Annotated in this window: 50 protein-coding genes (1 of these 50 only partly in view); 10 read left to right on the forward strand and 40 right to left on the reverse strand. The window is 69.8% G+C overall.

The window, feature by feature from the left end; all coding sequences use genetic code 11:
• The 12 genes from E1161_RS11200 to dop form a co-directional block, all read right to left on the reverse strand.
• Positions 1 to 2,201: the 5' portion of a DEAD/DEAH box helicase gene (locus tag E1161_RS11200; RefSeq protein ID WP_132622371.1), read on the reverse strand. 610 nt of this gene lie to the left of the window's left edge; only the first 2,201 of its 2,811 coding nucleotides appear in the window; its start codon is at positions 2,199 to 2,201; its stop codon lies beyond the left edge, outside the window.
• Positions 2,202 to 2,423: 222 nt separating this feature from the next.
• On the reverse strand, positions 2,424 to 3,317 hold the full coding sequence (locus E1161_RS11205) for a diacylglycerol/lipid kinase family protein (protein ID WP_132622373.1): 894 nt from the start codon (positions 3,315 to 3,317) through the stop codon (positions 2,424 to 2,426).
• A gap of 59 nt (positions 3,318 to 3,376) precedes the next feature.
• Positions 3,377 to 4,246, reverse strand: coding sequence for a twin-arginine translocase subunit TatC (gene tatC / locus E1161_RS11210; RefSeq protein ID WP_132622375.1), 870 nt, complete (start codon positions 4,244 to 4,246; stop codon positions 3,377 to 3,379).
• A gap of 104 nt (positions 4,247 to 4,350) precedes the next feature.
• On the reverse strand, positions 4,351 to 4,623 hold the full coding sequence (gene tatA, locus E1161_RS11215; RefSeq protein WP_093417273.1) for a Sec-independent protein translocase subunit TatA: 273 nt from the start codon (positions 4,621 to 4,623) through the stop codon (positions 4,351 to 4,353).
• An 86-nt stretch (positions 4,624 to 4,709) separates the two neighbouring features.
• A complete protein-coding gene (locus E1161_RS11220; protein ID WP_132622377.1) occupies positions 4,710 to 4,910 on the reverse strand; it encodes a bacteriophage holin in 201 nt (66 codons plus the stop codon).
• A gap of 19 nt (positions 4,911 to 4,929) precedes the next feature.
• Positions 4,930 to 5,898, reverse strand: a complete 969-nt coding sequence (locus tag E1161_RS11225) for a helix-turn-helix transcriptional regulator (protein ID WP_132622379.1) — start codon at positions 5,896 to 5,898, stop codon at positions 4,930 to 4,932.
• Positions 5,895 to 6,872 carry a helix-turn-helix transcriptional regulator gene (locus tag E1161_RS11230; protein WP_132622381.1) on the reverse strand — a complete coding sequence of 326 codons (978 nt, stop codon included), beginning with the start codon at positions 6,870 to 6,872 and terminating at the stop codon, positions 5,895 to 5,897. The genes E1161_RS11225 and E1161_RS11230 overlap by 4 nt, the downstream gene beginning before the upstream one ends.
• A gap of 466 nt (positions 6,873 to 7,338) precedes the next feature.
• Positions 7,339 to 8,697 (reverse strand): Pup--protein ligase, encoded by a 1,359-nt coding sequence (gene pafA, locus E1161_RS11235; protein ID WP_132622383.1) that lies wholly within the window; start codon positions 8,695 to 8,697, stop codon positions 7,339 to 7,341.
• Between the two features lie 241 nt (positions 8,698 to 8,938).
• Entirely contained in the window at positions 8,939 to 9,685 is a 747-nt protein-coding gene (gene prcA / locus E1161_RS11240) for a proteasome subunit alpha (protein WP_132622385.1), read from the reverse strand.
• 58 nt (positions 9,686 to 9,743) lie between these two features.
• Entirely contained in the window at positions 9,744 to 10,589 is an 846-nt protein-coding gene (prcB, locus tag E1161_RS11245; protein WP_132622387.1) for a proteasome subunit beta, read from the reverse strand.
• Positions 10,590 to 10,742: 153 nt separating this feature from the next.
• Positions 10,743 to 10,934: a ubiquitin-like protein Pup gene (locus E1161_RS11250; RefSeq protein WP_132622389.1), complete on the reverse strand. Its 192-nt coding sequence runs from the start codon at positions 10,932 to 10,934 to the stop codon at positions 10,743 to 10,745.
• A gap of 157 nt (positions 10,935 to 11,091) precedes the next feature.
• On the reverse strand, positions 11,092 to 12,591 hold the full coding sequence (dop, locus tag E1161_RS11255) for a depupylase/deamidase Dop (RefSeq protein ID WP_132622391.1): 1,500 nt from the start codon (positions 12,589 to 12,591) through the stop codon (positions 11,092 to 11,094).
• Between the two features lie 111 nt (positions 12,592 to 12,702).
• Here dop and E1161_RS11260 point away from each other — a divergent pair, with 111 nt between their 5' ends.
• Positions 12,703 to 13,215 carry an NUDIX hydrolase gene (locus tag E1161_RS11260; RefSeq protein ID WP_132622393.1) on the forward strand — a complete coding sequence of 171 codons (513 nt, stop codon included), beginning with the start codon at positions 12,703 to 12,705 and terminating at the stop codon, positions 13,213 to 13,215.
• Between the two features lie 7 nt (positions 13,216 to 13,222).
• Here the strand turns inward: E1161_RS11260 and E1161_RS11265 are convergent, their stop codons facing one another.
• Entirely contained in the window at positions 13,223 to 14,173 is a 951-nt protein-coding gene (locus E1161_RS11265; RefSeq protein WP_132622395.1) for an aldo/keto reductase, read from the reverse strand.
• A gap of 134 nt (positions 14,174 to 14,307) precedes the next feature.
• The gene (gene arc, locus E1161_RS11270) at positions 14,308 to 16,098 is read right to left on the reverse strand and encodes a proteasome ATPase (protein ID WP_132622397.1); all 1,791 of its coding nucleotides are present in this window, start codon (positions 16,096 to 16,098) and stop codon (positions 14,308 to 14,310) included.
• Positions 16,099 to 16,619: 521 nt separating this feature from the next.
• Between arc and E1161_RS11275 the strand changes: the two genes are divergently transcribed.
• Together E1161_RS11275 and E1161_RS27120 are read left to right on the forward strand one after the other, a co-directional pair.
• Positions 16,620 to 17,318, forward strand: coding sequence for an Rv0361 family membrane protein (locus E1161_RS11275; protein WP_132622399.1), 699 nt, complete (start codon positions 16,620 to 16,622; stop codon positions 17,316 to 17,318).
• A 46-nt stretch (positions 17,319 to 17,364) separates the two neighbouring features.
• Entirely contained in the window at positions 17,365 to 18,084 is a 720-nt protein-coding gene (locus E1161_RS27120; RefSeq protein WP_165939755.1) for a hypothetical protein, read from the forward strand.
• Between the two features lie 62 nt (positions 18,085 to 18,146).
• On the opposite strand, the gene E1161_RS11285 is transcribed toward E1161_RS27120, so the two are convergent.
• Together E1161_RS11285 and E1161_RS11290 are read right to left on the reverse strand one after the other, a co-directional pair.
• Positions 18,147 to 18,980, reverse strand: coding sequence for a tRNA (adenine-N1)-methyltransferase (locus E1161_RS11285; RefSeq protein ID WP_207920185.1), 834 nt, complete (start codon positions 18,978 to 18,980; stop codon positions 18,147 to 18,149).
• Positions 18,981 to 19,054: 74 nt separating this feature from the next.
• Positions 19,055 to 20,194: a site-2 protease family protein gene (locus tag E1161_RS11290; RefSeq protein WP_132622403.1), complete on the reverse strand. Its 1,140-nt coding sequence runs from the start codon at positions 20,192 to 20,194 to the stop codon at positions 19,055 to 19,057.
• 133 nt (positions 20,195 to 20,327) lie between these two features.
• Between E1161_RS11290 and E1161_RS11295 the strand changes: the two genes are divergently transcribed.
• Complete coding sequence (locus E1161_RS11295; RefSeq protein ID WP_132622405.1) at positions 20,328 to 21,209, forward strand: RecB family exonuclease; 882 nt, start codon at positions 20,328 to 20,330, stop codon at positions 21,207 to 21,209.
• A 207-nt stretch (positions 21,210 to 21,416) separates the two neighbouring features.
• On the opposite strand, the gene E1161_RS11300 is transcribed toward E1161_RS11295, so the two are convergent.
• From E1161_RS11300 to E1161_RS11325, 6 genes are all read right to left on the reverse strand, one after another.
• The gene (locus tag E1161_RS11300) at positions 21,417 to 22,067 is read right to left on the reverse strand and encodes a VOC family protein (protein WP_235874947.1); all 651 of its coding nucleotides are present in this window, start codon (positions 22,065 to 22,067) and stop codon (positions 21,417 to 21,419) included.
• 422 nt (positions 22,068 to 22,489) lie between these two features.
• The gene (gene hisG / locus E1161_RS11305) at positions 22,490 to 23,338 is read right to left on the reverse strand and encodes an ATP phosphoribosyltransferase (RefSeq protein ID WP_132622407.1); all 849 of its coding nucleotides are present in this window, start codon (positions 23,336 to 23,338) and stop codon (positions 22,490 to 22,492) included.
• Positions 23,339 to 23,369: 31 nt separating this feature from the next.
• The gene (locus E1161_RS11310) at positions 23,370 to 23,633 is read right to left on the reverse strand and encodes a phosphoribosyl-ATP diphosphatase (protein ID WP_132622409.1); all 264 of its coding nucleotides are present in this window, start codon (positions 23,631 to 23,633) and stop codon (positions 23,370 to 23,372) included.
• A 74-nt stretch (positions 23,634 to 23,707) separates the two neighbouring features.
• Positions 23,708 to 24,652, reverse strand: a complete 945-nt coding sequence (locus E1161_RS11315; RefSeq protein WP_132622411.1) for a homoserine dehydrogenase — start codon at positions 24,650 to 24,652, stop codon at positions 23,708 to 23,710.
• Complete coding sequence (locus E1161_RS11320) at positions 24,649 to 25,320, reverse strand: HAD family hydrolase (RefSeq protein WP_268951382.1); 672 nt, start codon at positions 25,318 to 25,320, stop codon at positions 24,649 to 24,651. The genes E1161_RS11315 and E1161_RS11320 overlap by 4 nt, the downstream gene beginning before the upstream one ends.
• 89 nt (positions 25,321 to 25,409) lie before the next feature.
• Positions 25,410 to 27,752 carry a lysylphosphatidylglycerol synthase domain-containing protein gene (locus E1161_RS11325; RefSeq protein ID WP_132622413.1) on the reverse strand — a complete coding sequence of 781 codons (2,343 nt, stop codon included), beginning with the start codon at positions 27,750 to 27,752 and terminating at the stop codon, positions 25,410 to 25,412.
• A 142-nt stretch (positions 27,753 to 27,894) separates the two neighbouring features.
• Here E1161_RS11325 and E1161_RS11330 point away from each other — a divergent pair, with 142 nt between their 5' ends.
• Entirely contained in the window at positions 27,895 to 28,794 is a 900-nt protein-coding gene (locus tag E1161_RS11330; RefSeq protein WP_132622415.1) for a PAC2 family protein, read from the forward strand.
• Positions 28,795 to 28,854: 60 nt separating this feature from the next.
• Here the strand turns inward: E1161_RS11330 and E1161_RS11335 are convergent, their stop codons facing one another.
• The 4 genes from E1161_RS11335 to E1161_RS11355 all read right to left on the reverse strand — a co-directional run bounded on the left by E1161_RS11335 (position 28,855) and on the right by E1161_RS11355 (position 36,120).
• The gene (locus E1161_RS11335) at positions 28,855 to 30,090 is read right to left on the reverse strand and encodes a styrene monooxygenase/indole monooxygenase family protein (RefSeq protein WP_132622417.1); all 1,236 of its coding nucleotides are present in this window, start codon (positions 30,088 to 30,090) and stop codon (positions 28,855 to 28,857) included.
• A 275-nt stretch (positions 30,091 to 30,365) separates the two neighbouring features.
• Positions 30,366 to 31,604, reverse strand: coding sequence for a cysteine--1-D-myo-inosityl 2-amino-2-deoxy-alpha-D-glucopyranoside ligase (gene mshC, locus E1161_RS11340; RefSeq protein WP_132622419.1), 1,239 nt, complete (start codon positions 31,602 to 31,604; stop codon positions 30,366 to 30,368).
• A gap of 1,163 nt (positions 31,605 to 32,767) precedes the next feature.
• The gene (locus tag E1161_RS11350; protein ID WP_132622421.1) at positions 32,768 to 34,720 is read right to left on the reverse strand and encodes a VWA domain-containing protein; all 1,953 of its coding nucleotides are present in this window, start codon (positions 34,718 to 34,720) and stop codon (positions 32,768 to 32,770) included.
• Positions 34,720 to 36,120, reverse strand: coding sequence for an ATP-binding protein (locus E1161_RS11355; RefSeq protein ID WP_132622423.1), 1,401 nt, complete (start codon positions 36,118 to 36,120; stop codon positions 34,720 to 34,722). The genes E1161_RS11350 and E1161_RS11355 overlap by 1 nt, the downstream gene beginning before the upstream one ends.
• 95 nt (positions 36,121 to 36,215) lie before the next feature.
• On the opposite strand from E1161_RS11355, the gene E1161_RS11360 reads away from it, so the two are divergent.
• Positions 36,216 to 37,481 (forward strand): serine hydrolase domain-containing protein, encoded by a 1,266-nt coding sequence (locus E1161_RS11360; protein ID WP_132622425.1) that lies wholly within the window; start codon positions 36,216 to 36,218, stop codon positions 37,479 to 37,481.
• 194 nt (positions 37,482 to 37,675) lie between these two features.
• On the opposite strand, the gene E1161_RS11365 is transcribed toward E1161_RS11360, so the two are convergent.
• Positions 37,676 to 38,476 (reverse strand): SCO1664 family protein, encoded by an 801-nt coding sequence (locus E1161_RS11365; RefSeq protein WP_132622427.1) that lies wholly within the window; start codon positions 38,474 to 38,476, stop codon positions 37,676 to 37,678.
• A 5-nt stretch (positions 38,477 to 38,481) separates the two neighbouring features.
• Positions 38,482 to 39,048: a DUF3090 domain-containing protein gene (locus E1161_RS11370; protein ID WP_132622429.1), complete on the reverse strand. Its 567-nt coding sequence runs from the start codon at positions 39,046 to 39,048 to the stop codon at positions 38,482 to 38,484.
• A 220-nt stretch (positions 39,049 to 39,268) separates the two neighbouring features.
• Here E1161_RS11370 and E1161_RS11375 point away from each other — a divergent pair, with 220 nt between their 5' ends.
• Together E1161_RS11375 and E1161_RS11380 are read left to right on the forward strand one after the other, a co-directional pair.
• Positions 39,269 to 40,201 carry a S66 peptidase family protein gene (locus E1161_RS11375; protein ID WP_132622431.1) on the forward strand — a complete coding sequence of 311 codons (933 nt, stop codon included), beginning with the start codon at positions 39,269 to 39,271 and terminating at the stop codon, positions 40,199 to 40,201.
• A gap of 36 nt (positions 40,202 to 40,237) precedes the next feature.
• On the forward strand, positions 40,238 to 40,867 hold the full coding sequence (locus tag E1161_RS11380; protein ID WP_132622433.1) for a nucleoside/nucleotide kinase family protein: 630 nt from the start codon (positions 40,238 to 40,240) through the stop codon (positions 40,865 to 40,867).
• Between the two features lie 71 nt (positions 40,868 to 40,938).
• Here the strand turns inward: E1161_RS11380 and nikE are convergent, their stop codons facing one another.
• The 11 genes from nikE to E1161_RS11435 all read right to left on the reverse strand — a co-directional run bounded on the left by nikE (position 40,939) and on the right by E1161_RS11435 (position 53,552).
• Complete coding sequence (gene nikE, locus E1161_RS11385) at positions 40,939 to 42,519, reverse strand: nickel ABC transporter ATP-binding protein NikE (RefSeq protein WP_132622435.1); 1,581 nt, start codon at positions 42,517 to 42,519, stop codon at positions 40,939 to 40,941.
• A complete protein-coding gene (locus E1161_RS11390) occupies positions 42,516 to 43,415 on the reverse strand; it encodes an ABC transporter permease (RefSeq protein WP_132622437.1) in 900 nt (299 codons plus the stop codon). The genes nikE and E1161_RS11390 overlap by 4 nt, the downstream gene beginning before the upstream one ends.
• Entirely contained in the window at positions 43,412 to 44,449 is a 1,038-nt protein-coding gene (locus E1161_RS11395) for an ABC transporter permease (protein ID WP_132622439.1), read from the reverse strand. Before E1161_RS11395 ends, E1161_RS11390 begins: the two co-directional genes overlap by 4 nt.
• Before the next feature lie 4 nt (positions 44,450 to 44,453).
• The gene (locus E1161_RS11400; RefSeq protein WP_132622441.1) at positions 44,454 to 46,247 is read right to left on the reverse strand and encodes an ABC transporter substrate-binding protein; all 1,794 of its coding nucleotides are present in this window, start codon (positions 46,245 to 46,247) and stop codon (positions 44,454 to 44,456) included.
• Between the two features lie 237 nt (positions 46,248 to 46,484).
• Positions 46,485 to 47,207 (reverse strand): Imm1 family immunity protein, encoded by a 723-nt coding sequence (locus E1161_RS11405; RefSeq protein WP_132622443.1) that lies wholly within the window; start codon positions 47,205 to 47,207, stop codon positions 46,485 to 46,487.
• A 125-nt stretch (positions 47,208 to 47,332) separates the two neighbouring features.
• Complete coding sequence (locus E1161_RS11410; protein WP_132622445.1) at positions 47,333 to 47,959, reverse strand: TetR/AcrR family transcriptional regulator; 627 nt, start codon at positions 47,957 to 47,959, stop codon at positions 47,333 to 47,335.
• Positions 47,960 to 48,083: 124 nt separating this feature from the next.
• Positions 48,084 to 48,896: an enoyl-CoA hydratase/isomerase family protein gene (locus E1161_RS11415; protein WP_132622447.1), complete on the reverse strand. Its 813-nt coding sequence runs from the start codon at positions 48,894 to 48,896 to the stop codon at positions 48,084 to 48,086.
• 49 nt (positions 48,897 to 48,945) lie between these two features.
• Positions 48,946 to 49,155: a helix-turn-helix domain-containing protein gene (locus E1161_RS11420; RefSeq protein WP_093260265.1), complete on the reverse strand. Its 210-nt coding sequence runs from the start codon at positions 49,153 to 49,155 to the stop codon at positions 48,946 to 48,948.
• Positions 49,156 to 49,343: 188 nt separating this feature from the next.
• On the reverse strand, positions 49,344 to 50,972 hold the full coding sequence (locus tag E1161_RS11425; RefSeq protein ID WP_132622449.1) for an ABC-F family ATP-binding cassette domain-containing protein: 1,629 nt from the start codon (positions 50,970 to 50,972) through the stop codon (positions 49,344 to 49,346).
• A gap of 185 nt (positions 50,973 to 51,157) precedes the next feature.
• The gene (locus E1161_RS11430; protein ID WP_207920186.1) at positions 51,158 to 51,832 is read right to left on the reverse strand and encodes an acVLRF1 family peptidyl-tRNA hydrolase; all 675 of its coding nucleotides are present in this window, start codon (positions 51,830 to 51,832) and stop codon (positions 51,158 to 51,160) included.
• A gap of 208 nt (positions 51,833 to 52,040) precedes the next feature.
• The gene (locus tag E1161_RS11435) at positions 52,041 to 53,552 is read right to left on the reverse strand and encodes a deoxyguanosinetriphosphate triphosphohydrolase family protein (protein ID WP_132622451.1); all 1,512 of its coding nucleotides are present in this window, start codon (positions 53,550 to 53,552) and stop codon (positions 52,041 to 52,043) included.
• 60 nt (positions 53,553 to 53,612) lie between these two features.
• On the opposite strand from E1161_RS11435, the gene E1161_RS11440 reads away from it, so the two are divergent.
• Both E1161_RS11440 and E1161_RS11445 read left to right on the forward strand, forming a co-directional pair.
• Positions 53,613 to 54,818, forward strand: a complete 1,206-nt coding sequence (locus E1161_RS11440; RefSeq protein ID WP_132622453.1) for a lycopene cyclase family protein — start codon at positions 53,613 to 53,615, stop codon at positions 54,816 to 54,818.
• Between the two features lie 334 nt (positions 54,819 to 55,152).
• The gene (locus E1161_RS11445) at positions 55,153 to 56,988 is read left to right on the forward strand and encodes a GGDEF domain-containing protein (RefSeq protein ID WP_132622455.1); all 1,836 of its coding nucleotides are present in this window, start codon (positions 55,153 to 55,155) and stop codon (positions 56,986 to 56,988) included.
• 150 nt (positions 56,989 to 57,138) lie between these two features.
• Here the strand turns inward: E1161_RS11445 and E1161_RS11450 are convergent, their stop codons facing one another.
• Entirely contained in the window at positions 57,139 to 57,543 is a 405-nt protein-coding gene (locus E1161_RS11450; RefSeq protein WP_132622457.1) for a metal-sulfur cluster assembly factor, read from the reverse strand.
• Positions 57,544 to 57,671 lie beyond the last annotated feature (128 nt).

Here is a 57,671-nt window from a genome sequence, read left to right on the forward strand (position 1 = left end):
CGGTCGAACGAGCGGGCCAGCGAGTGCGTGGTGCTGTTGACCTTGCGGCGCAGGTTCTCGTTCTCGCCGCGCAACCGCTCGTAGCGCTCGGCCCAGCGGGCGTGCGCCTCCCGTTCGTCGCAGCCGTGGCACGGGTGCGCCTTCAACGCCCGCCGCAAGCTCGCCAGCTCCGCGTCGTCGCTGGCGTCCGAACGCTTCCGCCCGCGACCGCCCGAGGAGCTCAACCCCGTGCTGCGCAGCGACGACGCCAGATCTCGACGGGACTTCGGCGATCGGGTGTCGACGTGCTTGGGCAGCTTGATCTTGCCCAGCGCCTCGACCGGCGAGGTGAAGTCGGCGACCGACAGCCGGCCCGACCAGCGGTCCTCGGTCACCACCAGCGGACGCGGCTCGCCCATCGGCTCCAGCCCGGGGTCGATCACCACCGCCAGCCCGGACCGGCGCCCGGCAGGCACCGAGATCACATCGCCCTTGCGCAACCTCTCCAGCGACTTGGCCGCCTCGGCGCGCCGCGACTGCCGGTTCTGCCTGGCCAGCGCCTTCTCCCGCTCCGAGATCCGGCGCCGCAGGTCGAAGTACTCGGCGAAATCGCCCAGGTGGCACTCCATCGCCTCGGTGTAGCCCGTCAGGGCCTCGGCGTTGCGATCGACCCGACGCGAGAGGCCCACCACCGACCGGTCGGCCTGGAACTGCGCGAACGACTGCTCCAGCAGGTCTCGCGCCGAGTCCTGGCCGACTCGCTGCACCAGGTTGACCGCCATGTTGTAGCCGGGGCGGAACGACGAGCGCAGCGGATACGTGCGCGTCGAGGCCAGCCCAGCGACCTGCTTGGGGTCCACGCCGGGCTGCCAGACCACCACCGCGTGGCCCTCGATGTCGATGCCGCGCCGCCCGGCACGGCCGGTGAGCTGCGTGTACTCCCCCGGGCTGAGGTCCACGTGCGACTCGCCGTTGAACTTCACGAGGCGTTCCAGCACGACCGTGCGAGCAGGCATGTTGATGCCCAGAGCCAGCGTCTCGGTCGCGAACACGGCCTTGACCAGGCCGCGCACGAACAGCTCCTCGACTGTCTCCTTGAACGCCGGCAGCAGCCCGGCGTGGTGCGCGGCCACGCCCCGCTCCAACGCCTCCCGCCACTCCCAGAAGCCCAGCACGCCCAGGTCGGCGTCGGGCAAGTTCGCGGTCCGCTCGTCGATGACCTCGCGGATCTCCTCGACCTCGGACTCGGACGTCAGGCGCAGCCCGGCCCGCACGCACTGCGCCACCGCCTGATCGCAGCCGTTGCGGCTGAAGATGAACACGATCGCCGGCAGCAGGCCCGCGGCGTCGAGGCTGGTCAGCATCTCCAGCCGGGACGGGGGTGAGAACCGGGGCGGACGCGGCCCCTTCCGCTTGTTCGGCGGGCCACCGCGACGGCCCCCGTAGGGCATGTGGGTGCGCGCCAGCTGCTGGGTGTGCCGCAGCAGCTGCGCGTTCATCGTCAACTCGTGGTCATCGGTCTCACCGCCGAACAGGTCGAACATCCGGGGCCCGACTTGCATGTGCTGCCACAGCGGCACCGGTCGGTGCTCGTCCACCACGACCGTGGTCTCACCGCGCACCTCCTGCAGCCACTCGCCGAACTCCTCTGCGTTGCTGACCGTTGCCGACAGGCTCGCGAGCTGCACGTAGTCCGGCAGGTGCAGGATCACTTCCTCCCACACCGCACCCCGGAACCGGTCGGCCAGGTAGTGGACCTCGTCCATCACCACGTAGCCGAGCTGGTCCAGCCCGCGCGAACCGGCGTAGAGCATGTTGCGCAGCACCTCGGTGGTCATCACGACCACCTGCGCGTCACCGTTGATCGAGGTGTCTCCGGTCAGCAGCCCCACCGCGTCGTTGCCGTACCGCTCGCACAGGTCGGCGAACTTCTGGTTGGACAACGCCTTGATCGGCGTGGTGTAGAAGCAGCGGCGCCCCTCCGACAGCGCCAGGTGCACGGCGAACTCGCCCACCACGGTCTTGCCCGCACCGGTCGGCGCGCACACCAGCACGCTCCTCCCGGCCTCCAGCGCCTGACATCCGGTGAGCTGGAAGGGGTCTAGTTCGAAGGACAGCTCCGCGACGAAATCGGCCAGTCTCGGATGGGCACTGCGGCGGGAATGCGCCGCGTACCCCTCGGCCGGCGAGAGCTTGGTCGGGTTGGAACGGCTGGCAGCCACGCACCAAGGTTTTCACATCACCCCGACCGGTGTCTCACAACGCTCACTTCGGGGGCTCGAACGAGCCGCGAGGCGCCGGGCCACCCTCGCCGCTCGCACCCGCGGGACTTCCGGTGCGCACCCCACCTGGCCGATGCGCCGCGAGGCCGCGACCGACGTGCTCGAGGCGTGGCGCCGAGGCCAAGCGGCCTCCCACCGGCACCGCCCGGCAAGAGCAGGTGTTCACACGTGCTTTGCGGCACACACCACGCTGAGCGCACCTGGCGTGCAGCGGATCGTCAGGGGCAACCGGGCCTGGGGTTCGCCGTCGGCGTACCCGAGCCAGCCGTTGTCACCGCCCAGGCGGAGCGACTTGGCGCGCAGCGTCGTCACCGCCGGGTGGTCGACGTGGCGTCCTGTGCGCAGCCTCGGCAGGATTCGCACGAGCTCCCGGCGCGGCACCCGCCCGACAACGGTCACGTCGAACAGGCCGTCGTCGTCCAGCGCGTCGGGGCAGATCGGGATGCCGCCGCCGTACCAGCCGGTGTTGCCCACCGCGATTAACGTGGCCTCGACGTCGAGCACTCCGCGCTCCGTCTCCAACCGCACCGGCCGGGCCCGCAGCCCCAGCAGCTCCCGCACCAGCGCGAGGTCGTAGCGGCGTTGCCCGCGCGGCCAGCGCATCCGGTTCGCCCTGGCGTTGACCTTCGCGTCGAAACCAGCGCACAGCACGGTCGCGAACCAGCCGGTGCCCGCGATCTTGCCGAGGTCGATGCGCCGCCGCGCACCAGCGGAGATGGCCTCGGCCGCAGCCCGCGCGGCCGCCACCGGCTCGCGCGGGATGCCCAGGCTCCGGGCTAGGTCGTTGCCGGTGCCCGCCGGGATGATCGCCAGCGAGGTCGACGACTCCGCGCACGCCTGCACGGCCAGGTGCGCGATGCCGTCACCGCCGACCACGGCCAGCACATCGGCCTTGTCCTCCACCGCGCGCCGCACGGCGGATGCGGTTCCCGACGTGTTGGTGGCGATGACGGTCCGCACCTCGCACGCAGCGCGAAGGTGGTCGGTGAGTTCACCGACCACCTTCGCGGGAAGACCACCACCGGCCGCGGGGTTGATCACCAGGACGCAACGCATGAGGATGCATCTAATCCCACCCGCGCCCCCGTTGGCCAGGGTTCGAGGGGTTGTGACCGTCAGGTGATGTCGTCGTGCTTCTGCGGTGCCGACGGTGTCGTGTCCAGCTTGGACGCGAACGGATCGACCTCGGACGCCTCGTCGAGGCCGACCCCGGTCAGGCCCTCGGCCTCCATCTTCTTGGCCTTGCGCCGGTCGTGCGAACGGCAGATCAGCGCAGCGAACAAGAACAGCAGCGACAGCGCCGCCGACAGCGCCAGCATCGAGAACGGGTCCTGCCCGGGCGTGGCGATCGCGGCGAACACGAACAGCGCGAACACCAGCCCCCGCCACCACCTGCGCAGCTTCTCGTAGGTGACGACACCCGCGCGGTTGAGCATCACCAGGATCAGCGGGAGCTCGAAGCTCACACCGAAGATCACCAGCAGCAGCAGCATGAAGTTGATGTACTTGCCACCGGTGAGCGCGGTGAAGAACGCCTCGCCACCGAAGCCCGCCATGAATCTCAGCGCCTCGGGAACGACGAAGTACGCCAGGACCGCACCCGCGACGAACAAGATCGTCGCGAAGAAGACGAAGGTCCGGGCGAACTTGCGCTCCTGGCTGTAGAGACCAGGCGTGATGAACGCCCACAGCTGGTACAGCCACACCGGGCTGAACAGGATCGCGCCGACCGACAGACCCACCTTCATGCGCAGCATGAAGATCTCGAACGGCTCCGTCTGCAACAGCTGGCAGGTCCCGTTCGGGCTCAGCCGCTGCTCCACGGGAAGTGCGCAGTACGGCCCGAGCAAGATGTCACCGAGCGTCGGCCAGCCGAACGGCGCGGTGGAAAACCAGATGAACCCGAGGATGGCTCCGATGACCACTGCCGTCATCGCCACCCCGAGCCGGTAACGCAGCTCGAAGAGGTGATCGATGATCGTCATGGTGCCGTCGGGGTTGTGCCTGCGTCCCCACCGACGGCGATCATTGCGGAACGGGTTCAGGCGACGCAGTGGACTGTCACCCACTTCGCTAGCCCCGTCCTCAGTCAGTTCTTCTGTTCGTTCTGCTGCTTGTCCTCGACCGGCGAGGTCGCCGGCGGAGTGCTCGGCTCACCGGCCGTCAGCTCCGGCTTCTGCTCCTTCTCCGACTGAGCCTTCTTCGCGGCCTCTTCGTCGGCCTTCATGCCGCGCGCCTCAGCCTTGAACACCCGAGCGGACTGCCCCAGAGAACGGGCCATCTGCGGGAGCTTGGTGGCGCCGAAGAGCAGCACCAGAACCAAGACGATGAGGACCAGCTCCCAGCCACCTGGCAAACCCATCCGTACACAACCTTTCGTGATGTCCCTGCTAGGCGCTAATGGTACGCGGGGCAGGGGTCGGCAAGTAGGGCCGCTTCTGCTTCTCGTCAACCGCGACGGCGCTGCGAGAGCACCACCTTGAGACCCGCTACCCGCGCTTTGACCATTCCGCTGCGGTCAGCGAGATCGTGGGTCGCCCCCCGCTGCACGCGCCGGAAGCGACGCACCTCCATCAATGTCCTGACCAGCAGGAACACCAGCAGGACGCAGCCTACGGCCAGCAGCACGAGAGTCCACACGAACGGCACGCTGTTCACCGTATCGGGCTCAGGTGGACGGAAGGTGACGGGTCCGCCTCAACGCGGCATGGGCTCGTTGACGCACGTCATCCCGCAGCTCCCCGGGACTGAGCACCGCGACCTGGCCGCCGAGGCCGAGCAACAGCCTGGTCATCCACGCGCTGTCGGCGTAGCGCATCCGCACCCGGGCCCGGCCGCCCGGGAGCTCTTCGACCTCGTCGACCTGGTAGTACTCGGCGACCCACCGGGCGTCCGGTTCCAGTTCGACCTCGGCGACCCGCTGGTCGGGCGCGGGTTGGAACAGACCTGCGGAAACGTCCGTCGGCTCGGCTTCGGACGGCGGCTCGGCGGGCTCGTCGAGCAGCTGGGCCGCATCGATGCGGTCCAGCCGGAACATCCTGACGCCGTGCGCGCTGCGGCACCAGGCCTCCAGGTAGCTGCGGCCGTCGACCAGCAGCAACCGCATCGGGTCGACCGTCCGCTCGCTGATCTCGTCGCGCGATGCCGTGTAGTAACGGATCCGCAACGCTTTGCCACCGGTGACGGCGGACTGGGCTGTTCGGCGCACCTCCGAGTCGACCGACTCCTCCGCGCCGAGACCGATCACCACCCCGGACGGGCGGGCCTGGCCGACCGCGTTCTCCACCTTCGCCAGCGTGCGCTGCACCGCGTCGGAGTCGGGAACCCCCGGAGTGTCGGCGAGCGCCCGCAGGGCCACCAGTAGCGACGTCGCCTCGGAGGCGGTCAGCCGCAGCGGTCGCCGCATGCCCGCGTCGTAGGTGACGGTGATCGAGTCGCTGTCGAAGGACAGGTCGATCAGGTCACCGGGCCCATATCCGGGCAGCCCGCACATCCACAGCAGCTCCAGGTCCTTGCGCAGCTGCTGCGGGGTGACGCCGAAGTCGGTGGCGGCGTCGGCGATGGGGATGCCGGGGCGGCTGAGCAGGTAGGGGACCAGGGCCAGCAGCCTGGGCAGGCGTTGCGTCGCGCTGGTCATCGCCGTCCCTCCCCCGCCGCGTCCAGGTGGATCTCGTTGACCGCCTTGCGCAGGGTGTCGGGTTGCAGGACGGCGACGTCGGGCCCGTACCCGGCGAGCCAGCTCGCCGCGGACTCCGGGTACTTCACGTCCAGCTCCAGCACCTCGCCGGGGTCGCCGTCGAGCTCCCTGCGCTCGACCGCCTTGCCCATGCGCCGCACGCCGTGCGCACGACCGTCGGCGACCCACACGCGGGACGGCGTCGGCGGCGGTGGCTCCCGCTGCTCGCCTGCGACCATCCGCAGCAGGTCGACCTCCTGCGGCCGCTGCACGACTCCGCTCTTGCCGACCGCGCTCACCTGTCCCCGGATGCGGGAGAGCCGGAAGCAGCGCGGCGCCTGCCGATCGCGGTCGTAGCCGACGACGTACCAGCGTCCGCGCCAGGACACCACTCCCCAAGGCTCGACGGTGCGGTGCCGGACCTCGGTGCTGCTGGGGCGTCGGTAGTCGAACTCCACGACGCGCCCGGACTGCACGGCCGAGTGCAGCGCGCCGAAGGCGGGTTCGCTGGTGCGCACCTTCGGTTCGACCGCGGCCGAGGCGCGTTCGTCCACGTCGACGCCAGCGGCGCGGAGCTTGAGCAGCGCGCCCTGGGCGGCGGAGGTGAACTCCGGGGAGTCCCACAGCCGGACGGCCAGCGCGACGGCGGCGGCTTCGTCGGGTTCGAGGTCGATGTCGCCGAGCTCGTAGTCGCGCCGTGCGATGCGGTACCCGTCGGCGCTGTCGAACGCCGAGTTGCGACCGGTCTCCAGCGGTATCCCCAGGTCTCGCAGCTCGGCCTTGTCCCGCTCGAAGGTCCGGAAGAACGCCTCGTCGGAGGGCGCGTCGGCGTACCCCGCGACGATATGACGGATCCGCTCTGCGGTGAGGTACTGACGGGTCGACAGCAGGCAGAGCACCAAGTTCACCAAGCGTTCAGCACGCACAGTGGCCACTCCGAAACTCTAGCGCCGAAGCATTCGATCATGAGTTCGGGTATCGGCGTGTCTTCGCAGAACACCCATTCGATCGACAACCGGTTTTGATCGCCACGCCGGTGCGGGACCCGCCCGGGCAGCCTCTACAGCGCAACCAAGTGGGCGGTCACCGGCATGGCGCAGAACAACGAGCGGAGTGCGCGTGGGCACGGGAGTCAGGGTCACCACCGTGCAACCGGGCATGCTCGAAACGGGCATGACCGCGGACCGAGCGGACGTCCCGCCAGCTGATCCCGGAGGACATCGTCAGGGGTGTCCTCCACACCCTGGCGCAACCGGCGACGGTCGACGTCAACGAACAGACGATCGCCCCCGATGGGCCAAGCAGCTGAGAGGCGGGAACGGCGCCGTGGCGAGCACGGGTCGACGCGGTGCTCGGCCACAGAGCCGTCCAGCCCCTGCGGAGGTCCCGAACCGAACGGCCCTACAGCGAGTTGATCAGCCGCTCGACCCGCTCATCGACCGCCCTGAACGGGTCCTTGCACAGCACGGTCCGCTGGGCCTGATCGTTGAGCTTGAGGTGCACCCAGTCGACGGTGAAGTCCCTCCCGGCGGCCTGAGCAGCGGCGATGAAGTCGCCGCGCAGCTTGGCCCGGGTGCTCTGCGGCGGGGTGTCCTTGGCGGCCTCGATCTCGCCGTCCTCGGTCGCCCGGTCCACCAGGTCCTTGCGCTGCAGCATGTCGAACAGCCCGCGTCCGCGCCGGATGTCGTGGTAGGCGAGGTCGAGCTGCGCGATGCGCGGGCTGGACAGCTCCAGACCGTGCTTGCTGCGGTAGCGCTCGAGCAGGCGGAGCTTGATCGCCCAGTCGACCTCGCGATCGACCAGCGAGTAGTCCTCCTGCTCGACGGCGTCGAGGGTGCGGCCCCACAGCTCCAGGATGCGCTCGGACATCGGGTCGGAGCCGCGCCGCGCGACGTGGTCGACGGCGCGGCTGTGGTACTCGCGCTGGATGTCCAGCGCCGAGGCTTCCCGGCCGCCCGCCAGCCGCACCGTGCGGCGCCCGGTGAGGTCGTGGCTGATCTCCCGGATCGCCCTGATCGGGTTGTCCAGACTGAAGTCCCGGAACTGCACGCCCTGCTCGACCATCTCCAGCACCAGGTTGGCCGCCCCGACCTTGAGCAGGGTGGTCACCTCGGACATGTTGGAATCGCCGACGATGACGTGCAGCCGCCGGTAGCGCTCGGCGTCGGCGTGCGGCTCGTCGCGGGTGTTGATGATCGGCCGGGACCGCGTGGTGGCGCTGGAGACGCCCTCCCAGATGTGCTCGGCCCGCTGGGAGAGGCAGTACACGGCCCCGCGCGGGGTCTGCAGCACCTTCCCGGCGCCGCAGATGAGCTGGCGCGTCACCAGGAACGGAAGCAGCACGTCGGCGATGCGGGAGAACTCGCCGGAGCGTCCGACCAGGTAGTTCTCGTGGCAGCCGTAGGAGTTGCCCGCTGAGTCGGTGTTGTTCTTGAACAGGAAGATGTCCCCGCCGATGCCCTCGTCGGAGAGCCGGCGTTCGGCATCGATGAGCAGGTCTTCGAGGATGCGCTCACCGGCTTTGTCGTGCGTGACCAGCTGGGTCAGGTCGTCGCACTCGGCCGTGGCGTACTCGGGGTGGGACCCCACGTCGAGGTAGAGGCGGGCACCGTTGCGCAGGAAGACGTTCGACGACCTCCCCCACGACACGACCCGCCGGAACAGGTACCTGGCCACCTCGTCCGGGGACAGTCTGCGCTGCCCGTGGAACGTGCAGGTGACCCCGAACTCGGTTTCGATGCCGAAGATCCGCCTCTGCATGTCTCCACACTAGGCGCAAAACCGCCCTCGCGGCGGTCCGCCGTTCGGGCAACTGTCGAAAAGAGTTCTGCTGATTTTGGTAGCAGGCCGTCACCCACCCAGTTGCGCACGCCACCGCACGGAGCAGCCGAAATCGCCGTACATCCGTACGATTTCCCGGGATGTGGGCGGCCCGTCCCACCGCGAACGACATCGCTCCCGCACCCGAGGCGGGTGCGGGAGCGATGGATCCTCGGCCGGGTCACTTGCCAGGCGGGGACACCTCGCCGCCGTCGGAGGACTCGACGGAGTCCTCAGTCGACGTCGGCAGCAGGGCCGTCAGCGCGGCGCCCTGGATGCGGCGGAACGTCCGGTTGGGACGGGCGCGGTCGAGGACCGCGACCTCCAAGGCCTTGGTGCCCAGTTCCCGCGCGGAGTCCCCACTGGACGAAAGTCCCTTGACGGCGACGCGGATGGCGTCGCCCAATTCCATTCCCTCGCTGAAGGAATCCTTCAACGAGCTGGTGATCGTGTCCGCTTGACCGCCCATCACCACGTACTGCGGTTCGTCCACGATGGACCCGTCGTAGGTGAGCCGGTACAGCTGGTCGGACTCGGCGGTCGCGCCCACCTCCGCCACGCAGATCTCGACCTCGAACGGCTTGATCTGCTCGGTGAAGATCGCGCCCAGGTGCTGGGCGTAGGTGTTGGCCAGCGACCGCCCCGTCACGTCACGCCGGTCGTAGGAGTAACCGCGCACGTCGGCGATGCGCACCCCGGCGACCCGCAGCGCCTCGAACTCGCTGTAGCGGCCCACCGCGGCGAAACCGATGCGGTCGTAGATCTCGGAGACCTTGTGCAAGGTCGGAGACGGGTTCTCGGCGACGAACAGCACCCCACCGGCGTACTTGAGCACCACCACGCTGCGGCCCCGGGCGATGCCCTTGCGGGCGAGCTCGGAACGCTCCCGCATCAACTGCTCGGGGGAGGTGTAGAACGGCATCGTCACGGCTTCTGCACTCCTGAATCTGCTCGCTGTGGCAGGCGGGATCGTGGGACGGCGCTGGTCAGCCGCCCGGGTTCTCCAGGCGTCCGTTGACCACGGCGGTGGCGATCTCGGAAGTCTGCTCCTCGGTCAGCCGCACCGCGCCCTCGGCCGCGGTGATGGTGATGACCGACGGGTAGATCCGCCGGGACACGTCCGGGCCACCCGTGGCGCTGTCGTCGTCCGCCGCGTCGTAGAGCGCCTCCACCGCGGCGCGCGCGGCGGTGTCCAGGTCGGCGTCCGGGTCGAAGCGCTTCTTCAGCGCCGACTTGGCGAACTGCGAGCCGGAACCGACCGCGTGGTAGCCGCCGGCCTCGTTGTAGCGACCGCCGACGACGTCGTAGGACACGATCCGGCCTGCGCGGTCGGGGTCGTCGGCGTCGGTGTCGTAACCGGCGAACAGCGGTACGACCGCCAGGCCCTGCATCGCCGCCGACAGGTTGCCGCGCAGCATCGTGGCCAGCTTGTTGGACTTGCCGTCCAGCGACAGCGAGATGCCTTCGAGCTTCTCGTAGTGCTCCAGCTCGACCGCGTAGAGCTTCACGAGTTCCTGCGCCACACCGGCCGTTCCGGCGATGCCCACCGCCGAGTAGGCGTCGGTGACGAAGAGCTTCTCCATGTCCCGCTGCGCGATGACGTTGCCCATCGTCGCCCGGCGGTCACCCGCCAGCAGCACGCCGCCGCGGAAGGTCACCGCGACGATGGTGGTGCCGTGCGGCGCCTGCACCGTGCCCTCGGGTGACTTGCGCCCGCCCGGCAGCAGTTCTGGTGCGGCGGCTTGGAGGAAGTCGGTGAACGACGAGGATCCGGGGGTCAAGTAGGCGGCGGGAAGCGCCTGCCCGGGGAACTGGGCCGAGCTCTGGTCCATCAGCGACATCGTCTCCGTTCTCACAGGACTCCTGCGACAGGATGCACTTTAGTCATGATCGAGTGCGCAGCGAGCGGCACCGGGCCGGTGCTACTCCGGCCCGGTGACCGGTTCTCGCAGGATCACCGCCTGGGCGCACCGGCGGCCGGGCGCCTACTGGCCGCCCTTCTGCACGTAGGCGCGCACGAAGTCCTCGGCGTTCTCCTCCAGGACGTCGTCGATCTCGTCCAGGATGGCGTCGACGTCCTCGCCGAGCTTTTCGCGACGTTCCTGACCGGCGGCCTCCGGTTCGTTCTCTTCTTCGCCGTCGCCGCCGCCCTGCCGCTGAGCCTTCTCCTGAGACATCTCGCCTCCCGGTGGTTTGAAGTCCAGAACTCCCCCGGGATCAGGGGCGTCCTGCCTTGAACACTACCTATCCGACCACTCGTTCGCCCACGCCCAGCCGGGCGTCTTTGACGATCTTTCCGACTACCTGACGTGCGCGGAACGTGGTCGTAGCGGGTCACCCCTTCGTCAGCGAGTCGACCAGTTCCTCGGCGCTGCTGCTGGCTTCGAGCAGGGCTCCGACGTGGGCCTTCGTGCCGCGCAGCGGTTCCAACGTCGGGATGCGCACCAGCGATTCCCGGCCGAGGTCGAAGATGACCGAGTCCCAGGACGCGGCGGCGACCTCCGACGGGTAGCGCTCCAGGCAGCGACCGCGGAAGTAGGCGCGGGTGTCCTCCGGCGGAGCGGCGACGGCTTCCTGCACCTCTTCCTCGCTGACCAGGCGTTTCATCGAACCCCGGGTGACCAGCCGGTTGTAGAGGCCTCTGTCCAGCCGCACGTCGGAGTATTGGAGGTCGATCATGTGCAGCCGGGGCGAGGCCCAGCCGAGGCCGTCGCGGCTGCGGTAGCTCTCCATCAGCTGCAGCTTGGCCGGCCAGTCGAGCCTGTCGGCGCAGGACATGGGGTCGGTGCCGAGCATGTCGAGCACCTCACCCCAGGTGTTGAGCACATCGCGCGAGGCCCGCTCGGCGCCGTGCGCGTCGAGGAACTCCGAGGCCCGCTCGTGGTAGGCGCGCTGGAGGTCCAATCCGGTGAACCGGCGACCGTCGGCGAGCTCCACGGACTGCTTGAGGGTGGGGTCGTGGCTGATCAGGTGCACCGCCTGCACCGGGTCGGCCAGCTTGAGATCCTCGAAACGCACCCCGCCCTCGATCATGTCCAGCACCAGCGCAGCGGTACCGAGCTTGAGGTAGGTCGAGGTCTCGGCGAGGTTGGCGTCGCCGATGATGACGTGCAGCCGCCGGTACTTGTCGGCGTCGGCGTGCGGTTCGTCGCGGGTGTTGATGATGCCGCGCTTGAGGGTGGTCTCCAGGCCGACCTCGACCTCGATGTAGTCGGAACGCTGGGAGAGCTGGAAGCCGGGCTTCTCACCCGACTGGCCGATGCCGACCCGGCCGGACCCGCACATCACCTGCCGGGAGGCGAAGAAGGGCGTCAGACCGCCGATCACCGAGGTGAACGGGGTGCTGCGGGCCATCAGGTAGTTCTCGTGGGTGCCGTAGCTGGCGCCCTTGCCGTCGACGTTGTTCTTGTAGAGCTGTATGGGGGCGGTGCCGGGCACGCTGGCCGCGCGCAACGCGGCCTCCTCCATCACGCGTTCGCCTGCCTTGTCCCAGATGACCGCATCCCGCGGATTGGTGACCTCGGGCGCGGAGTACTCGGGGTGCGCGTGGTCGACGTAGAGGCGCGCGCCGTTGGTGAGGATGACGTTGGCCGCGCCGAGGTCGTCGCCGTCCGAACCGTTGGACTGCTGCGCCGCCGAGCTCAGGTCGAACCCGCGCGCATCGCGCAGCGGCGACTCCACCTCGTAGTCCCAGCGAGCCCGTCTGGCCCTCGGGATCTCGGCCGCCGCCGCGTACGCAAGCACGATGTGGGTGGAGGTCAGCACCGGATTGGCGCTGGCATCGCCAGGTACGACGATGCCGTACTCCACCTCGGTTCCCATGATCCGCCGCATACCTCGCAGGGTACGGGGTATCGGCGGCGGAGCAGAGTGCTTGAAGCCACAGGTTCGCCGATCGTGCATTCCGGCGTTGCGCCAACCGGGTGGCACGATCGTGGTGTGGGCATGGGCGAGGAGCAGGTCGCGCTGTACGACGCGGCCGGGCGTGTCGTGGGCCGGGCGTCGAGGCGCGAGGTGCGCGAAAGGGGGTTGTGGCACGCGGCGACGGCCGTGCTGCTGCTCTCCGGCGATGAGCAGCGCATCTACCTGCACCGCCGCACCGACACCAAGGACGTCTACCCGGGCTTGCACGACTGCACCGCCGGAGGTGTGGTCGTCGCCGGCGAGGACCCGTTCGACGCCGCCCGCCGGGAGCTGGCCGAGGAGCTCGGCGTTCGCACCGAACCGGAGTTCCTGTTCCACGAGGTCTTCGAGCAGAACACCGTCCGCTACCACGGTTTCGTGTTCCAGGCGCGCTGGGACGGACCCGTGGTGCACCAGCCCGAGGAGGTCGCCGAGGGCTGGTGGATGCCCATCACCGAGCTGCCCGAGCGCATCGACGACCCGCTGTGGCCCTTCGTGCCCGACGGCCGTCAGTTCGCGCGGCGATGGCTGCAGGAGCGCGCCGCGCGCTCCTGAGCGCCCCTCAGTGCCACGGCAGCTGGGAGCGCTCGCCCCAGTAGGTCGCAGCGTCGGTGGCCAGTGACTTGAGGGTGGCCAGGTCCTGGTCGTCGAGTTCCACGCGCAGGGCCGCGAGGTTGGTCTCCAGCTGCTCGACGCTGGCCGGCCCGAGCAGCACCACGTCGGCCCACGGCTGGGCCAGGGCGTGGGCGACGGCGATGGCGTCCGGCCCGACGGCGTGGCGCGAGGCGATGGCGGCGAACTCGTCCGGCGGCTTCAGCGCCAGCCGGCCGTTGGCCATGGTCTCCTTGAGCAGCACCCGCCACCCGCCGGTGTGCACCTCGTTGAGGGTGCGGCCGACCGAGGGCTCGGCCGTGTTCCAGGTGGACTGCACGGCGCTGAACAGCTGCGTCCCGCCGATCTCCAGTTCCCACGCTCGTTCGATGGTCTCGGGCTGCGCGGCACCGCTGGTGGAGAAGCCGAGCCGCACTCCGGCGTCGCGGATGCGCGCCAGCTCGTGCTGCAGCTCCAGGTCCTCGAACAGCGGGCTGTCACCGGTCAGCGAGTGCACCTGGTAGAGGTCGATGCGGTCGCCCAGCAACGTGCGGGTCTCCGCCCACTGGGTGCTCAGCCGCTCCAGCGAGTGCTCCTTGATCTCGTGGACCTCGGTCTCGATGCGCCACTCGGCGACGTAGGCGTAGCCCCACTTGCTGGAGACGGTGACGTCTTCGTGGCCCCGCTCCCCCAGCCAGTCGGCCAGGAACTGCTCGGCGCTGCCGTAGGAGCGGGCGGTGTCGACCCATCGGATGCCGTGGGCGTAGGCGGCGTCCAGGACGGAGCGGGTGCGCTCCGCCATGGCCTCGGCCGTGCGCTGCTGGGGCAGCACGTCGGCCCGGCCGACGTTGATGTAAGCGGGCCTGCCCAGTGCGGCCAGCCCGAGTCCCAGCCGCTGCACCGGGTTCTGCGCGGGGATCATGTCCAGCAACGTATCCCGCCGCGAAGCCGCGCGCACGAGCTCGGGGCCGCCATCCCGGATGGAGGGATGGGCGGCCCCGAATCACCGTCGCCTCGACGACCGTTCGACCACGCGGAACGAGTCCAGCAGCTGGTCTACAGGTACTGGCCCGTGTTGGTGGCGGTGTCGATCGCTCGGCCGGATTCCTGGTTCTTCCCGCTGACCAGGGTGCGGATGTAGACGATCCGCTCGCCCTTCTTGCCGGAGATGCGGGCCCAGTCGTCCGGGTTCGTGGTGTTGGGCAGGTCCTCGTTCTCGGCGAACTCGTCGATGATGGCGTCCTGCAGGTGCTGCACCCGCAGGCCCGGCTGGTTGGTCTCCAGCACCGACTTGATCGCCGCCTTCTTGGCCCTGTCCACGATGTTCTGGATCATCGCGCCGGAGTTGAAGTCCTTGAAGTACAGGACTTCCTTGTCACCATTGGCGTAGGTGACCTCCAGGAACCGGTTCTCGTCGGTTTCGGCGTACATCCGCTCGACCGTGGCCTGGATCATCGCGTCCAGGCACGCGGCGTTGTCACCGCCGAACTCCTTGAGGTCCTCCTCGTGGATCGGCAGTTCGGTGGTGAGGTACTTGGAGAAGATGTCCTTGGCCGATTCGGCGTCCGGACGCTCGATCTTGATCTTCACGTCGAGCCGGCCGGGACGCAGGATCGCCGGGTCGATCATGTCCTCGCGGTTGGAGGCACCGATGACGATGACGTTCTCCAGGCCTTCCACACCGTCGATCTCGCTCAGCAGCTGCGGGACGATCGTGGTCTCCACGTCGGAGGACACACCGCTGCCGCGGGTCCGGAAGATCGAGTCCATCTCGTCGAAGAACACGATCACCGGCGTGCCCTCGGAGGCCTTCTCCCGAGCGCGCTGGAAGATCATCCGGATGTGCCGTTCGGTCTCGCCGACGAACTTGTTGAGCAGCTCGGGGCCCTTGATGTTCAGGAAGTAGGACTTCGCCTGACCATCGTCGTCACCACGTGCCGCGGCCACCTTCTTGGCCAGGGAGTTCGCCACCGCCTTGGCGATGAGCGTCTTCCCGCAGCCCGGCGGCCCGTAGAGCAGGACGCCCTTGGGCGGGCGCAGCTGGTACTGCACGTAGAGGTCGGAGTGCAGGAACGGCAGCTCCACGGCGTCGCGGATCTGCTCGATCTGCCCGGCCAGGCCACCGATGTCGCGGTAGCCGACGTCCGGCACCTCCTCGAGGGTGAGGTCCTCGACCTCGGCCTTGGGCACCACGTCGTAGGCGTAGCCGGCCTTGCTGTCGACCAGCAGCGAATCGCCGGCCTTCAGCCCCGAGTCGGCCAGGGGTTCGGTCAGCCACACGACGCGTTCCTCGTCGGTGTGCCCCATGACCAGCGCACGCGGGCTCTCGCCCTCGGCGTAGGACAGGACTTCCCGGAAGGTGCACACCTCACCGGTCTGCTCGAACGCACCCGCCTCGACCACCGTCAGGGCCTCGTTGAGGCGCACCGACTGCCCCAACCGCAGGTCCCCGGTCTCGACGTTCGGCGACACCGCCACCCGCATCTTGCGACCGGAGGTGAATACGTCGACCGTGCTGTCCTCGTAGGCGTGCAGGAACACGCCGTACCCGCTCGGGGGCTGGGCGAGACGGTCGACCTCCTCGCGCAGCGCCATCAGCTGGCCCCGCGCTTCCTTCAGGGTCTCGGTGAGTTTGGCGTTCCGTTCGGTGAGCTGGCTCACTCTCTCGGATGCCTCGGCCAGCCGCTTTTCCAGCAGGCGCGCCTGTTGAGGGGACTCGTTGAGCCTGCGGCGAAGCAGTGCGACCTCGTCTTCGAGAAGACGGATCTGGCTGCGGAGCTCCACGGAGCCCGCACCCTGCTCGCCGTCGCCCTCCTCAGGCCGGCTGCCGGGACGGTCGTGCTGCATATCGGCACCCTCCTCCCGTGCTCGTACCACCACGGTACCGGCGATCACCGACGACGGCGGCGTCGTGAAGTGTCCGCCGGATCGCCCAGCGTGCCACAGAAATCTCCGAATACACACGCTCTAAACATGGTCGTTCGCGGCGCGTTGCATCCTGGCTGGTCGGGGCGGATACGGTGGGTTGTCGATCATGGTCCGTTCGATACTCCCGGACAACTCCCCGACACCCCTGCGGAATCCCCGCGACCACGGGTTTTTCCGTTGCGCCACAGCGATCGTGTGCGCTCTGCGATCATCCGGGTTAACGACTCCGGCAACCGGGTGGCATTTCCAGCCGGAACCGTCGCACTTCTCCCATCATCTGGAACAACTTGACGCGTCCCGACATTCCGGACTCCGTCGTCGCGGTGCGGACGTTGTAATCCGGATACTCCGCACCCGCGGATCCTAGGGCTCTGGTCTACTTACCGCCGCTAGCGCAGAACCGGCGTCGAATGCCGCAAGAACACTCCTGGGAGGAGTCCATGACCTATCCGCCGCAGCAGCCTGGACAGGGCGGGTGGGCGCAGCAACCCACGGGGAACGAATTCCCCCCTCAGCCTTCCGGTCCCCCGCAGCAGCAGCCCAACTGGTACGGCAACCAGCACACCGGTTGGGGCCAGCAGGGCTCGGAGCAGGGACAACCTGGTCAGATGCACCCGGGTCAGCCGCAGCCCGCGCAGCCGCCGCAACCCGGTCAGCCGATGCCCCCGCAGTGGGGCAGCGAGTACGGCCCCGGTTCGTGGCTGAAGGAGCCCGGGGGCTTCGGCGACGTCGAACCGCCTGCACCGCAGAAGTCGAAGCTGCCGATGGTCCTGGGGCTCGTCGCGGCCGTGCTGGGGCTCGCCGGAGCGGGTGTCGGCGCCTACTTCTGGCTCGGCAGCGGTCCGGGCGAACCGCGTCCGGTGGCCCAGGAAGTCGTGGCCAAGGTCAACGCGGGTGACTTCGGCACCGTCGGCGAGCTGTTCTGCGAGTCCAACAAGACCCAGCTCGACACCGCCATCGGCCAGCTCAAGCAGTGGAAGTTCGATGTCCGGCTCGGCGAAGTCACCCGCAACGGTGACAAGGCATCGGCGGACCTGACCGGGACCTACGAGGCCGACGGGGCGTCCCAGCCAGTGGACCAGACCATGGGCCTGGTCGTCGAGGACGGCGAGTGGAAGGTCTGCGACCTCGGCCAGTAGCCGGGGCATCGAGGGGAACAACAGAAGAGATGCAGGGGGAACACCAGTGACGTACCCACCGCAGCAGCCGCCCGGCCAGGGCGGATGGGGGCAGCAGCCCGGTGGCCAGTACCCGCAGCAGCCCGGCGGGCAGTTCCCGCCGAGCGGCGGCCAGCAGTACCCGCAGCCCGGCGGTGCCTACCCGCCCAGCGGCGGCCAGCCGTACCCGCAACAGCCTCAGGGGGGCTACCAGCAGCCGCCGTACCCGAGCCCGTACGGCCAGCCCGGCTACGGCCAGCCGCCGAAGAAGAGCCCGTTGCCCTGGGTCCTGGGTGGTGTGGGCGGCCTGGTCGTCATCGGCCTGGTCATCGCGCTCGTCCTGGCCTTCACCGGCGGGCCCGGCGATCCTCGCCCGGTCGCGCAGCAGGCCGTGGACATGATGAACGCCAAGGACTTCGCCGGTCTGCAGGGCGTCAGCTGCAAGGAGGAGCGGGCGGGCTTGCAAGAGGTCATCGACACGATGGAGGGCAAGGGCGGCGACGTCGCTCAGCTCAAGGAGTTCGGGCTCACCGACGCCGACGTCAAGAAGTTCATCGATGGGATGACGTTCCAGGTGCGGCTCGGCGAGGTCGAGGACAACGGCGACAACACCGCGAGGGCGAAGATCTCCGGCGAGATGCGCTTGACCGGCCAGGTCATGGGCCGAGACCTCAGCGAGATGCCGCCGACCCCGCTGAACCAGGACTTCAAGATGGTCGTCGAAAGCGGTGACTGGAAGATCTGCTGACGCGCTGAACAGCTGGAACGGCCCGCTCCGGACTCATCCGGGGCGGGCCGTCCTGCGTCGTGTCAGCCCTTGCTGGGGCGGCGTTGGACGCGCGGTGGGGTGACGCCGTCGGCGAGGCGCCGGCTGGTGAGAAGGAACGCCGTGTGGGCGACCATGCGGTGTTCGGGGCGGACGGCCATCCCGACGACGTGCCAGGGGCGCAGCAGCGTCTCCCACGCCTGCGGCTCGGTCCAGTTCTGCTGCTCGCGGATCGCCTCGGTGACGCGGGAGAGCTGGGTGGTGGTGGCCACGTAGACGATCAGCACGCCGCCGGGGTTGAGCTTCTCCTTGACCAGCTCCAGCACGTCCCAGGGCGCCAGCATGTCCAGCACGATGCGGTCGACGGGCTCGCCGTCGTACTCCAGCAGGTCGCCGAGCCGCAGGTCCCAGTTCTCCGGGATCTCGCCGAAGAAGCGCTTGACGTTGCGCTCGGCGTGCTCGTGGTGGTCCTCGCGCACCTCGTAGGAGGTGACGCTGCCCTCCGGGCCGACCGCGCGCAGCAGTGAGCAGCTCAGCGCGCCGGACCCGGCACCGGCCTCCAGCACCTTCGCGCCCGGCCTGATGTCGCCCCACATCAGGATCTGTGCGGCGTCCTTCGGGTAGATGACCTGGGCGCCGCGCGGCATGGACAGCACGTAGTCGGCCAGCAGCGGGCGCAGCGCCAGGAACGAGGTGCCGCCCGCGGAGACCACCACCGAACCCTCCGGCTGCCCGATCAGGTCGTCGTGCGCGAGCGCGCCGCGGTGGGTGTGGTACTCCCCTCCCGCTTCCAGCACGACCGTGTACTTGCGCCCCTTGGGGTCGGTCAACTGGACCCTGTCGCCGGGCTGGAACTCACCGCTGACGGTGCTGCTCAACTGCTGCCTACCTTCTCCACGCTCGCCTGACGTGCTCGATGCACGGCGAACCATCGTCGCAGATGGGCGGGCCTCTACCCCCGGCGGGAGCGCAGCGCCGAGCGCAGGTCCTCGCGGCAGAGGACTCCGCTGGGCCTGCCCTCCTCGTCGATGACCAGGAACTGCCAGGCGAGCACCGTCTGGACCCGCTCCAGGACGGCGTCCGGGGATTCGCTGTCGAGGAGGATCGTGTCCGCCTCGACCGGCTCCGCGGCGCGTTCGGCGGGTTCGTTGGGGGCGTGGGTGGCCAGCCGCTCGGCGGCGGTCTGGTCGAGCAGGCCGACCGCGATGCCGTCGGCGCGGACCAGCACGACGCCGCGTCCTGCCGCAGCCATCAGCGCGTCGGCGACCGGGCTCTCGGCGGGCAGTTGCAGCACGGGGCGCACCAGGTCCGACAGCTCCAGGCCGCTGGGCCACCGGCGACGCTGCTCCGCCTGGTGCTCGGCGCTGGCCCCGGCCACGACGAACCAGGCCATGAGCACGCACACGCCTAGCCGCAGCCACTGGTCGTCCGCGCCGTTGAACAGCCCGATCAGCGCGTAGACCAGCAGTGCGACGGCGACAGCTCCAGCACCCACGACACCGGCGGTGGTGCCCGCGACGCGACGACCGGTGATCCGCCACAGCAGCGCGCGCAGCATCCGTCCGCCGTCCAGCGGCAGGCCAGGCAGCAGGTTGAACACGCCGACGGCCAGGTTCGCCACGCAGGTCTGGGCGACCAGCAGCCAGATCGCGCCGCCCGGCGTCATGGCGTACCAGGCGATCCCGGTAACGCCTGCCAGCAGCAGCGACACCGCCGGGCCGGCAGCGGCGATCAGCCCTTCCTGCGCAGGCTTGGGCGGCGTGCGGGAGATCTCGGAGAGGCCGCCGAGCAGGAACAGCCGCACGCGGCGCACCGGCAGTCCCATCCGCAGCGCGACGATGCAGTGGCCGAGTTCGTGCAGCAGCACCGAAGCCGCCAGCAGCACCGTGAACACCGCCGCGAGCACTGCGCTCTCCCACACCCCGGCGCCCGGGAGGATGCGACCCACCATCGGCGTGTAGAGCAGCACTATGAGCGCGGCGCCGAGCCACCACGAGACGGACAGCAGCACCGGAACTCCGGCCACCCGGCACAACAGCAGCCCCCCGTCGTTGAGCCTGGGCCGGACGGGCGAGGAAGCGGTCGGCGGCATGTGCGAAGGGTAGTAGGTCGGAAGTGAGAGAGCTGTTGCGCCCGGGTGGCGTGATCGGAGTTCCTGCGGATTTCGCCACCACGCCCATCCCGTGCCGATCTCCTGTCAGGGGGCTTCGTTAGGGTCAGTGCTCATGGCTGAGACCGCGCAGCAGGAACCCGAGCAGGCGACCCGCAGGCGTCCGGCGCTGTCGCCTTCGCGGGCCGGTGATTTCAAGCAGTGCCCGCTGCTCTACCGCTTCCGCGCGGTGGACCGGCTGCCGGAGAAGGCCACGCGCGCGCAGGTGCGCGGCACGGTGGTGCACTCGGTGCTCGAGCGGCTCTACGGCCTGCCCACCGAGCAGCGCGACAGGCAGAAGGCCGGGGACTTGCTGGCGCCGGCGTGGGAGGAGGTCCTCGCCGAGCAGCCGGAGCTGGCCGAGCTCTTCGAGGGCCCGGACGATCCGGAGCTGGCCAAGTGGCTGAAGTCCGCGAGCGGGCTGCTCGACGCCTACTTCGAGATGGAGGACCCGCAGCGGTTGCAGCCGGAGGCGTGCGAGCTTCGGGTGGAGACCGAGCTCCCCTCCGGGGTGCTGCTCCGCGGCTTCATCGACCGGGTGGACGTCGCGCCGACTGGTGAGATCCGCTTGGTGGACTACAAGACCGGCAACGCGCCGCGCGAGATCGGCGAAGCCAAGGCGATGTTCCAGATGAAGTTCTACGCCTTGGTGCTGTGGCGGTTGCGCGGCGAGATCCCCCGCCAGCTGCTGTTGATGTACCTGGCGAACAAGCAGAAGCTCGCCTACGCCCCCGACGAGGACGAATTGCGCCGCTTCGAGCGAACTCTCGAAGCGATCTGGCAGGCGATCCTGCGCGCGGGCAAGACCGGGGACTTCCGGCCGAATCCGAGCAAGCTCTGCGACTACTGCGACCACAAAGCACTCTGCCCGGCGTTCGGCGGAACCCCGCCGCCCTACCCGGGCTGGCCGGAAGACCCTGCGACGAGCGAAGAATCGCTCCTCGACCGCACCGACTGACGGCAACGGAGAAGCCCTGCAAGCCGCCGTCAGGCAAGCGTCGCAGGCGCCTCATCCGTGCCCTCGCACACCGCCGCGGGTTCTCAGACGCCTCCTCGGGAAGGCAGCCGCAGCGCCATGCATCGGCATGCACACGTCTCGGCTCCCGGAGCGAGAAGGCGTCCGAGCCCGCTTCTGGCACCGCCGAGCAGAACGATCACGGAGTGATCAGTCCTCGTACGGGTCGTAGTTGGCCGCCGTGCCGAAATCACCGGCCTGGCTCGGGTCGATGACCGCGAAACGAGCGCCGGTGGGGTCCCGGAGGACCGCCATGCGGCCGATGCTGGAGTCGTACGGATCGACGCGGACGCGACCGCCGTTGGCGATGGCGGTGCGGACCAGTTCGTCGGTGCCGATCTCGGCGTCCACGCCCAGGTACAGCAGCCAGTGCGGCTGCGTGGACTCGGTGATGAAGTCGCGGATCATGCTGACCCGCGCCAGCACCGATTCCTCGCCCAGGTACCAGACCGAGTAGTCCGAGCGGTTCTCGGTGCCGAACTGCTCCGCGGTGTAGCCGAAGAGCTCTTGGAAGAAGTTGTCGGCGGTCTGCGCCTTGATGGTGACCAGCTCGGCCCACATCAGGGTGCCCGGCAGACCGACGTCGAACTGCCAGGACTCCTCGGGCTCCAGCAGCCCGAACTCCGCATCGGAAGGACCGACCAGCACGGCCTTGCGTCCCACTCTGGGCACCGAGTTCAGCGGGACGGTCTGCACCGCGCCGTGCTCCTCGGCCTCGGCGACCTTCTCGGCGCAGTCGGCTGCCGCGAGGTAGATCCGCCACATCGACTGGTCACCGGCGGCGGCGCGCAGGCTGGCCACCGCGAACCCGTCGCGCAGCGCGATGACGTGCTCCCCGGAAGCGGGGTCGGAGTGGGTCTCGTACTCCCAGTCGAACAGGTTCGCGTAGAACTCTCGCCCTGTCCAGGTTGGTGGTGATCAGCTCGATCCAGCAGGGCATTCCTGCGTAGAGCTGCCACTGCGGAGGCGTTTTCCCCGGGACCACTACTGCCATATGCGTGCCAACCCCCATGGGCGTCGTCCAAGATCGTCACGATCGAAGGTACGCCTCACGTGTGACAACCGCGGAGACGCAGGACCAACTCGCGCTCGCCTCGCCCAGCCTCTCTCGGCGTGGGCGAGGCGAACACGATCGGGAGAACGGTTCGCCCGAATGGAGCACCACGGGGCAGTTCGGGTCCGAACCGCCCACGAACAACGTCAGTTCGGACCAGAACCGCCCGTCACAAGCGGCAGGCGCGGATGTCCGAGGACAGGATCGCTTTCGCCCCCACGGCCGCGAGGCGGTCCATGATCGCCGGGGCGTCCTTGCGGGACACCATGGCGCGGACCGCGACCCACCGCTCATCGGCCAGCGGTGCCATGGTCGGCGACTCCAGGCCCGGAGTCATCTTCGTGGCGTCGTCGAGCAGGTCCTTCGGGCAGTTGTAGTCCAGCATCACGTACTGCTGCGCGAACACCACGCCCTGCAGCCGCGCGATCAGCTGGTTCTTCGCCTGCACCTGGTCGGAGTCGCGGCGCTCGATGACCACGGCCTCGGACTTGCAGATCGGGTCGCCGAGCGCCACCAGACCGTGCTGGCGCAGGGTGCGGCCCGAGCCGACGACGTCGGCGATCGCGTCGGCGACGCCGAGCTGGATGGAGATCTCCACCGCCCCGTCCAGCCGGATCACCTCGGCGGTCACCCCGTACCGGGCCAGGTCGTCGGAGACCAGCCGAGGGTAGGAGGTGGCGATCCGCTTGCCCTGCAGGTCGGCCACGTTCCACTCACCGGCATCGGCGGGCGCCGCGTAGCGGAAGGTCGATCCGCCGAAGCCCAGCGCCAGCCGCTCGTCGACCGGAGCCCCGGAGTCCAGCGCCAGATCGCGGCCGGTCAAGCCGAGGTCGAGCTCGCCGGAGCCGACGTAGATGGCGATGTCCTTGGGCCGGAGGAAGAAGAACTCGACCTCGTTGGCGTCGTCGATCACGGTCAGGTCCCGCTGCTCATGGCGCTGCCGGTACCCGGCTTCCGCGAGCATCTCGGACGCGGGACCGGCAAGCGTGCCCTTGTTGGGCACTGCAACGCGCAGCATCGAACCTGTTCTCCTCGTGCTCGGTGTTAATCTACAGGTAGCGGTAGACGTCCTCAAGGGACAGTCCGCGACCCAACATGATGACCTGCAGCCGGTAGAGCAGCTGCGAGATCTCCTCGGCGAGTTCCTCATCGGACTCGTGCTCAGCGGCCAGCCAGACTTCGCCGGCCTCCTCCAGGACCTTCTTGCCCTGGGCGTGCACACCGGATTCGAGCGCGGCCACCGTCGAGGAGCCCTCGGGGCGGGTCCGGGCACGTTCCTGCAGCTCGGCGAACAACTCGTCGAAGGTCTTCACAGTCCTCGATCCTTGCATCCGTCTTGGGCGGGTTCACATCGGACCCGTCCGTTTGCGGGCTCGATCACGGCCGATCAGCGGAAGCCGGTGGTGGCTTCCAGGACGGCGCCGAGCGTGTCCTTGATCATCGCAAGAGCGGCCCCGTGCGGGCTGGAGCGGCCTCCGGAGACCGTGATCTGGCCAGCGTCACCGCAGTCGTAGCGCACCGCCTTCTCCGGTCCGCGCAGCGCGCCCAGCGCGGAGGCCTCCGGCTCGGCCCACAACTCCACCCGAACCACGCCGGGCTCGTCGCGCACCGCGCCGACGACCTGCCGCAGCCTATGACCTGCGGGAACGCGCGGAAGCGGAGGGCTGATCGGCTCGGCGGAAACCTGGATCTCCGCCGGGTCCCAGCCCCACAGCAACGCGCTGAGCAGCCGGAGCTTGGTCGCCGCGTCGCTTCCCGAGAGGTCGCTGCTCGGATCGGCCTCGGCGATGCCCGCGCGCTGCGCTTCGGCGACGGCGACGTCCAGGTCCGCGCCGTCGGCGAGCCGGTCGAGGACGAAGGTGGCGGTGCCGTTCACGCAGCCGGAGACCGCGCGCACGTCGAAGCCCCGCAGCACCGATCGGGCCAGGTCACCGGCGGGCATCGCGGCGCCCGTGGCGCCCGAGACGCGCACCGACCGACCGGCGGCGTCCGCCGCTTCGGCGAGCCCGCTCCAGTGCGTGAGGAGGTGCGACTTGGTGGCGGTGACCACGTGCGCACCCGCGTTGAGCGCCTGCAGCGCCTCCCGTGCCGCACGGCCGTCGCCATCGGAGGGCACGGCCTGGGCGAACACCCGCGCGCCGGTGCGCTCCAGCAGCTCGGGCAGGTCGGTGAGCGGCCCCCACTCGCCCGCTTCGCGCTGGCGTTCCCGGCCGCGCACGGCCACCACCCGCAGGTCCAGGCCGTGCGGCCGCCCGCGTTCGGCGACGAGGTCGGCGTAGGCCCGACCGACCGGCCCGTGGCCGGCCAGCACGATCGGGACCGGAGCGGTCACGCGGCCGCGGTGAGCAGTTCGCCCAGCGCCGCGACGTCGACATCGGCCAGCGAGTCGCGCAGCGTGCGGCGGGGGCCGGGCGACAGCGGCACCTCGCACGGGATCGCCAGCACAGCGCAGCCCGCGGCCTCGGCGGAGGCGACACCGGTGGGCGAGTCCTCGACCGCGACGCAGTCGGCGGGGTCGACGCCGAGCAGGCGAGCGGCCTTGAGGTACGGCTCGGGATCGGGCTTGTTCTTGCCGTCGACCTCGTCGCCGCAGACGGTGACGTCGAAGGAGTCGTGCCCCAGGGTGTCCAGAGCCAGGTCGGTGAGCGGGCGGATCGTGGAGGTCACCAGCGCGGTCCGCAGCCCCAGCTCCTTGGCGCGCTGCAGCGCCTCCTCGGCTCCCGGCCGCCAGGGCAGGCCCTCGCCGAACAGCTCGGTCATGCGGCGCGCGACCCAGCTGGCGGCGCCCGCGATCTCGGAGTTCCCGTCGGGCAGGCCCAGGTCGATGAGCAGCAGGCGCATGCTGCGGGTCATGTTGGAGCCGACCATGTCCTCGCGGGTCTGCTGCGAGAGGCGCCCGCCTCGATGCGCCGCGTAGTCGTCGAGCGCGATCGTCCAGAGCTTCTCGGAATCGACGAGCGTGCCGTCCATGTCGAACAGCACCGCGGCGGGCTGAGCCACGCGAGCACTCCGTTCAATGAGGTGGAAGGACCACTCCCAGTACACACGACAATCTGTACCGACTCCTACCCAAAGTGTCCGAAGACTCCTCAGATGACGTTGCGGTGTTGCAGGTAGCGGAACATCAGGATGCCGGGCAGCACCGGGATCCAGTAGGTGAGCAGCCGCGACAGCAGCACGGCGGCGACGGCCGCGGTGGGCGGCACGCCCATGGCCCCCAGCCCGGCGAGCAGGACCGCCTCGACCGCGCCGAGCCCGCCGGGCGAGGGCACCAGGTGGCCCAGGGTGTTGCCGACGACGAACACGATCGTCACCGCCGTCCAGGAGAAGTTCGAGTGCAGCGCGGCCAGCGACGTCGCGAGCCCCAGCCCGGAGACCACCAGGTAGCCGAGCCCCCCGCCGAACAGCTGCAGCGCGCGCACCGGGTGCCGCAGCGTCTCCAGCAGCTCCCGGCTCACCTCCCGCACCGACGGCAAGATCCGCCTCCGTCCCGGCGGGGACAGCACCACCAGCACCGCAACCAGCACCGCGGCAGCGACGCCGACCATCAGCTGCCATCCGGGCAGCGACAGGTTGGTGAAGGTGCCCGACAGCCCGACCGCGAACACCCCGATCACCGACACCACGAACGCCACCGCGCCGGTTCCGGCCTGGTTGAGCAGCGTCACCCCCACCGCCAGCGGCCTGCGCAGCCCGAGCCGTTCCAAGTAGACGACGTTGATGCCGAAGAACCCGGCACCGCCCGGGGTGGTGCGCCCGGTGAACGCGGCGGCGACCTGGACCTGCAGGGTCAGCCAGAACGGCAGCGGGATCCGGCTGGAGCCCTGCACCGAGATCGACGACAGCACCACGGCGGCGAACCCGGTCACGACGGCCACCGCCAACCAGCCCCAGTTGGCGTGGCGCAGCGCCCCGAGCACGTCCCGGGTGTTGGACAGCTCGGGGATCAGCAGGTAGACGGCCGCACCGACCAGCAGCAGGCTCAGCACGGTGGTCGGTCGCACGGGTGAGCGGAAGCCGGGGATCGGTAGGCCGAGCCGGTCGGCGAGGGTCTCGCGCAGCTCGGCGAGGAAGTACCGGCCGCGCTGGGCCTGCGCGCGGATCCGGCGCGGCAGCGCCAGCGGCACCACGCTGCCCAGCGCCGCGGCCAGCGATTCGACGGGGAGAGCGGCGATCGCGCTGGTCACGGCCCTTTGGGTGCCGACGACGGCGGCCACCGACACCAGAGCTTCCGCCAGGTCCTGAGCGCAGCGGGCGTCGTCGGCGCCGGGGTGGCTGAAGGTGAACGACAGCAGCCACGGCCGCCCGTGCTCGTCCACCAGGATGTTCTTGGCCCGCAGGTCGTGGTGCGCGATGCGGGCCTCGGCCAGCAGCGCGACCTGCTCCCACACGCCCGCCAGCAGGTCGTCGTCGATCTCCTCCGGCGGCAGCTCCGTCAGCCGCCGCCCGGGGACCTCGCGCATCACCAGCAGCGCAGGCGCGTAGGGGACGTCGCCGGCGAGGACGACCTCGGGGGTGCGCACTCCGGCTCGGGCGGCGAGCAACGCCGCGTAGGCCTCGTGCTCGACCTCGTGGTGCGGGGTGGACAGGCTCGGCTCGTCCTGCACGTCGAGCAGCATCAGCAGGCGCTTGAGCTTGTACCAGCCGCCGGCTCGGCGGCTGAGCCTGCGCACCACCTTCACCCGCAGCGGCGGCCCGTCCACGGTGTCCACCGCGAACTCGCGCGGTTGCAGCAGCCGGTGCCGGAGCGCGCTGATCGACACCGGCGCCAGCCCCGCCTGCACGAGCTCGTCGAAGATGACCAGCTCCGAGACCTTCCGCCCCGGAGCTCCCCACACCAGGTGGCACAGCAGCCCGACGCCCCATCCGAGCAGCGCTCCCCCGACCGCGCCCAGCGGCAGGTGCAGGTCCAGGTGCACCACCGCGATCCCGGTCAGCAGGACCAGTCCCCAGCCCAGGTAGCGGGCGACCCGGCCGAAGTACGGGGTGGCGACCACGGCCAGCACGGTCACCACAGCGACCTCCTCCGACGGGAAGGGTCGACCGCCGGGTCCCTCCAGCAGCTGGTGCATGAGCATCGCGACCAGCCAGGTCAGCGCACCGGAGCCGGCGGACAGCAGCGCCACCCGGATCCACCCCAGGTAGGAGGTCGCCACGACCACGCCGACGATGCCCGCCCACGACCCGATCCAGGTCAACACCACCCAGAAGGGGTCGGCGACGCGCGGGAGGGCGATCAGCTGTTGGTGAACAGCGATCTCCACCGGGTTCGCCGGGATCAGCACCAGCAGCGCGCTCAGCACCAGCAGACCCGCGACCAGGCCGAGTTTCGCGAGGTCACGAGGGTGGCGGCCGATGGACAGCCGCAGACGCGAACGCGGGGAAACACCGGTTCCCCCACTGGGCGCTGACGGGCTTCGCTCCACGGGCACCTGCTCCACACAGACTGGTCAGACAAGCCTCGGACCAGCGGGAGGAACCGTCAAACCGGCGCCTCCGGACCGGCCGGGCAGGTGATCATGAAATAGGCGAGGAGGTAGCGCTCGGGGAGGGCTTAGGTCGTAGGCTTGCGCAGTGACCGATCGCGAACAGACGCCCGAACCGAACGCCGACCTGCCGCGGTTGACGGACCCGATCGTGGTCTGCGCGTTCGAAGGATGGAACGACGCCGGGGACGCAGCCAGCTCCGCGATCGAGCACCTGCAGCTCATCTGGGACGCCGAGTCGCTCAGCGAGCTCGACCCGGACCCGTACTACGACTTCCAGGTCACGCGGCCGACGGTCAAGCTCGTCGACGGCGTCACCCGGCAGGTCACCTGGCCGACGACCCGGCTGACGGTGTGCCGCCCGCCGGGAGCCGAGCACGACGTGATCCTGGTGCACGGCATCGAGCCGAACATGCGGTGGCGGGCCTTCTCCGCCGAGCTGGTCGAGAAGATCGAGAAGCTCGGGGCGCGCACTGTGGTGACCTTGGGGGCGCTGCTCGCCGATGCTCCGCACACGCGTCCGGTCCCGGTCAGCGGCACGGCCTACGACGAGGACTCGGCGACGACGTTCGGCCTGGAACGCACCCGTTACGAGGGCCCGACCGGGATCGTGGGCATCTTCCAGGACGCGTGCGTGCAAGCGGGCATCCCGGCGATCTCGTTCTGGGCGGCGGTGCCCCACTACGTCTCGCAGCCGCCCTCCCCGAAGGCGACGCTCGCGCTGCTGCACCGCGTCGAGGAGGCGCTGGACGTGGAGGTTCCGCTGGGCAACCTGCCAGACCAGGCCGAGGAGTGGGAGGAAACGGTCAGCGAGATGGCCGAGGAGGACGAGGACGTGCGCAACTACGTCCGCGCCCTCGAGGAGCGCGGTGACGCGGAGGTCCGGTTGACCGAGGCCAGCGGCGACGCGATCGCCGCCGAGTTCGAGCGCTACCTGCGCCGCCGGGGACCGGGGGGCAAGGGCCCGCTGGGGCCCGGACCGGGCTGAGCGCCTGCTCCACGAGCGGTCGACCGCGATCACCTCGATCGCGGTCGACCGTCGTTCTTCTCAGGCGGCGGCGCACTCGGCGATGAAGGCGTCGGCGGCGTTCGGGTCCAGGAACCACGAGGCCATGTCGTCGGGGTTGGCGAAGCCGTCGGCGAAGCGCTCGCCGACCGCGGGCAGCTGCGCGGCCGCCCCGAAGACGTTGAGCACGTGCGGGGGTGGCGGCTGCAGGGCTGCGTTGGCCCACGACGTGACGTGCTTGGCGAAGGTCCAGTAGCGGTCGAACGTGCTCTGCATCCAGCCCCAGTCGAATGCACCGTCACCGTTGGCGAGGATGCTCTCCAGGTAGATCTGCGCGCTTTGGCAGGCGGCGTTGGAGCCCTGCCCGGTGACCGGGTCGTTGAGCACCACGCTGTCGCCGAGACCGAGCACCAGGCGGCCTGAGGGCAGCTGCCCGGTCGGCTTGCTGACGGTCGGCGTCACCGCGCCGGCCAGGGTGCCGCCCTCGTCGGTGAGTTCGGCGTCGGCGAACCGCTCGTGCTCCCACGGGCAGTGCTCGCGCAGCAGGCCGAGCATCCGCTCCCACTGCCGCTGCGGTTCGGGCCGGTCATCGAAGGCGTCCAGCGGACCACCGGGAACGCCTTCCAGCAGCAGGATTTCGCAGGCGCCGTCGAGCGTGTGCCCGGGGTAGCTGATGACCTCGCCGATGCCGGCGAGCGCGTTGAAGCGGGCGGCGGAGGAGTCGTCCGGGTCGCTGGAGTTGTGCGTTCCGCGCACGTAGGCGACCGAGAGCTCGCGCTGCGGTTCGGTGTAGGGCGAGCGCTGCGCGTCGCGTTCGAACAGCGCCCCGAGCTCGCTCTTGCCGGCCGCGACCACGACGAGGTCGAAGTCGGGCGCGATCTCGTCGAGCTCGGTCACCGATAGTTCGCGGTGGTCGATCGTGCCGCCGCGCTCGGCGAACAGCTCGAGCCAGGCGGACATCTTCACGCGCTGGTCGATCGACAGCGCGTAGCCCTTCAGCGGCGCCATCCAGTCGATGACCCGCTCCCCTTCCGGGCTCGCGACCGACACGCGCAGGCCGGTGAGCTGGGGCGCGGTGTCATCCCACAGGCCCAGCCCGTGCCGTCTTTCGATCTCCAGCGTCTGGTAGTACATCGACTGCGTCGACATGACCCGCCCGCTGCGGATCTGCTCCGCCGTCTGCGCCGAGATCAACGTGACGTCGTAGCGCTCGGCCTGCAGCGTGAGCGCCAGCTGCAGCCCCGCCTGCCCGGCTCCGACAATCAGGACTCTCCGCATGATCCCCCGGCCGCCTCTCGAGTGTCCCCATCTTCGGAAATCTGGACCCACGGCGACATTTCGGACGAACGCCGTCGCTCCCCGTGATGACGCGATGATCAAATCAAACCCGTTCGCACCTGTCCACGGACGCCGGTCCTCGTTTCGATCAAGCGCAGATCAACGCTCCTGCGGTGTTCAATTGCCGTTCTTCCCAGTGCGGCCCGGAACGTGAAGAAGGGTGACCGGGGCCCTCGACGGACTTCCCGATCACCCTTCGCCGATGTCGTAGGAGGTTAGAGCTCAACTCCGAGCAGGGCGTCCACCGCCGTGCGGATCAGGGACGGTGCGCCCTGGTCGTCACCGCCGGACCTGAGGGCCGCCTCCACCCAGGAGTCGACCGCGCGGAGCGCGCCCGAGGTGTCCAGGTCGTTGGACAGCGATGCGCGCAGCCCCGCGATCGCCTCGGCCGCCGCCGGGCCGGAAGTCAGCGCGACCGCCTCCCGCCAGCGGGCCAACCGGGCGGCGCCCGACGTCAGCGCATCGGCGGTCCAGGAGCGGTCCTGGCGGTAGTGGCCGTCCAGCAGCGCCAGCCGGATCGCCATCGGATCCACCCGGTCCCCGCGCAGCCGCGAGACGAACACGAGGTTCCCGCGCGACTTGGACATCTTCTCGCCGTCCAGCCCGATCATGCCGGAGTGCACGTAGTGCTTGGCGAACGGGAAGTCGCCGGAGAGGGCCTCGGCGTGCGCGGCGCTGAACTCGTGGTGCGGGAAGATCAGGTCCGAGCCACCGCCCTGCACGTCGAACCCGAGCCCCAGCCGGTTCAGCGCGATCACCGAGCACTCCAGGTGCCACCCGGGACGGCCGGCACCCAGCTCGGAGTCCCAGGACGGCTCGCCCGGCCGGGCCATCCGCCACAGCAGCGCGTCCAGCGGGTGCTCCTTGCCCGGCCGGTCCGGGTCTCCACCGCGCTCGGCGAAGAAGGTGTTCATGGTGGCCTCGTCGTAGTTCGACTCGGAGCCGAACCGGCCGGTCGCCTGGTGCCGGAAGTAGATGTCCGGGTACTCGCCGTCATCGGCCCGGTAGGCGGCACCGGAGGCCAGCAGCTTTCCCACGGCCTCGACGATCTCCGGGATGGACTCCACGGCGCCGATGAAGTCCGCGGGAGGCAGCACCCGCAGCGCCTCCATGTCCTCCCGGAACAACGCGGTCTCGCGCATCGCGAGGACGATCCAGTCCTCGTTGTCCCGCTCGGCCCGCTCCAGCAGCGGGTCGTCGATGTCGGTGACGTTCTGCACGTAGTGGACCTGGTGACCGTTGTCCAGCCACACCCGGTGGATCAGGTCGAACGCCAGGTAGGTCGCGGCGTGGCCGAGGTGGGTGGCGTCGTACGGGGTGATGCCGCAGACGTACATCCGCGCTTCGGGCCCGGGCTCGGTGGGCCTGATCTCAGCAGCGGAGGTGTCGAAGAGCTGAAGTGGACGTGGGGTGCCTTCCACCTCGGGGACGGAAACCGATGACCAGGGTTGCATGCATCCGACCTTAAACGTCCGGGACGAGGCGCCGCCTCCATCCGGGGCATCACCCGTGTCACATGCTGGGACACCCCGGGGAGCAGTTCTTCCCCGGAAGCACCGGCGTCTCGTTCTCCACCCCGTTCCGCCGATCCTCCCGCCAGCGAACGATCCCTCAGATCCGCTGCCGGACACCTGCGCCTCTGACCATTCTTGGCTGGTCAAGCGAGTAACACGCGCCCCATGAGAACACCGGGGAAACAAAGCGCGGCACAAGCGGAATCGACGTCCTCCCGCCGATCCCGAACGCTGGAGGCGATCGGGGGAGCTCGTACGCGCTGAACGGCGCGCAGATCGGCAAACCGCCGAGATAGGTCCGGTTCCCCGAAGCAGGGCTTCGATCCGGCAGACCTCGTGGCCGGAGGGCGACGGCCGCCGTCGTGAACTCCACCTCCTCCGTCGCCGAGGGCGGGCCTTCGTGGTGATGGGCTGTCCGGTTCGGGCGAGTCGACGCTCATCCGCATGGTCCACGGGCTGCTCGCACCCACCGACGGCGCGGTGTCGACAACGACGGCCGCGGCCTGCGCGCGGGGCACCGACGGGCGGGAGATCACCGAACGCGCGGCGAGGCGCTGCGACTGGTCGGGCTCCAGGGTTCCCCGCGGGGGTGCGCCAGCTCGTCGGGCTGGCCCGCGCGCTGGCCACGGGCACCGACGTGCTGCTCGGGGGGAGCGGGCGTGGGGGTTGCCCTGTGCCAGAACGGCGTAGATCGGGCCCCTCCAGCTCGGTCGCGTTGACCGTGTGGCCGCGGCGTTCGAGGAGTTCCCTCTTGAGCGGGCCCAGGGCGCTGGGCACCTCGCCCATCGGTCACACCGCTTCCCGGCCCGTTCTCTCCTCCACAGCAGCGGCTTTCACCAACGACCACCGGATCGTGCGATGGCGATTCGCTCGCGTTTTCGAATCGCCGGGTGCACCATTGGCACATGAGTTCGAGAAGGACGGCCCAGCCCAGAAACGCCCGTTCGACGATCCGGCGCTTTCTCCCACGACGGAACGAAGGAGAACCGGAGCCAGCCTGACCGAGCCTGGTGCTCGACAACCGGGCCGATGCCACCAGTGCCCCAACATGCCCTAGCGGCACTTGCTTCTTGACAACTCCAGAGTGGAAAAGCAGCGACCGCTCAACGACGGCGCTTGGTGCGGAGGTAGTCGCCGACCACCGCCGCACCGAGCCCGTCGGCATCCGGGGCCAGGACCCGGCCTCCGCCGCGCTTGGCGACGACGTCGACGAACGCGGCGAGGCTGGGGTCCTCCCCCAGCATGAACACGCTCAGGGTGGTGCCCAACCGCTGCAAAGCGTCCACTTCGGACAACGTGACGCTCAGCGTGTGCGGGCTCGGCGGGTACTGGAACACCGCTTCACCATCGGGTTCCAGGTGCGCGGTGGGTTCGCCGTCGGTGATCACCAGCACCACCGGCTGCGCGCCCGGATGCCTGCGCAGGTGCCGACCGGCCAGCAGCAGCGCGTGGTGCAGGTTCGTGCCCTGCTCCCACACCCCTTCCAACGCCGCGAGCTCGCCGACGTCCACGGTGGACGCGTAGCGGCCGAAGGTGACCAGCTGCAGGGCGTCCGAGCGGAACCGCGTCGCGACCAGGTGGTGCAGCGCCAGGGCGGTGCGCTTCATCGGCACCCACCGGCCGTCCTGCACCATCGACCACGAGGTGTCCACGCACAGCACCACCGCCGATCGGGAACGCTGCTCGGTCTCGGAGACCTCCAGATCGGAGATGTCGAGCATCGGGGAGTTCTCGCCCTCGGCCGCGCGACGCAGCACCGCGTTGCGGACCGTGCGGACCGCGTCCCAGGGCTCCGCGTCACCGTAGGTCCGCGGCCGTGTCGTGCCGGTCAGCTCGCCGGCAGCGCCTGCGCGGTCGGTGTCGCGCTCTCCCCTGCGGGTTCGCAGCTGCGAGACGACCGCCTGCAGGGCGTTCTCGCCGAGCCTGCGCATCGCGCGCGGGCTCAACCGCAGGCTGCCGTCCGGCGCGCGCTGCAGCAGCCCCTGATCGCGCAGCTGACGTTCGATGTCGGACAGGCGCTGTGCGTCGACCACGGCCTGCGGGCCGAGCTGGCGTTGGAGTGCCTCCAGGTCGATGTCCTCCAGGCTCGCGCCCGGGTAGGACTGGCCCAGCTGCTCGGCCAGTCGATCCATCTCGCCCAGTTCGGCCATCGCCGCGGTGGCCTCGGCCATGCCCATCGGCTGATCACCGCGGAAGCGGGCCCGGCCGTTCCAGTCCTCGCCGGGGCGCAGCCCCTGCAACTGGCGGTCGAGCTGCTGCAGGGCCTGCGCGATGCGGGGATCACCGAAAGCCTGCTGGGACAACGCCATCAGCTCGTCGCGCTGCTGCTCGCTCATCGAGTTGAGCATCCGCTGCGCGGCCGCCGACCGTGCCGCCAGGGCGTCGATCAGCTCGTCGACGTCGCGCGGGTTCTCCGGGAAGAACTCGCCGTGCCTGCCCATGAACTCGTCGAACGTCGACTGGATGTCCTCTTCACCGCGGGCGTGCGCGGCGAGCAGGTTCGACAGGTCGTCGAGCATCTCGCGCACCCGCTCGACGTCGTCCGGCGAAACCTGCTGCATGGCCTCCTTCATGCCTTCGAAGCGCTGTTCGAGGACTTCGGTGCCCAGCATCTGCCGGATCTCTTCGAAGGCCTCGCGGGCTTCGGGGGAACGCCAGTCGTACTCGGACAGCTCGTTGACCTGACCAGCCACGTCCGGCGGCAGGGCGCTCAACTGTAGTTCGCGGAACCGGGCGTCTTCGCTCGTATCGGCCGACAACGCCAGTCGCTCCTGCTCCAGGGCGCGGTCCAGCATCCTTCGGACCTCGGAGATCGTGCCGTCCAGCCGATGCCTGCGCTGCATCTCGCTGCGGCGCTGCCACAACCGGCGGGTCAGCTCGTCGAGGCCCGCTGAATCCCGGGTGCCGGTGCGCAGCAGCTCCTCCAGCGCCGAGCGCGGCGAGGCTCCCTCCATCACGTCCCGGCCGATCTGGTCGAGCGCCTCGCGCAGGTCGACCGGTGGCTGCAGCGGGTCCGGCCCGCCGTGCCACGCCGAGTACCGGTAGCGGGGACTCATCAGCTGTACACCGAGCGGTCGTCGTCGGAATCCTTGCCCAGCCGCTTGGCCAGGTACAGCGATTCCAGGGCCAGCTCCACCGCGCTGGCGATGCGACCGGGCGGGTCCTCAGCGCGCACACCTGCGCGTTCGGCGACCTGGTGCAGCACCGGGAGTTCCGGCAGCGCGGTGAGCACGTCCTTGCCCGCGATCTGCTCGCCGGTGGCCACCGGGTGCCCGTCCACCACGGCGTCGGCCAGCGACTGCAGGTCCAGGCCGGCGAACAGGCCCCGCGCGGTGTCGGCGACGGACCGGCGCAGCAGATAGCCGAGCAGCTCCTCCTCGCGACCCTCTTCACCTGCCTCGAACTCGATCTTGCCGCGCAGCACGGCGGGCACCGCGGCGAGGTCGACCGGTCGCGCCACGGCCGGTTCCTCCCCGGTCAGCGCCGACCGGTGCAGGGCAGCGGCGGCGATGGTCTCGGCGGCGGCGATGGCGAACCGGGCGGACACGCCCGAGCGCTGGTCCACGGCGCTGGATTCGCGCAGGTGGTCCACGAAGCGGGCCAGCACCTCCAGCAAGTGATCACCGACCTCCGCGGGCAAGTCCGCTTCCTGGCGCATCAACGACACCTCGTCGTCGATCTCCACCGGGTAGTGCGTGCGGATCTCGGCACCGAAGCGGTCCTTGAGCGGCGTGATGATGCGCCCGCGGTTGGTGTAGTCCTCTGGGTTCGCGGTGGCGACCAGCAGCACGTCCAGCGGCAGCCGCAGGCTGTAGCCGCGGATCTGGATGTCGCGCTCCTCCATCACGTTCAGCAGCGCGACCTGGATCCGCTCCGCCAGGTCCGGGAGCTCGTTGATCGTCACGATGCCCCGGTGCGCACGCGGGACGAGTCCATAGTGGATGGTCTCGGGGTCCCCCAGCGAACGCCCCTCGGCGACCTTGACCGGGTCGACGTCGCCGACCAGGTCACCAACCGACGTGTCCGGAGTGGCCAGCTTCTCGACGTAGCGATCAACGCGGTGCCGCCACGTCACCGGCAGTTCGTCGCCCAGTTCAGCGGCGCGGCGCAACGACGCGGGCGTGATCGGCTGCAGCGGGTGCTCGCCCAGTTCGGAACCCTCGATGACCGGGGTCCATTCGTCCAGCAACGCGTGCAGACCGCGCAGCAGCCGGGTCTTGCCCTGGCCGCGCTCACCGAGCAGCACCACGTCGTGCCCTGCGATCAGGGCGCGTTCCAGCTGCGGCAGGACCGTCCGGTCGAAACCGACGATGCCGGGCCAAAGGGCCTGCCCGGAGCGCAGCGAGGTCAGCAGGTTCGCGCGCATCTCCGCCTTGATGCTGCGAGGTTCGTGGCCGCTGTCCCGCAGCTCCCCCGCCGTGCGGGGCAGCCCTGAAGGTGGGGTCGGATTCGTCACGCCTACGACGCTACTCCGCGGGAAACGTGAACGCCGCCACTGCGCCCAGGATTCCGAATGCTGGATCGGAGGAGTAGAAAACTCCAGGTAACGTCATGTCGCACAACGCGGTAGGAGGCCCGGTGGTTCTGGAAATCGAGGTGGATCCCGGCGAGGTCGGCTTCGACGCGGCCCGGTTGCAGCGAATCGATCAGCACTTCGAGGAGTACGTCACGACGGGCAAGCTGCCCGGCTGGCTGGCGCTCGTCGCGCGCCGGGGCAAGATCGCGCACCTGTCCACGCACGGCATGCGGGACGTCGAAAGCGGCAAACCGGTTGAGACGGACACGCTCTTCCGCATCTACTCGATGACCAAGCCGATCACCTCGGTCGCGGCCATGATGCTCTACGAAGAAGGCGCCTTCGAGCTCACCGACCCGGTCAGCGACTTCATCCCGTCGTTCGCCGATCTGAGCGTCTACACCGGAGGACCGGCGCGCGATCCGCAGACCCGGCCGGCCATCGAGCCGATGCGGATCTGGCACCTGCTCACCCACACCGCCGGGCTCACCTACGCGTTCAACCACCTGCACCCGCTCGACGAGCTGCACCGCCGAGCCGGATTCGAGTTCGGCATGGCATCCGACCTGGACCTGGCGGCGTGCTGCGACGCCTGGGCCGAGATCCCGCTGCTGTTCGACCCGGGCACCCGCTGGAACTACTCGGTGGCCACGGACGTGCTGGGCCGGGTCGTGGAGGTCGCCTCCGGTCAGGCCCTCGACGAGTTCTTCCGAACCCGCATCCTGGATCCGCTCGGCATGACCGACACCGGCTTCCAGGTCGCCGCCTCCGACGCCGACCGACTCGCCTCGCTGTACGCGGCGGACCCGCAGGGCAAGGCGCGGCTGCACCCCAAGCACGAGCAGTTGTACGACACCGCGTTCGAACCACCCAAGGCCCCCTCCGGCGGCGGCGGGCTGTTCTCCTCCGCCCGGGACTACCACCGATTCACACAGATGCTGCTTCGTCGCGGGGAGCTGGACGGCGTGCGGCTGCTCGGTGCACGCACGGTCGACTTCATGACCCGCAACCACCTGCCCGGCGGCGCCGACCTCGAGTCGCTGGCCATGGGCGCGTTCTCCGAGGTCGCCAACGCGGGCAAGGGATTCGGCCTGGGGTTCTCGGTCGTCGACGACCCGCTCGCGGCCAAGGTGCTCAGCTCGAAGGGGGAGTTCGCCTGGGGAGGCTTGGCCAGCACGGCCTTCTGGGTCGACCCCGCCGAAGACCTCACGGTCCTGTTCCTGACCCAGCTGATGCCTTCCAGCACCCACCCGATCAAGCCCTACCTCCACCAGCTCGTCTACCAAGCGCTGGTGGACTGAGCCCCGGGAGGAAACCGGCGAAGCCGGTTCCTCCGCGCCCCACCTGAGCTGCCGGCACCGCCGCACGTTCTCAGGGCCTCTGGCGACACAGCCGTAGCGACGTGTGCCCGTTCCATGCTCGAGTCCCTGCTTCGGAGTCGGACGGCGTCTGAGGTCCCGCCACCCGCACCGCCAAGCAAGCCAGCCACTGAGCGCTAGAAGGCAGGCCAGGGAATCGCGGGCCAGTCTCCGGACGGTTCCGGGAAGACTCCGGCGTCGAGCAGCCTGTCGATGCGGGTGCTGACCGCCTGAACTTCCTTGATGGTGAGGTGCTCGGACAATCGTTCGGCGAGGTCCCCCTCCATGAGAGCGCGGACCTCGCCGAGCCGCTCGAGCTCCGCTCCTGGAACGGCCTCGCCGATCCAGCCCCACAGCACGGTGCGCAGCTTGTCGTCGGTGTTGAGGCTGATGCCGTGGTCGACGCCGAGCACGCGGCCGTCGGGGGCGCGCAGGATGTGCCCGCCCTTGCGATCGGCGTTGTTGATGACGATGTCGAGCACCGCCAGCTGCCGCAGCTGCTCGTGGTCGGCGTGGGCGAGCACCACCGGATCACCGTCGGGGTCCTGCGCCCGCAGCACCTGCCGCCAACCCTCACGCACCTCGCTGGGGTGCGTGATGTCGACCAGCTGCTCGTCCTCGTCGGCGACCTCGTCGATCCACAGCTGGACCATGCCGGGCCCGAATGGCCCGTTGCGCAGCAGCGTCGGTGGGATCAGGTCCCAGCCGGCGGCCTCCGACAGCAGGTAGGCCGACACCTCGCGGCCGGCCAGCGTGCCGTCCGGGAAGTCCCACAGCGGGCGCTCGCCGCGCACCGGCTTGTAGACGCACTCACCGGAGACGCCGTCGAGCTCGACCGAGCAGAACAGCGTCGCGTTGGACGCCTCCACGAGGCGGCCTTGGATCTCCAGGTGCCCGTGCCGCAGCAGCTCGCAGTTCGCGGGCTCCTCGACGGCCACGTGCCTCAGACCTCTTCCGAGCGGCGGTAGCCGTTCTGTCGGGGGCAGATGTGCCCGGCCGGATCGAGCGGTTCGCTGCACAGCGGGCAGGGCTTGCGGCCGGCGTTGAGGACCCGTTCGGCGCGTTCGGCGAAGGCCCGGGCGTGCACCGGGCTGAGGAACACCCGGAGCGCGTCGGGCCCCTCCTCGGTGTCGTCGAGCACCACGGACTCGTCGATCTCCTCTTCGGTGACCGCGAGCAGCTCGACGACGACGGCCTCGGACTCGGCGTCCCAGCCCAGCCCCATCGTGCCGACGCGGAACTCCTCGTCGACCGGCACCGCGAGCGGTTCGGTGTCGACGAGGTCCTCGGGCGTGTGACCGGGCAGGTCAGCGTCGAACCGGCGCTGCACCTCGTCGAGGAGCGCGCCGATTCGCTCGGCGAGAACCGAGACCTGTTGCTTTTCCAATTGCACGCTCACCGTGCGGACGTCCTCGGACGCCTGCAGGTAGAAGGTGCGCTCACCGGGTTCCCCGACCGTTCCGGCGACGAATCGGTCGGGTTGGCGGAAGACGTGGATGACACGAGCCATGACCCCTCCGACATTAGGCCACCGAGTGCTCGTCCTGCGCGGCTGGCCCCCGTTTTGTACATCACCTTTCCGCACAACGCGTTGACCTGCGACGAACAGTTCCGTCGAAACGACGTTCCCGCCGTGTTCGCTGTAGGTGAACTGCGGCGCGGCGCACTGACTGCCGATACGCTCGCGGCAAGATCAGGGGTGTTCGAACGGAATCGGATGGAGCACGCCGATGAGCATGCGCGAACTGACCCGGCCGCCGAGGTTGCAGCGGGGCGACACGGTGGCGCTGGTCGCCCCGGCCGGACCGGTGCCCGAAGAGCTGCTGGAGGCAGGGCTCGCCCAGCTGCGCGCCTGGGAGCTCGACGTCCGCGTCGGCAAGCACGTCCTGGACCGCCACCCCCGACTGGACTACCTGGCGGGCACAGACGCCGACCGGGCAGCCGACCTGCAGGAGGCGTGGTGCGACCCGCAGGTCTCAGCGGTGTTCTGCGCCCGCGGCGGCTACGGCTGCCTGCGCGTGATCGACCACATGGACTTCGCCGAGCTGGCAAAGGCGGGCCCGAAGATCCTGGTCGGCTCCAGCGACGTCACCGCGCTGCACGAGGTCTTCGCCGCCGAGCTCGGGCTGGTCACCATCTTCGCCCCGATGGTGGCGACCAAGGCGTTCGCCCACGACGAGAAGGCGCGCGGCCACCTGCGACGCACCCTGTTCGAGCCGCAGGGCGTGACCATACTGACCGGTCGCAGCGCGCACACCATGGTGCCCGGGCGTGCGCTGGGCGTGACCTACGGCGGCAACCTGAGCCTGCTCGCGGGTTCGCTGGGAGCGGGCGTGGCGGCGCGGCCTCCGGAACGCGGCATCGCACTGCTGGAGGACGTCACCGAGGAGCCCTACCGCCTGGACCGATTCCTGATCCAGCTCGTCCGGGCCGGTTTCTTCCAGGGTGCCACCGGGATCGCACTGGGCTCGTGGACCGACTGCGGCCCGATGGGCAAGGTGTACGCGATGCTGGAGAACCTGCTCGGCGGCCTCGGAGTACCGATCCTCTGGGAGCTGGGCTTCGGCCACTGCGAAGCCCAGCGCACGGTCCCCCTCGGCGTCGCGGCGGAACTCGACGCCGACGCCCAACGCCTCTCCATCCTCCAGCCGGCGCTGCGCTGAGCACGGTTCCGGCACCGCGCTTGATAGCTTCGGGATGTGCGTGCCCGGCCGATCTCCCCACAAGCCCTGGTGGACGAGGTGGTGGAGCGCGTTGATGCCATCGCGGAACGGTGGGCCCGGGTGGCCGTCGACGGTGCTCCAGCCGCGGGCACCGGTGATCTCGCCGATCGCCTGGTCTCCCCGCTGAGGGAACGCGGCCGCGAAGCGGTCCGGGTGCGTGCGACGGACTACCTGCGTCCGGCCTCGGTGCGCCTGGAGCACGGCCACCACGACCCGGATTCCTACTACCTGTCCTGGTTCGACACCACGGGTCTGGCCCGCGAGGTCCTCACACCGCTGGCCGCGGACGGCACCGGGCAGGTGCTGCCCGCGCTGTGGGACCCGGAGGCCGACCGCTCCCCTCGCCTGAACCGCGTGGCGCTGCCGGAGCGGGGTGTGGCCATCGTGGACGGACCACTGCTGCAGGGCGTCGGACTCGTCTTCGACCTCGTGGTGCACCTGTGGCTCTCCGACGGCGCGCTGCACCGCAGCACACCGGAGGACCAGCGCTGGACGCTGCCCGCGTTCGAGCGCTACGCCGAGGAGGTCGACCCGACCGCGCTGGCCGACCTCGTGGTCCGCGTCGACCACCCCGACCGGCCAGCGGTCATCGACAGCTTCGACTAGGAGCGGCGGTAGCCGCTGGTCCGAGTGCGTGACCCACCACGCACCGCCAAGCAGCACGACCACGGGAACTCTCAAGCCACGCGTCGTGTGGTGGTGGGCACCGCTGCTAGGAGCGTTCTGGTGTAGTCGTGCTGCGGATCGAGCAAGACCTGCTCGACGGTGCCGAGCTCGACGATCTCGCCCCGGTGCATGACTGCGACGCGGTCGGCGATGTTCCAGGCGAGACCGAGGTCGTGGGTGATGACCAACGTCGACAGGCCGTTGTCCACGCGCAGCCGAAGCAGCAGCGAGAGGATCTCGCCCCGCACCGTGGCGTCCAGCGAGGCGACCGGCTCGTCGGCGATGAGGACCTGCGGCTCCAGCACCAGGGCACCTGCGATGACGACGCGCTGGCGCTGACCGCCCGAGAGCTCCTGCGGGAAGCGGGAGAAGAACTTGTCCGCCGGTCGCAGTTCCGCGGCTTCCAGAGCGGCGGACACCCGGCCGACCTCGTCGTCGGTGATGCCGTGGATCCGCAGCCCCTCGGCCACCGCCTCGTAGACGGTGTGCCGCGGGTTGAGGGCACCGGTGGGGTCCTGCAGGACCAGCTGGACCTTGCGGCGGTAGTCGCGCAACGCCGCTGCCCCGACGGGCAGCGGAACACCGTCGAACCGGGTCGCGCCGCCGGTGGGGCGCTGCAAGCCGAGCAGCGTGCGAGCCAGCGTGGTCTTGCCGGACCCGGACTGGCCCACCAGCGCCACGATCTCGTTGGTCCCGACCGCGAGGTCCACCCCGCGCACCGCTCGCACGGCCTGACCGGATCGGCTGCGGAAGGTCACCGCGACGCCGTCGGCGGACAGCAGCGACACACCAGCGGTACCGCCCTCGGTGAGGCGGAACCTCGGATCGCCCACCGTCGGGAACGCATCGGCCAAAGCCCTGCTGTGCTCGTGCTGCGGCTGGCTCATGACCTGCTCGGTGGGCCCGTGCTCCACGACCTCGCCCCGGTACATCACCGCCAGCCGGGAGCACGTCGCCGACAGCACCGACAGGTCGTGGCTGATCATGATCAGCGCGATGCCGCGTTCGGCGACCAGGCGCTTGAGCAGGTCCAGCACCTGCGCCTGCACCACGACGTCCAGCGCCGTGGTGGGTTCGTCGGCGATGACCAGCCGGGGTGCGCAGGCCAGCGCCATGGCGATCATGACGCGCTGCTTCTGCCCGCCCGAGAGCTCGTGCGGGTAGGCGCCCGCGCGGTCGGCCGGCAGCTCGACCTGGGCCAGCAGCTCGGCGACCCGCTCGCCCAGATCGCCTTTGCCGCCGTGAAGCCGGATCGGCTCGGCGATCTGCTCGCCGATGGTGCGCACCGGGTTCAGCGCGTGCATCGCCCCTTGGAACACCACCGAGGCACCGGCCCAGCGGACCGCGCGCAACCGGCCGAAGCTCATCTCGCGGACGTCCTCGCCGTCGAGCAGCACCTCACCGTCGACGCTGGCGGTGCGCGGCAGCAACCGCAGCACCGACATCGCCAGGCTCGTCTTGCCGCAGCCCGACTCCCCGGCCAGGCCGAGGGTTTCGCCCGGGTCCAGGCTCAGGTTCACCCCCGCCACAGCGGGCTCGTCGGCACCACCGTAGGTGATCGACACGTTGCGCAGTTGCAGGATCGGACTCAAAGTCGCCTCCGCAGCCTCGGGTTGAACACCGCTTCCAGCGCCCGGCCGCACAGCGTGAAGCAGAGCACGACCAGCACGATCCCCAGACCGGGCGGCAGCAGGTACCACCAGGCGCCGCCGGTGACCGCGCCGGTGTCCATCGCCGACTTCAGCATCGTGCCCCAGGAAACCCGGCTGGGATCGCCCAGCCCCAGGAAGGACAGCGTGGATTCGGAGATGATCGAGCTGGCCACTGACAGCGTCGTGTTCGCGAACACCAGCGGCAGCACGGCTGGCAGCGCGTGCTTGAAGATCACGTGCCCGTGCCCGGCTCCGAGCGCGCGGGAGCGTTCGACGTAGGGACGGGCCTCGATGGTCAGGGTCTGGGCGCGCACCACCCGGGCCGTGTGCGGCCAGGAGGTGACGCCGATGGCGAGCACGATCGTCCACAGCCCGCGTTCGAGCACCGTGGACAGCGCGATGGCAAGCACCAGGGAGGGCAGCACCAGGAAGAAGTCGGTGAACCGCAGCAGGATTCGCGAGGTCCAGCCGCCGAAGTGCGCTGCGGCCACCCCGACCAGCGCACCGATCAGCACCGACAGGATCGCAGCCGAGAAGCCCACGACCAGCGAGACACGAGCGCCCCACCAGGTCAGCAGCAGCACGGATCGGCCGGATTCGTCGGTGCCCAAGGGATATTCGGCGCTGGGTGCCTGCAGCGCGGCGCCGGTCGCCCGGGTGACGTCCAGTCCGGTGGAGTCGGTGAGCAGCGGCGCCAGCAGTGCCAGCAGCACGATCGCCGCCAGCAGCACCAGGCCCACCAGCCCGGCGCGGTCGGCCCGGAAGACCCGCCAGCCCTCGACGAGGCCCGCTTTCCGCCGGGCGCGCACGACCTGGGACGCGGTGGGGGCGGTCATGATTCACGCACCCGCGGATCGATGACCCGGTAGAGCAGGTCCGCCAGCACGTTCATGACCACCACGCTCCCCGCCAGCACGATGAAGATGCCCTGCAGCAGCGGCAGGTCGGGCACCCGCAGAGCTTCGTAGGTCAGCAACCCCAGGCCGGGCCAGGAGAACACCGTCTCCACCGTGATGGCACCGGCGACCACCAGCCCCAGGCGCAGGAAGATCAGCGTCACCGTGGGCAGCAGCGCGTTGGGCACGGCGTGCCTGGTGCGGACCAGGTCCTCGCGAAGGCCCTTGGCGCGGGCGGTGGTCAGGTAATCCTCGCCCATCTCCTCCAGCAGCGAGGAGCGCATCACCATCAGGTATTCGGCGTAGATGACCGCGAGCATCGTCAGCACCGGCAGCACCATGTGGTGCGCTACGTCGAGTACCTGCGGCAGGAGTTCCGGTGGTGTGTCGGGGTCGGAGATGCCGCCGACCGGGAACAAGCCCGGTATCGGGCCGATTCCGACGCCGAAGGCCATCAGCACGATCAGGCCCAACCAGAACGTCGGTACCGACCACAGCGCCAGCGCCACCGAGCTGGTGGTCTTGTCGAACGCGCCGCCGTGCTTCCACGCCGCGCGCGACCCCATCCACAGGCCCAGCACGATGGCCAGCACCGTGGCCGTGCCGACCAGCAGCACCGTCGGGCCGATGCGCTGCAGGAGCAGCTCGCCCACCGGTCGGCTGTAGGTGTAGGAGGTGCCGAGGTCACCCCGCAGCAGGTTGCCGAGGAAGTCCAGGAACTGCTTCCACAGCGGCTGGTCGAGACCGAGCCGTTCGCGCAGGTCCGCGATCTGCTGCACCGTCATCGGAGCGCCGCGGGTCATGGTGCGCACCGGGTCTCCGGGCATCACGCGGAACAGGAAGAAGCCGAGCACGGCGACCAGCAGCAGGCTCACCAGCCCGCCGCCGATCTTGCCGCCGACGTAGCGCAGGAGCCGGCCACCGTTGCCGGCAGCCGGTCCTCGGTCGTCCACAGTGGTCAGCAGATCCGACACGTGGTCACTCCCGGTCGTCCGCGGTGGCGCGGCGCCGCACGACGACCACCACTCCCACCAGCACGATCACCACGACGAGCCCGCCGAGACCCCAGGCAACGGCGGTGTAGTCGGTGCCGCCGGAGCCGTTGACCGCCTCTTCGGTGGGCTCGGCGCCGTAGTAGCCCCAGTAGCCCTGTTGACCGGTGATCACGCCTTCTGCCGCCGGCTGCATCGTGAAGCCGTTGTACCGGTCGGTGCGGTAGGCCTCCAGCGAGTTGGCGTAGTACAGCACCAACCCTGTCGCCTGGTCGTAGAACCGGGACTGCAGCTGCTTGACCAGGTCGACCCGCTTGGCCGGGTCGAACTCGGCGAGCTGCTTGCCGTACAGGTCGTCGTAGGCCGGGTCGCACTGCAGCGTGTCCGGGGTGCCGTTGCCGTCGGGCGTCGGGCGGGCGCCGCAGGTCTGCAGGCGCAGCACGTAGTCCGGGTCGGGGTTGGCCGACCAGCCGCTGATGACCATGTCGAAGTCACCGGCGGTGGTGCGGTCGTTGAGCTGGTTGTCCGACACGGGCTGCAGCTCGACGTTGATGCCCAGGTCGGCGAGCCAGCGCTTGACGAACTCGCCGACCTGCGAGTCGGCTGCTTCGTCGCCGTGCAGCACGAAGTCGAAGTTCAGCGGTTCGCCCTGCGGTGTGCGGCGGATGCCGTCGGGTCCTCGGGTGTACCCGGCCTCGTCGAGCTTCCGGTTCGCGGCGGCCGGGTCGAAACCGCGTGGCTGCGGCGGTGTCCAGTGGTAGTCGCCGAAGATCGGCGGCAGGTATCCCCCGCCGACCTGCCCGTAGCCGCCGAGAACCCGGTCGACGAGGGCCTTCCGGTCGATCGCGAGGTCGATGGCCTGCCGGACCCGGAGGTCCTCGAGCGCGGGGTGCCCGCTGCCGATCGGCTGGTTCTCGCTGTTGGTGGCGCCGGAGTTGAGGATCATCTCGTAGAACCGGCGGCCCTGGCCCTTGACCTGCTTGATGTCGGCTTCGCCCGCCAGCGCGTCGAACTGCGCGGGGGTGAGCTTCTGGACCACGTCGAGGTCGCCCTTGCGCAGCGCCTGCACGGCGGCGTCGCTGTTCTTGAACTGGGTGAACTGCACCTCGGTGACCTTCGGAGCGCCCCGCCAGAAGTTCGGGTTGGCGGTGAGCGTGACGTCCTGCTCCGGCCGGTAACCGGTGAGCACGTAGGGACCGCTGCCGACGACCGGCATCTGGTCGTTGGCGAAGTTCTCCACATCGGCGACCTTGGACCACACGTGTTCGGGCACGATCGGTGCATCGATGGCCAGCATCGTGGCCTGCGGTGTCTTGGTGCGGATGACCAGCGTGGAGTCGTCCGGGGCGGAAACCTGGTCGAAGTTCTCCACGAAGTTGCCGTTGGCGGTGGCCGCGGCCGGATCGGTCATCATCCGGTTGTAGGTGTAGGCGGCGTCCCGCGCGGTCACCGGCTGACCGTCGGACCACGTGACCCCGGGCCGGATGTGGAAGGTCCAGGTGAGCTTGTCCGGTGTGGACTCCCACCGCTCCGCCAGCTCCGGTTCCACACCGAAGTCGTTGGTGCTGTAGGTGGTCAGCGTCGGGTAGATCGCCCGGAAGATGTCCGTGGCGGCCAACGTGTAACCCAGGAACGGGTTGAGCGAGTCGATCTGCTGCTGCAGTCCGACGCGCAGCGTGGCGCCCTGCGGGCGGTCCCCGTTCTCCTGTGCTGACGCCGGTGCGGGCAGCAACGAGCCGACCAGCAACGCGGCCCCCAGCGCGACGAGTCGTCTACGCACGTGTGGCCCCCTTCATCCTCGCGCGAATGGAAAGAAGGAACCACCTCTTCATGCTGTTAGTCAATGCTCAACCGCGGGCTGTCGCGAACCCGCGTCACGCTCGGGCCCGATGCCGTTACCCGGACGCCGCAGATCGGGCTCCCGGCCCCGTGAGCGGAACACCCGAGGGCTCGAACACGTCATGCCGTGTCGATTCCGCTGCCGCACCGCCGAGCGAGACGACCGCGGACGATCGGTTCAGAGGTCACCCCAGCGGGCCGGTTGCCACTGCACGCATTCCGGCTTGGCTCCGGTTCGGGTGAATTCGTCCAGGGCGGCGCGAAGTTCGCGGAACGACAACACGGCGTTGCGCGGGAACTTCAACGTGCTGCCCGCGTCGAAGGGCAGCGCGGGCGCGTCCCCCGACGGCTGCGGGTTGCAGGTGTGCCAGGAGATCATGTCGCCCTCGACGTCCTCTTCGGTGAAGTTGAGGACCCCGAGCTCGTCCTCGGCATCGGTGACGATCCGGATCTGCTCGTACGGGCCGGGCGCTTCGGGATCGGCGTGCGGCCGGTCCCAGACGTAGATGTGGCTGGCGCCCTCACCCGGCGAGCGCAGCAGCCTGTCGACGAGTTCGGCCTTGTCGTCCTCGTTCTGGGCGTAGTGCCGTTCGCCGCCTATGACGGCGGTGGTGACGGTGACGCCGAGTTCGGTGTTGCGGGCACCGACGGCCTCGGCCCGCAGACCTTCCAGGCAGGTTTTGGCCTCGGTCAACGCCTTCATCGCCGCACCCTGGTGGTACACCAGGTCACCCCAGTACGGGTGGCCGAGGACCTTGTTGAGGTCGTCGTAGACGGCGCGGGTGTCTTCGATCAACTTGTCCAGGGCGTCGACCGGTACATCGGTCAGACGCGCGAAGACGACCGCGGGCGGTTCCAGCCGTGCGTGCGGGTCGGGCTCGTCCTGTGCTGAATTCGACATGCCTTCCCTGCATCCACTTCGATCACGGGTCCCGGCGAGGGCACCCCAGGCGCAGCTCGTTCACAGTGAGGCTACCGCGAGTCATCCCTCGGTCCCGCAGCGCATCCGGTTGATCTCCGGACGGATCAACCCGCCCAGTCACGCAGCACTTCCAACGCCGGTTCGTCGCGGGTGCCGCCGAGGGTCAGCAACGCGCGGGTGAGCCCCTCGGTGTCATCGAGCCCGAGGTCGCCGACGAGTTCACCGGGCAGGCTGAGGGTCGACAACGCCACGCCGAGCATGCCCGCGTCGAGCAGACCCGCACCGCGCCGGCCGATCCGGCGCCCGACCGCGGCGTGCAGCTGGACGGCGGTGTCGACGCTCGCCCGGCTGAGCTCACCGAGGACCGCGCGCACCTCTGGGTTGCGGACGGCTTCCAGGTGCAGCTCGAACAGCGCGAGGAACTGGGAACGGGCGTTGCCCGACATCCGGCTCAACATCGCCGCGTACAGCGCGGTGATGTCGTCCGGGCAGACGTCCTCGGGAATGTGGGCGCAGAGCGCTTCGAGCGCGGCGACGTGCTGTTCGGCGAGGTAGTGCGCGATGGCTCCGAACAGGGCGTTGCGCGTCGGGTAGTAGTTCTTGGTCGTGCCCTCCGGGACCCGCGCCTCGCGGTCGATCGCGCGATGGGTCAGCCCGCGGCCCCCGTCACGCGCGAGCACCTCGATGGCGGCGTCGGCGAGCAGTTCTCGACGTTTTCCTCTCTGCGTCATGCATCCCCTAGATCTCGCTCGAATTGGCCAAGATCGTATCCCCGACACCACAGGAGTGGTGCGAGGGCACGCGGGGTGTTGAGCGCAGAGGCGCGATTACGAGCCGGGGATCAGCATCAGGTGATCATCGAGCCACACCGAGCTGCTGGGCGAGCTCGGTGATGCGGCGCAGTTGCGCGGCGCGCTCGGCCGCGAGCTGCTGCTCGGGATCGACGGCCTCGTCGGCCAGGGCCAGCAGCGACAACGTCTCGCGGACCGCGCCCTCCGGCGGAGCCGACACCGACTCGACCAGGGCGTCGACCGCGGCGTCCAGCCCGTCAGGGTCGACGACCTGGTTGGCCAGGCCGATCCGCAGTGCCTCTTCCGCTGTGACCTCGCGTCCCGTCACGCAGATCTCCACCGCACGCGCGTAACCGACCGCGCGCACCAGCGGCAGCGTTCCGCCGAGGTCGGGCACGAGCCCGAGCCCGGTCTCGGCCATCCGCAGCCGCGCGTCGGTGGCCAGCACCCGCATGTCGCAGGCGAGCGCCAGCTGGAACCCGGCTCCGATCGCGTGACCCCGCACGGCAGCGATCGTGACCCGCTCCGGTTCCCGCAGCCAGCTGAACGCCTGCTGGTAGCCAGCGATCTCGGCGTCGGACTGCTCGGTGGGCCGCTCGGCCAGCGCGGCCAGGCCCGGAGCGTCGTCCACCCCTTCGGGGCTGAACATCCTCCGGTCCAGTCCGGCCGAGAAGGCACGGCCGGCTCCGCACAGCACGACGACCCGGACCTCCGCGCTCAACGACCGGCCGATCTCCCGCAGCGCCTGCCAGGTGTGCGGGGTTTGCGCGTTGAGCTTGTCCGGGCGGTCCAGCGTGATGGTGGCACGCCGCCCGTGGATCGTGAGCCCCACACCGCCACGATCCAACAGGTCGGCGTCCACTACCGACTCCGCCAAGCGGACCTCCAGGCTTGACGGCACGACCGGGAACGGCCGGCCGTCGAGTTCACTTCTTCTTGGACCGCGTCGCGCCCCCACGACCACGCAATTGCACGCCTGATTCGCTCAGAACCCGGTGCACGAAGCCGTAGGACCGACCGGTCGACTCCGCCAGTGCGCGGATGCTCGCCCCCTTCTCGTACTTCTTTCTCAGATCACTGGCCAGCTTGTCGCGCGCGCTTCCCGTAATGCGCGCGCCCTTCTTCAGCTCAGCCACGGTGTCCCCGCCTTCCCTCTGAGCAGGTCGGGCCTCGCGACCCCTGTCAGCGCAATGATCGAACAGGAAAGGCCCGAACGCCAGGCGATCATGGAAAAAAGATCGGCCATCGGTCGAGATGGGCACGCGGCGATCACCGGAATGCACTAATCCATCCGTAGTAGCCCGCCGTCGTGGTATACGGAGCGCTACGCCAACTGGACCAGATCCAGGTATTCGGCTGACCAGTGGTCCTCGGTGCCGTCCGGCAGCAGGATGACCCGTTCGGGCTCCAGCGCTTCCACCGCGCCGGGATCGTGCGTGACCAGCACGACCGCGCCGCTGAAGCTGCGCAGCGCGTCGAGCACCTGCTCACGGCTGGCGGGGTCGAGGTTGTTCGTCGGCTCGTCCAGGAGCAGCACGTTGGCCTGGCTGGAGACAAGCCCCGCCAGCGCGAGCCGGGTCTTCTCGCCGCCGGAGAGGGTGCCCGCCGGCTGCTTCAACTGCTCGCCCTGGAACAGGAACGTTCCCAGCAGGTTGCGCAGCTGCTGCTCGGGGGCGTCGGGCGCGGCCGACCGCACGTTCTCCCAGACCGTGGCGTCGTGGTCGAGGGTTTCGTGCTCCTGCGCGAAGTACCCGATTCGCAAGCCGTGACCTGGGACGACGGCGCCGGAGTCGGCTTCTTCCTGGCCGCCGAGCAGCCGCAGCAGCGTGGTCTTGCCCGCACCGTTGAGGCCGAGCACGACGACCTTCGATCCGCGGTCCACGGCCAGGTCCACCCCGCTGAAGATCTCCAGCGAACCGTAGGACTTGGACAGGCCGTCAGCGGTCAGCGGCGTCTTGCCGCACGAGGCCGGATCCGGGAAGCGGATCTTGGCGACCTTCTCCTGGGCCTGCTCGGCATCGGCGGAGGCCAGCAGCTTCTCGGCGCGCTTGGCCATGTTCTGAGCGGCGACGGCCTTGGTGGCCTTGGCCCGCATCTTGTCGGCCTGGGTCATCAGCGCGGACGCCTTCTTCTCGGCGTTGGCGCGCTCCCTGCGGCGCCGCTTCTCGTCGGCGGCGCGGGCGTCCTGGTAGCGGGTCCAATCCATGTTGTAGACGTCGGCCTCGCCTCGGATGGCGTCGAGGAACCAGACCTTGTTGACCACGGCCGACAGCAGATCGATGTCGTGGCTGATGACGACCAGTCCGCCGTCGTGGTTCTTCAGGAAGTCGCGCAGCCAGTTGATCGAGTCGGCGTCGAGGTGGTTCGTGGGCTCGTCGAGCAGCAGCGTCGTCGCCGAACGGCCACCGGGTCCGGCTTCGGACGCGGCGAACAGGATGCGCGCGAGCTCGACGCGGCGGCGCTGACCACCGGAGAGCGTGCTCAGCGGCTGGTTGAGGACCCTGCCGGGAAGCCCCAGGTTGCTGCAGATGCGCCCGGCTTCGCTCTCTGCCGCGTAGCCACCGCGGGCGCCGAAGCGCTCCTCCAGACGGCCGTACCGGTTGATGGCCTTGTCGCGCTCCTTCTCGTCGACGAGCTCCGCCATCGCGGTCTGCGCCTTCTCCATGTCGCGCAGCAGCTTGTCGAGGCCGCGCGCCGAGAGCACCCGGTCCTGGGCGGTCACTGTCAGATCGCCTTCGCGCGGGTCCTGTGGCAGGTAACCGATCTCACCCCGTCGGATGAGGTCACCGGCGTGCGGCTGGCCCTCACCGGCGAGGACCTTCAACGTCGTGGTCTTACCCGCTCCGTTGCGGCCGACCAGGCCGACCCGGTCGCCGGGCTGGACGCGCAGGGTCGCGTCGGAGAGCAGGATGCGGGAACCGGCGCGCAGTTCCAGGCCAGTGGCTGAGATCAAGGAGAACTCCGGGTAATAGGTGGTCTGCGTGGCATGAGTGCGCCCACCAGCGACGAACGGGTGGGCGTGCGAGGCGCGGAGCTAATCGACGCGCGGAGTGGCGCGGGAACGCGCCAGGATTCGCTTGCTGACCACGGAGTCGAGTCTACCGGTCGGGATCCAGCGGATTCCGCCTGCGTTCAACCTCACTGCGGGTCTCGAACCTCGATCTCCACCGCGACGGCCCGCTTGGCGGCTTCGTCGAGGATCGCGCGGCGCGGTTCGGGCACGTCGAGGACGCGCTGCTCAGCGCGGTCGAACAGCTTGGTCAGCCGGTTGTCCTCGCGCAACGCCTGCAGCGCCTGCCGGTCGCCGCCGAGGACGAGCGCGTCGAGTTCCGCGGCCACCGGGAGCAGGGCCTTGGCCACCGCGTCGGCGGCCGAGGCCAGCGAGCGAGCCGACTGACCTTCGCGGCGGCGTGCGAAGCGCTGCTGGGACCAGCCGCCCGCCTTGTTCCGGCCGTGCACCAGGTGCCGGTCGGTGGTGGAGGTCTGCACGACGCCGTCGACGGCGACACCGATGCTGTGCGCGCCGAGCCGCACCAGCACCAACCCGATCCGGCGGGACACCAACACGTGCTCCACCAGCGACGACACCGCCAGGCCGGGGTGTTCGCCGTGCGGTGCCGGAAGCGGACCGAAGGGCACCTGCACCGTCGCCGTGGCGCCGTCGGTGGCGATGACCAGCACCGTTCGCGGTGCCAGCAGCGTGCTCGTGGCACCGCCGTGGGAGGCGGCGAAGCGCTCGAACCACCCGGCGACCCGGCCCGGAGCCACCTCCACCGCGCGGCCGCCGCCGGCCAGCTCGCGAACCCTGCTCATCCCGACTCCGTTCCACTTCGACCGCAAGCGGCGTAGCCGCGAGCAGCCCCGGCCACCCTCTCAGCTGGCACCGCCGGGGGATTTTCTGACACGACGCTGGCTCGAGACAGCCGTTGAGCCGTGCAGAGGACTCACACCAGCATCCCGCAACCAGCCGACGCATCAGGTTCCGCTACCCGCACCGACCAGCAGGAAGACCAGGAACTCCCTACAAGACGAAGGTGTCGTTCCACAGCTGCGTGGTGCGTCCCGACAGCGCTTCCAGCAGCGCAGCGGCCTGGTCGTCGGTGAGCGAGGCGATGAAGTCGATCACCGCGCGGCCCCGCGCCAGCGTCGTGAGGTCGACCCCCTCGGGCAGCATCTCGCGCGGCAGCTCATCGAACTCCTCGCGGGCCAGGTCGAACAGGTCGCGCAACCGGTGCGGAGCGACCTCGACCTCGTCGATCAGCCACTCGTCGAGGGCTTCGACCAGGTTGCTGATCAACCTGTCCTGGCCGCGCTGGTGCAGGGCGAGGTCCGGGCGTTGCAGCACGAAGTGCCGGTGCACGAACTTGAGCACCTGCACCTCGTGCCACTGCTCGGGCGCGAGCGCCACGTGGCCGGAGCGGGAGTGGACGGCGCGGTCGACGCGGACGCCCTCGACCAGTCGCCGGGTCCAGTCCGCGGAGAACCTGGCAACGGCCTGCTCCGCCTGCTGGGAGCGGTCGAAGGGCACCTCCAGCAGGTCGACCGCCAATTCGGTGCGCGCCTTCTTCACCGCGTCGGTGAATACCTCGTCGTCGGCGATCCAACCGTCCTTGGCGTGCAGGCGGCGGCGCAGCAGCTCCAGCGAGGCACCGGGCCGCGAGTCGCCGGAGGCGACGTGCTCCTCGGCAGCGAACTCCACGCTGTGGCCGAGCCATTCCTGCAGCTCGTGGTGCACGGAGGTGAACTGCAGGATCCCGACGCGGTGGAAGTCCTCGAGGTCGTGGATCGCGTAGGCGATGTCATCGGCCGTGTCCATGATCGACGCCTCGACGGTCTGCTGCCAGTCCGGAACGACCTCCTCGAACGGGACGCGCGCATCGAGCAGGTCGTCGAGCTCGGTGCTGTAGGCGGAGAACTTCGCCGCCCCGGTGCCCGGCGCCCCGGCGGGCTCCGAGGCACCGCGCGGCAGTTCGGCCGCCTGGTGGGGAACCGGCGAGTTCCGGGTCCACGGGTACTTCAGCAGCGCCGAGCGCACGGCGGCTGTCAGGTCCAGACCCTTGCCCTCCACGCCGCGCACGTCGATGCGGGTGACCACGCGGTAGGTCTGGGCGTTGCCCTCGAATCCGTCGGGCAGCGCGAAGCGCTCGCGCGCCAGCCGGTCCAGCACGCCCTCCCCGAGGTGCCCGAACGGCGGGTGTCCGAGGTCGTGGCCGAGCCCGGCCGCCTCCACGACGTCCAGATCGCATCCGCCGAGCTCGTCGAGCTCGGTCCTGGTGACGGGGTCGGCCAGCAGTCGTTCGGCGATGGCGCGAGCGACCTGTGCGACCTTGAGGCTGTGGGTGAGGCGGTTGTGCAGCAGCAGGCCGGATCCGGACGGGCTGACGACCTGGGTGACGCCGCCGAGCCGCGCGAAGAAGGCCGAGGCGGAGATCCTGTCGCGGTCCGCGCGGAACGGGCTCGCGGCCAGGTCACCCGGCACGGTGTGCCCGGTGCGATCGCTGCGGCGGGCGGCGCGTGGTTGCACTTCCTCCATGCGGTCAAGGTATCGGCGGCCACCACGCGAGCCCCATGGCGGGCGTGATCTGATGATCGGGTGGCGGATGTCGTGGTGGTCGGAGGCGGACCTGCTGGTCGGGCCGCCGCCTCGGCCTGCAGCGATGCCGGTTTGGCGGTGACGCTGGTCGACCCCGCGCCGCGCAGCGGCTGGGCGAGCACCTTCGGTTCCTGGGCCGACGAGCTGCCGCCCGAGGTCGCAGCGCTGTCGACGGTGGTGGACCGCGTTCAGCTGCACGGCACGAGCTCCCACGTGTGGCGGCGCCCCTACGCGGTGCTGGACAACACGGCGCTGTGGAAGCACCTGTGGCGCGGCGACGTCACCGAGGTGACCGGCCGCGCAGTCGCCGCCGAGCACGGCCCGACCGGCTCCACGCTGATCCTCAAGGACGGCAGGCGGCTCGCGGCCGGCGTGGTCGTCGACGCCACCGGACCTGCGCGAGCGCTGTCCGGAGGACGACCGGCGCACCCGCCAGCGCAGCAGACCGCCGTGGGCTGGATCGTGGACTCGGCCACGGCCGAGGCGTTCTGCGGTCCCCGCGAGGGTGTGTTCATGGACTGGCGTTCGGCGCCGCGCACCCGGGGCGGCTGGCCGACGTTCCTGTACGCGGTGCGGGTGGGGCCCGACCATGTGCTGCTGGAGGAGACCTCCCTCGCCCGCCGTCCCGCGCTCCCGCTGGCCCTGCTGCGCCGCAGGCTCGCCGGGCGCTTGGCCGATGCCGGGATCGACCCCGAGTCGCGGCTGGGCGAGGAGCGGGTGCGGTTCCCGGTGGACGACCCGCTGCCCCGTCCGGGCCGGGTCGTGCCGTTCGGTGCCGCGGCCGGGTTCGTGCACCCGGCCAGCGGTTTCAGCGTCGCGCGGGCGCTGCGCCGCGCCCCATGGCTGGCGGCGGCGCTGTCCGGTGGATTGGCAGGCGTGACGCCGGGTCCTGCCACCGCTGCGCGAGCGGGCTGGCAGGTGCTGTGGCCGCCGGACGTGCTGGCCGCGCACGTGCTGCGGCAGCGGTCGCTGCGCGCCCTGCTGTCGTTGCCGCCGGAACTGGTGCCGGAGTTCTTCGAAGCGTTCTTCACGCTTCCCGAGGCGCACCGGATCGAATTCCTGTCGGGTGAGGGCACCTCAGCGGGCACGGCGCGCGCCATGTCGGCGCTGTTCGCCCGCGTCCCGTGGAGCGTCCGCCGTAGGATCGTGCTGGGCGGTATGTCGTTCGGGCATCCCGCAGCGAAACACGGTCTCGGCGGAAGTTGATCTGCGTCAATTCTTCGATGAACAAACGGGGAATCGGCATCCGCTTCTGCGTCGATCGCGGGACGCACAAATCACAAAGCTGTTTTTCGAGTCGCCTTATTCACAAAACGTTCACGCTGCGTGCAGGCCTTTACCCGATAGGCTCTGGCCGTTGTCTACGCAGTGTGATCAGGCAGACTCGGATCGAGATGCCCGGTGCCATGCACCGTTCGTCCGGCTGATGTTAGTTGCTGCTCAAGCACGCTAAGTTGGTCGGCGGGAATGGCGGCGCTCCGCCGACGAGGAGGAGCTGAGATGTCGGTGAACAGATCGTGAACACGGTCGCTGGAGAAGCATGAGTCGGGGCAACATCGACTCCGTGCTCGCGCTGGTGGACGAAGTGCGCTTCGCGTTCCAGCCATTGATCAACATCAAGACCGGTGCCATCGTCGCGATCGAGGCGTTGGCCCGGCCGGCGGGCGCGCACGTCCAGGACCTCTTCCGGGAAGCGGCGCGCCTTCGTCGGCTCACCGAGCTCGATGTGGACTTGGCGGTGAACGCCGTGCAGGCAGCGGCGGAGCACGAATCATTGCTCCCGCTGCACGTGAACCTCTTCGGCGGCACCGTGGTCCACGACCACGACCGGCTGAGCCTGCTGCGCGAGAAGCTGCGCGAGGTCGGCAGGCGCGAGCAGGAGATCACCCTCGAGATCGGGCCGCCGTTCGCCCGGATCAACCCCGAACAGCTGCTGGAGGGCGTCGGCAAGCTGCGTTCGGAGGGCTTCCAGATCGCCCTCGACGGAGTCGGTGAGGGAGACATCCCGCTGACGTTGATCGGTGACATCGGCCCGGCCACCATCAAGCTCGACCGGGGGGTCGTGCAGGGACTGCCCGACGATCCGGCCCGGGTCGCCGTCGTCGAGTCCGTCCGCCACCTGTGCGAGGCCACCGAGAGCCAGCTGGTCGCCGAAGGCGTCGAGAGCGACCGCCAGCTCAACGCCCTGCGGCGCAACGGCGTGCGCCTGGTGCAAGGCAACCTGCTCGCACCGGCCGGACGCAGGCCACCGACGACGAGCACCGTTCCGGGCGTGGCCGCCGAGGTCACCGATCCGCACTCGCCGTCGGTCAGCACCCTCGCCAGCGGCCCGCGCGTCACCGAGTTCCTCTCCCCCGCGACGGTGCTGTCCATGGACGTCACCGCCGACAAGGTGCGCGAGGTGCTGGCCGATCACACCGGGATCAGCGGTGTCGTGCTGGTCGACGAGCACAACCGGCCGAGGCACACCATCGACCGCAACCGCTTCCTGCTGGCGGTGACCGGCCCGTACGGGCACGCGCTGCACGCCAAGCGCCCGGCCTCGCGGCTGGCCGACGAGCCGCGCGTGGTCAACACCGGCACCACCGCGATGGAAGCGCTGAGCATGGTCACCCGCTCCGACCAGTACCGGATGTACGACGACGCGATCGTGGTCGATGAGGCCGGCCGCTGCCTGGGGGCGGTTCGGGCAGGTGACCTGATCCGCGGCATGGCGGAGATGAAGGTCGAGGAGGCCGCCGCGCTCAACCCGCTGACCCGCCTGCCGGGCAGCGACGCGATCGCCCGCGACGTGGCCCGGAGGATCGCCGCCGGGGAGATCTTCGCGGTGAGCTGGCTGGACATCGACGGCTTCAAGTCGGTCAACGACACGGCCGGTTTCTCCGCCGGTGACGACGTCATCCGCTCGATCGGGCGCAGCCTCACCGACGCGGCGGCATCGCTGAGGTCGGTGCAGGTCGGTCACGTGGGCGGCGACGACTTCCTGCTGGTCGCCGACCTGGACGACCTGGTCACGCTGGCCGACTCGGTGCTGGGCACGTCCCGCACCGCGGGCGACGTGGAGATCACCGTCTCGCTGGCCACGCTGGTGTGCACCACGCAGACGGTCTCCGACTACGACGAGGCATCGAGCAAGCTCGCCCCGCTGAAGCACTACGCCAAGCAGCTCATCGGGTCGAGCTGGGTCATGTCCAGGCCGGGCTCGGAGCGGATCGAGGTCCTCAGGGGCCAGGGCTCCGCCGGAGCACCCCCGGCTCAGGCACCACAACTGACCAGCACCCCACCACCGCCGGTTCCACCCGCGCAGGGGCCCCCGCCGTCGCCGCCCATGGGCTTCCCCACCCAGGACCCCGAGCAGATGCACTACGGGTACTGAAGCGCCGCCTCGGAGAACTCCGCCTCTACACCACCAGGAACAACGATCCCCGCAGCTCCCGGGGAACCGGGGTGCTGCGGGGATCGCCCAAACCGACGCGACCCGGGCCTCTCAACGTCAGGCCCGGCACGCCACGGGATGCGAGGAAGATCAGACCGTGAAGCCGAGGGCTCGTAGTTGCTCGCGCCCCTCCTCGGTGATCTTCTCCGGACCCCACGGCGGCATCCAGACCCAGTTGATCCGGAAGTCCGAGACGAGACCACCGCCCGGTCCGCCGCACAGGGCGGCGCGGGCCTGGTCCTCGATGACGTCGGTCAGCGGGCAGGCCGCCGAGGTCAGCGTCATGTCCACGGTGGCGGAGTTGTCCTGCTCGACGCGCACGTCGTAGACCAGGCCGAGGTCGACGACGTTGATGCCCAGCTCGGGGTCGACCACGTCGCGGAGGGCCTCTTCGACGTCCTCCAGCTTGGCGATCTCGGCCGCCGGGGCGTCTTGCTCAGGCAGGGCGTCGGCAGTGCGCGCCACGTCGTCCTGCACTTGGGTCTCGTCGCTCACATTGCCTCCTGAAAGTCTGTTGGCATGGACTGGCCGTCAGGCCTAGCGGCGGAGAGCGGCGCGCGGAATCCACGGAGCCGCTCAGGTCCTGCTACCCGCACCGCTACGCACATCTCCGCACACCTCCG

Origin of the sequence: Saccharopolyspora aridisoli (assembly GCF_004348445.1) — a bacterium.
Classification (GTDB): Bacteria; Actinomycetota; Actinomycetes; order Mycobacteriales; family Pseudonocardiaceae; genus Saccharopolyspora; species Saccharopolyspora aridisoli.

Bases quoted from the DNA above. Each gene is read 5' to 3' on its own strand.
- E1161_RS11205 (WP_132622373.1), bottom strand. From the start codon at position 3,317: ATGCGTTGCGTCCTGGTGATCAACCCCGCGGCCGGTGGTGGTCTTCCC.
- tatC (WP_132622375.1), bottom strand. From the start codon at position 4,246: ATGACGATCATCGATCACCTCTTCGAGCTGCGTTACCGGCTCGGGGTG.
- tatA (WP_093417273.1), bottom strand. From the start codon at position 4,623: ATGGGTTTGCCAGGTGGCTGGGAGCTGGTCCTCATCGTCTTGGTTCTG.
- E1161_RS11225 (WP_132622379.1), bottom strand. From the start codon at position 5,898: ATGACCAGCGCGACGCAACGCCTGCCCAGGCTGCTGGCCCTGGTCCCC.
- pafA (WP_132622383.1), bottom strand. From the start codon at position 8,697: ATGCAGAGGCGGATCTTCGGCATCGAAACCGAGTTCGGGGTCACCTGC.
- prcB (WP_132622387.1), bottom strand. From the start codon at position 10,589: ATGGACCAGAGCTCGGCCCAGTTCCCCGGGCAGGCGCTTCCCGCCGCC.
- E1161_RS11250 (WP_132622389.1), bottom strand. From the start codon at position 10,934: ATGTCTCAGGAGAAGGCTCAGCGGCAGGGCGGCGGCGACGGCGAAGAA.
- dop (WP_132622391.1), bottom strand. From the start codon at position 12,591: ATGCGGCGGATCATGGGAACCGAGGTGGAGTACGGCATCGTCGTACCT.
- E1161_RS11260 (WP_132622393.1), top strand. From the start codon at position 12,703: ATGGGCGAGGAGCAGGTCGCGCTGTACGACGCGGCCGGGCGTGTCGTG.
- E1161_RS11265 (WP_132622395.1), bottom strand. From the start codon at position 14,173: ATGATCCCCGCGCAGAACCCGGTGCAGCGGCTGGGACTCGGGCTGGCC.
- arc (WP_132622397.1), bottom strand. From the start codon at position 16,098: ATGCAGCACGACCGTCCCGGCAGCCGGCCTGAGGAGGGCGACGGCGAG.
- E1161_RS11275 (WP_132622399.1), top strand. From the start codon at position 16,620: ATGACCTATCCGCCGCAGCAGCCTGGACAGGGCGGGTGGGCGCAGCAA.
- E1161_RS11290 (WP_132622403.1), bottom strand. From the start codon at position 20,194: ATGCCGCCGACCGCTTCCTCGCCCGTCCGGCCCAGGCTCAACGACGGG.
- E1161_RS11295 (WP_132622405.1), top strand. From the start codon at position 20,328: ATGGCTGAGACCGCGCAGCAGGAACCCGAGCAGGCGACCCGCAGGCGT.
- hisG (WP_132622407.1), bottom strand. From the start codon at position 23,338: ATGCTGCGCGTTGCAGTGCCCAACAAGGGCACGCTTGCCGGTCCCGCG.
- E1161_RS11335 (WP_132622417.1), bottom strand. From the start codon at position 30,090: ATGCGGAGAGTCCTGATTGTCGGAGCCGGGCAGGCGGGGCTGCAGCTG.
- mshC (WP_132622419.1), bottom strand. From the start codon at position 31,604: ATGCAACCCTGGTCATCGGTTTCCGTCCCCGAGGTGGAAGGCACCCCA.
- E1161_RS11350 (WP_132622421.1), bottom strand. From the start codon at position 34,720: ATGAGTCCCCGCTACCGGTACTCGGCGTGGCACGGCGGGCCGGACCCG.
- E1161_RS11360 (WP_132622425.1), top strand. From the start codon at position 36,216: ATGTCGCACAACGCGGTAGGAGGCCCGGTGGTTCTGGAAATCGAGGTG.
- E1161_RS11370 (WP_132622429.1), bottom strand. From the start codon at position 39,048: ATGGCTCGTGTCATCCACGTCTTCCGCCAACCCGACCGATTCGTCGCC.
- E1161_RS11375 (WP_132622431.1), top strand. From the start codon at position 39,269: ATGAGCATGCGCGAACTGACCCGGCCGCCGAGGTTGCAGCGGGGCGAC.
- E1161_RS11390 (WP_132622437.1), bottom strand. From the start codon at position 43,415: ATGACCGCCCCCACCGCGTCCCAGGTCGTGCGCGCCCGGCGGAAAGCG.
- E1161_RS11405 (WP_132622443.1), bottom strand. From the start codon at position 47,207: ATGTCGAATTCAGCACAGGACGAGCCCGACCCGCACGCACGGCTGGAA.
- E1161_RS11410 (WP_132622445.1), bottom strand. From the start codon at position 47,959: ATGACGCAGAGAGGAAAACGTCGAGAACTGCTCGCCGACGCCGCCATC.
- E1161_RS11430 (WP_207920186.1), bottom strand. From the start codon at position 51,832: ATGAGCAGGGTTCGCGAGCTGGCCGGCGGCGGCCGCGCGGTGGAGGTG.
- E1161_RS11435 (WP_132622451.1), bottom strand. From the start codon at position 53,552: ATGGAGGAAGTGCAACCACGCGCCGCCCGCCGCAGCGATCGCACCGGG.
- E1161_RS11445 (WP_132622455.1), top strand. From the start codon at position 55,153: ATGAGTCGGGGCAACATCGACTCCGTGCTCGCGCTGGTGGACGAAGTG.